Origin of the sequence: Bradyrhizobium oligotrophicum (genome assembly GCF_051168495.1) — a bacterium.
In the GTDB taxonomy this organism is placed as follows: Bacteria; Pseudomonadota; Alphaproteobacteria; order Rhizobiales; family Xanthobacteraceae; genus Bradyrhizobium; species Bradyrhizobium oligotrophicum_A.
In genome coordinates, this window is record NZ_JBNPVB010000007.1 from 1 (window position 1) to 56,861 (window position 56,861).

The 56,861-nt window shown below is 66.6% G+C and carries 51 protein-coding genes and 1 pseudogene (1 of these 52 running past the window's edge); 16 read left to right on the plus strand and 36 right to left on the minus strand.

The window, feature by feature from the left end; genetic code table 11:
* From ACQR1B_RS15205 to ACQR1B_RS15250, 10 genes and pseudogenes are all read right to left on the minus strand, one after another.
* Positions 1-455: pseudogene (locus ACQR1B_RS15205) on the minus strand (flagellin); the annotation flags it as partial.
* Between the two features lie 337 nt (positions 456-792).
* The gene (locus tag ACQR1B_RS15210) at positions 793-2,301 is read right to left on the minus strand and encodes a pyridoxal phosphate-dependent decarboxylase family protein (protein ID WP_434832335.1); all 1,509 of its coding nucleotides are present in this window, start codon (positions 2,299-2,301) and stop codon (positions 793-795) included.
* Positions 2,298-3,488: an ATP-grasp domain-containing protein gene (locus tag ACQR1B_RS15215; RefSeq protein ID WP_434832615.1), complete on the minus strand. Its 1,191-nt coding sequence runs from the start codon at positions 3,486-3,488 to the stop codon at positions 2,298-2,300. Before ACQR1B_RS15215 ends, ACQR1B_RS15210 begins: the two co-directional genes overlap by 4 nt.
* Before the next feature lie 52 nt (positions 3,489-3,540).
* A complete protein-coding gene (locus ACQR1B_RS15220) occupies positions 3,541-5,166 on the minus strand; it encodes a hypothetical protein (RefSeq protein WP_434832336.1) in 1,626 nt (541 codons plus the stop codon).
* A gap of 10 nt (positions 5,167-5,176) precedes the next feature.
* Positions 5,177-5,980: a hypothetical protein gene (locus tag ACQR1B_RS15225; RefSeq protein ID WP_434832337.1), complete on the minus strand. Its 804-nt coding sequence runs from the start codon at positions 5,978-5,980 to the stop codon at positions 5,177-5,179.
* Between the two features lie 92 nt (positions 5,981-6,072).
* On the minus strand, positions 6,073-7,944 hold the full coding sequence (locus ACQR1B_RS15230) for a flagellar protein (protein ID WP_434832338.1): 1,872 nt from the start codon (positions 7,942-7,944) through the stop codon (positions 6,073-6,075).
* Positions 7,945-7,959: 15 nt separating this feature from the next.
* Entirely contained in the window at positions 7,960-9,822 is a 1,863-nt protein-coding gene (gene flgK, locus ACQR1B_RS15235) for a flagellar hook-associated protein FlgK (RefSeq protein ID WP_434832339.1), read from the minus strand.
* A 43-nt stretch (positions 9,823-9,865) separates the two neighbouring features.
* On the minus strand, positions 9,866-11,671 hold the full coding sequence (locus ACQR1B_RS15240; protein WP_434832340.1) for a flagellar hook protein FlgE: 1,806 nt from the start codon (positions 11,669-11,671) through the stop codon (positions 9,866-9,868).
* 296 nt (positions 11,672-11,967) lie between these two features.
* On the minus strand, positions 11,968-12,471 hold the full coding sequence (msrB, locus tag ACQR1B_RS15245) for a peptide-methionine (R)-S-oxide reductase MsrB (RefSeq protein WP_434832341.1): 504 nt from the start codon (positions 12,469-12,471) through the stop codon (positions 11,968-11,970).
* 94 nt (positions 12,472-12,565) lie between these two features.
* Positions 12,566-13,990 (minus strand): NAD(P)/FAD-dependent oxidoreductase, encoded by a 1,425-nt coding sequence (locus ACQR1B_RS15250; protein WP_434832342.1) that lies wholly within the window; start codon positions 13,988-13,990, stop codon positions 12,566-12,568.
* Between the two features lie 116 nt (positions 13,991-14,106).
* Here ACQR1B_RS15250 and ACQR1B_RS15255 point away from each other — a divergent pair, with 116 nt between their 5' ends.
* Positions 14,107-14,646 carry a SixA phosphatase family protein gene (locus ACQR1B_RS15255; protein WP_434832343.1) on the plus strand — a complete coding sequence of 180 codons (540 nt, stop codon included), beginning with the start codon at positions 14,107-14,109 and terminating at the stop codon, positions 14,644-14,646.
* Between the two features lie 58 nt (positions 14,647-14,704).
* Complete coding sequence (locus tag ACQR1B_RS15260; RefSeq protein WP_434832344.1) at positions 14,705-15,130, plus strand: universal stress protein; 426 nt, start codon at positions 14,705-14,707, stop codon at positions 15,128-15,130.
* A gap of 405 nt (positions 15,131-15,535) precedes the next feature.
* On the opposite strand, the gene ACQR1B_RS15265 is transcribed toward ACQR1B_RS15260, so the two are convergent.
* The 3 genes from ACQR1B_RS15265 to ACQR1B_RS15275 form a co-directional block, all read right to left on the minus strand.
* Entirely contained in the window at positions 15,536-16,147 is a 612-nt protein-coding gene (locus ACQR1B_RS15265) for a class I SAM-dependent DNA methyltransferase (protein ID WP_434832345.1), read from the minus strand.
* A gap of 200 nt (positions 16,148-16,347) precedes the next feature.
* Positions 16,348-16,935 carry a YdcF family protein gene (locus ACQR1B_RS15270; RefSeq protein ID WP_434832346.1) on the minus strand — a complete coding sequence of 196 codons (588 nt, stop codon included), beginning with the start codon at positions 16,933-16,935 and terminating at the stop codon, positions 16,348-16,350.
* A gap of 85 nt (positions 16,936-17,020) precedes the next feature.
* Positions 17,021-17,611, minus strand: a complete 591-nt coding sequence (locus tag ACQR1B_RS15275; RefSeq protein WP_434832616.1) for a hypothetical protein — start codon at positions 17,609-17,611, stop codon at positions 17,021-17,023.
* 48 nt (positions 17,612-17,659) lie between these two features.
* On the opposite strand from ACQR1B_RS15275, the gene ACQR1B_RS15280 reads away from it, so the two are divergent.
* Positions 17,660-18,106, plus strand: coding sequence for a hypothetical protein (locus ACQR1B_RS15280; protein ID WP_434832347.1), 447 nt, complete (start codon positions 17,660-17,662; stop codon positions 18,104-18,106).
* 73 nt (positions 18,107-18,179) lie between these two features.
* On the opposite strand, the gene ACQR1B_RS15285 is transcribed toward ACQR1B_RS15280, so the two are convergent.
* Complete coding sequence (locus ACQR1B_RS15285; protein WP_434832348.1) at positions 18,180-18,686, minus strand: ferritin-like domain-containing protein; 507 nt, start codon at positions 18,684-18,686, stop codon at positions 18,180-18,182.
* Between the two features lie 382 nt (positions 18,687-19,068).
* Between ACQR1B_RS15285 and ACQR1B_RS15290 the strand changes: the two genes are divergently transcribed.
* The 4 genes from ACQR1B_RS15290 to ACQR1B_RS15305 all read left to right on the plus strand — a co-directional run bounded on the left by ACQR1B_RS15290 (position 19,069) and on the right by ACQR1B_RS15305 (position 22,995).
* Positions 19,069-20,160 (plus strand): lysylphosphatidylglycerol synthase transmembrane domain-containing protein, encoded by a 1,092-nt coding sequence (locus tag ACQR1B_RS15290; RefSeq protein ID WP_434832349.1) that lies wholly within the window; start codon positions 19,069-19,071, stop codon positions 20,158-20,160.
* Positions 20,161-20,278: 118 nt separating this feature from the next.
* Positions 20,279-22,228 carry a hypothetical protein gene (locus ACQR1B_RS15295; protein ID WP_434832350.1) on the plus strand — a complete coding sequence of 650 codons (1,950 nt, stop codon included), beginning with the start codon at positions 20,279-20,281 and terminating at the stop codon, positions 22,226-22,228.
* A gap of 180 nt (positions 22,229-22,408) precedes the next feature.
* Positions 22,409-22,642, plus strand: coding sequence for a hypothetical protein (locus ACQR1B_RS15300; RefSeq protein WP_434832351.1), 234 nt, complete (start codon positions 22,409-22,411; stop codon positions 22,640-22,642).
* On the plus strand, positions 22,639-22,995 hold the full coding sequence (locus ACQR1B_RS15305) for a hypothetical protein (protein WP_434832352.1): 357 nt from the start codon (positions 22,639-22,641) through the stop codon (positions 22,993-22,995). Before ACQR1B_RS15300 ends, ACQR1B_RS15305 begins: the two co-directional genes overlap by 4 nt.
* A 695-nt stretch (positions 22,996-23,690) precedes the next feature.
* Here the strand turns inward: ACQR1B_RS15305 and ACQR1B_RS15310 are convergent.
* Positions 23,691-24,293 (minus strand): DUF2147 domain-containing protein, encoded by a 603-nt coding sequence (locus ACQR1B_RS15310; protein WP_434832353.1) that lies wholly within the window; start codon positions 24,291-24,293, stop codon positions 23,691-23,693.
* Positions 24,294-24,464: 171 nt separating this feature from the next.
* A complete protein-coding gene (locus ACQR1B_RS15315; protein WP_434832354.1) occupies positions 24,465-25,493 on the minus strand; it encodes an NAD(P)/FAD-dependent oxidoreductase in 1,029 nt (342 codons plus the stop codon).
* A 176-nt stretch (positions 25,494-25,669) separates the two neighbouring features.
* Between ACQR1B_RS15315 and ACQR1B_RS15320 the strand changes: the two genes are divergently transcribed.
* On the plus strand, positions 25,670-26,134 hold the full coding sequence (locus ACQR1B_RS15320) for an acyl-CoA thioesterase (RefSeq protein WP_434832355.1): 465 nt from the start codon (positions 25,670-25,672) through the stop codon (positions 26,132-26,134).
* Positions 26,135-26,199: 65 nt separating this feature from the next.
* On the opposite strand, the gene ACQR1B_RS15325 is transcribed toward ACQR1B_RS15320, so the two are convergent.
* Both ACQR1B_RS15325 and ACQR1B_RS15330 read right to left on the minus strand, forming a co-directional pair.
* A complete protein-coding gene (locus tag ACQR1B_RS15325) occupies positions 26,200-26,520 on the minus strand; it encodes a 2Fe-2S iron-sulfur cluster-binding protein (protein WP_434832356.1) in 321 nt (106 codons plus the stop codon).
* An 83-nt stretch (positions 26,521-26,603) separates the two neighbouring features.
* On the minus strand, positions 26,604-26,978 hold the full coding sequence (locus tag ACQR1B_RS15330) for an Hpt domain-containing protein (RefSeq protein ID WP_434832357.1): 375 nt from the start codon (positions 26,976-26,978) through the stop codon (positions 26,604-26,606).
* A 383-nt stretch (positions 26,979-27,361) separates the two neighbouring features.
* Here ACQR1B_RS15330 and ACQR1B_RS15335 point away from each other — a divergent pair, with 383 nt between their 5' ends.
* Positions 27,362-32,977, plus strand: coding sequence for a methyl-accepting chemotaxis protein (locus tag ACQR1B_RS15335; RefSeq protein ID WP_434832617.1), 5,616 nt, complete (start codon positions 27,362-27,364; stop codon positions 32,975-32,977).
* A 245-nt stretch (positions 32,978-33,222) separates the two neighbouring features.
* Here ACQR1B_RS15335 and ACQR1B_RS15340 read toward each other — a convergent pair whose 3' ends face one another.
* The 3 genes from ACQR1B_RS15340 to ACQR1B_RS15350 form a co-directional block, all read right to left on the minus strand.
* Entirely contained in the window at positions 33,223-34,101 is an 879-nt protein-coding gene (locus tag ACQR1B_RS15340) for an MlaD family protein (RefSeq protein ID WP_434832358.1), read from the minus strand.
* A 147-nt stretch (positions 34,102-34,248) separates the two neighbouring features.
* Complete coding sequence (locus ACQR1B_RS15345; RefSeq protein ID WP_434832359.1) at positions 34,249-35,019, minus strand: ABC transporter ATP-binding protein; 771 nt, start codon at positions 35,017-35,019, stop codon at positions 34,249-34,251.
* Between the two features lies 1 nt (position 35,020).
* Positions 35,021-36,154 carry an MlaE family ABC transporter permease gene (locus ACQR1B_RS15350; RefSeq protein WP_434832618.1) on the minus strand — a complete coding sequence of 378 codons (1,134 nt, stop codon included), beginning with the start codon at positions 36,152-36,154 and terminating at the stop codon, positions 35,021-35,023.
* A gap of 158 nt (positions 36,155-36,312) precedes the next feature.
* On the opposite strand from ACQR1B_RS15350, the gene dgcA reads away from it, so the two are divergent.
* Complete coding sequence (gene dgcA / locus ACQR1B_RS15355) at positions 36,313-37,308, plus strand: N-acetyl-D-Glu racemase DgcA (protein ID WP_434832360.1); 996 nt, start codon at positions 36,313-36,315, stop codon at positions 37,306-37,308.
* On the opposite strand, the gene ACQR1B_RS15360 is transcribed toward dgcA, so the two are convergent.
* A complete protein-coding gene (locus ACQR1B_RS15360; protein ID WP_434832361.1) occupies positions 37,290-38,477 on the minus strand; it encodes an MFS transporter in 1,188 nt (395 codons plus the stop codon). The genes dgcA and ACQR1B_RS15360 overlap by 19 nt on opposite strands.
* A 75-nt stretch (positions 38,478-38,552) precedes the next feature.
* On the opposite strand from ACQR1B_RS15360, the gene ACQR1B_RS15365 reads away from it, so the two are divergent.
* Positions 38,553-40,166, plus strand: coding sequence for a hypothetical protein (locus ACQR1B_RS15365; RefSeq protein WP_434832619.1), 1,614 nt, complete (start codon positions 38,553-38,555; stop codon positions 40,164-40,166).
* A 161-nt stretch (positions 40,167-40,327) separates the two neighbouring features.
* Positions 40,328-42,001 carry a caspase family protein gene (locus tag ACQR1B_RS15370; protein WP_434832362.1) on the plus strand — a complete coding sequence of 558 codons (1,674 nt, stop codon included), beginning with the start codon at positions 40,328-40,330 and terminating at the stop codon, positions 41,999-42,001.
* A 10-nt stretch (positions 42,002-42,011) separates the two neighbouring features.
* Here ACQR1B_RS15370 and ACQR1B_RS15375 read toward each other — a convergent pair whose 3' ends face one another.
* The 6 genes from ACQR1B_RS15375 to ACQR1B_RS15400 form a co-directional block, all read right to left on the minus strand.
* Positions 42,012-43,001: a threonine ammonia-lyase gene (locus ACQR1B_RS15375; RefSeq protein ID WP_434832363.1), complete on the minus strand. Its 990-nt coding sequence runs from the start codon at positions 42,999-43,001 to the stop codon at positions 42,012-42,014.
* Positions 43,002-43,057: 56 nt separating this feature from the next.
* Positions 43,058-43,870 carry a UDP-2,3-diacylglucosamine diphosphatase gene (locus tag ACQR1B_RS15380; RefSeq protein WP_434832364.1) on the minus strand — a complete coding sequence of 271 codons (813 nt, stop codon included), beginning with the start codon at positions 43,868-43,870 and terminating at the stop codon, positions 43,058-43,060.
* A 192-nt stretch (positions 43,871-44,062) separates the two neighbouring features.
* Positions 44,063-45,481 carry a pyruvate kinase gene (gene pyk, locus ACQR1B_RS15385; protein ID WP_434832365.1) on the minus strand — a complete coding sequence of 473 codons (1,419 nt, stop codon included), beginning with the start codon at positions 45,479-45,481 and terminating at the stop codon, positions 44,063-44,065.
* A 156-nt stretch (positions 45,482-45,637) separates the two neighbouring features.
* On the minus strand, positions 45,638-46,711 hold the full coding sequence (locus ACQR1B_RS15390) for a tartrate dehydrogenase (protein ID WP_434832366.1): 1,074 nt from the start codon (positions 46,709-46,711) through the stop codon (positions 45,638-45,640).
* A gap of 77 nt (positions 46,712-46,788) precedes the next feature.
* Positions 46,789-49,026: a glycogen debranching protein GlgX gene (gene glgX, locus ACQR1B_RS15395; protein WP_434832367.1), complete on the minus strand. Its 2,238-nt coding sequence runs from the start codon at positions 49,024-49,026 to the stop codon at positions 46,789-46,791.
* Positions 49,027-49,070: 44 nt separating this feature from the next.
* Positions 49,071-49,349: a DUF3606 domain-containing protein gene (locus tag ACQR1B_RS15400; RefSeq protein ID WP_434832368.1), complete on the minus strand. Its 279-nt coding sequence runs from the start codon at positions 49,347-49,349 to the stop codon at positions 49,071-49,073.
* A gap of 499 nt (positions 49,350-49,848) precedes the next feature.
* Between ACQR1B_RS15400 and ACQR1B_RS15405 the strand changes: the two genes are divergently transcribed.
* Entirely contained in the window at positions 49,849-49,980 is a 132-nt protein-coding gene (locus tag ACQR1B_RS15405; protein ID WP_434832369.1) for a hypothetical protein, read from the plus strand.
* 147 nt (positions 49,981-50,127) lie between these two features.
* On the opposite strand, the gene ACQR1B_RS15410 is transcribed toward ACQR1B_RS15405, so the two are convergent.
* The 5 genes from ACQR1B_RS15410 to ACQR1B_RS15430 all read right to left on the minus strand — a co-directional run bounded on the left by ACQR1B_RS15410 (position 50,128) and on the right by ACQR1B_RS15430 (position 53,657).
* Positions 50,128-50,379: a DUF3551 domain-containing protein gene (locus tag ACQR1B_RS15410; RefSeq protein WP_434832370.1), complete on the minus strand. Its 252-nt coding sequence runs from the start codon at positions 50,377-50,379 to the stop codon at positions 50,128-50,130.
* A gap of 228 nt (positions 50,380-50,607) precedes the next feature.
* Positions 50,608-51,159 carry a cytochrome b gene (locus tag ACQR1B_RS15415; RefSeq protein ID WP_434832371.1) on the minus strand — a complete coding sequence of 184 codons (552 nt, stop codon included), beginning with the start codon at positions 51,157-51,159 and terminating at the stop codon, positions 50,608-50,610.
* Between the two features lie 111 nt (positions 51,160-51,270).
* Positions 51,271-52,689, minus strand: a complete 1,419-nt coding sequence (locus tag ACQR1B_RS15420; protein ID WP_434832372.1) for a sensor histidine kinase — start codon at positions 52,687-52,689, stop codon at positions 51,271-51,273.
* Positions 52,686-53,351 carry a response regulator transcription factor gene (locus tag ACQR1B_RS15425; RefSeq protein WP_434832373.1) on the minus strand — a complete coding sequence of 222 codons (666 nt, stop codon included), beginning with the start codon at positions 53,349-53,351 and terminating at the stop codon, positions 52,686-52,688. Before ACQR1B_RS15425 ends, ACQR1B_RS15420 begins: the two co-directional genes overlap by 4 nt.
* Complete coding sequence (locus tag ACQR1B_RS15430) at positions 53,352-53,657, minus strand: PepSY domain-containing protein (protein ID WP_434832620.1); 306 nt, start codon at positions 53,655-53,657, stop codon at positions 53,352-53,354.
* 331 nt (positions 53,658-53,988) lie between these two features.
* Here ACQR1B_RS15430 and ACQR1B_RS15435 point away from each other — a divergent pair, with 331 nt between their 5' ends.
* A complete protein-coding gene (locus tag ACQR1B_RS15435; RefSeq protein ID WP_434832374.1) occupies positions 53,989-54,264 on the plus strand; it encodes a hypothetical protein in 276 nt (91 codons plus the stop codon).
* Positions 54,265-54,298: 34 nt separating this feature from the next.
* On the opposite strand, the gene arsB is transcribed toward ACQR1B_RS15435, so the two are convergent.
* The 3 genes from arsB to ACQR1B_RS15450 are packed head-to-tail and all read right to left on the minus strand — an operon-like array spanning position 54,299 to position 56,214.
* On the minus strand, positions 54,299-55,327 hold the full coding sequence (gene arsB / locus ACQR1B_RS15440; protein WP_434832375.1) for an ACR3 family arsenite efflux transporter: 1,029 nt from the start codon (positions 55,325-55,327) through the stop codon (positions 54,299-54,301).
* A 4-nt stretch (positions 55,328-55,331) separates the two neighbouring features.
* Complete coding sequence (locus tag ACQR1B_RS15445) at positions 55,332-55,859, minus strand: arsenate reductase ArsC (protein ID WP_434832376.1); 528 nt, start codon at positions 55,857-55,859, stop codon at positions 55,332-55,334.
* The gene (locus ACQR1B_RS15450; RefSeq protein ID WP_434832377.1) at positions 55,852-56,214 is read right to left on the minus strand and encodes an ArsR/SmtB family transcription factor; all 363 of its coding nucleotides are present in this window, start codon (positions 56,212-56,214) and stop codon (positions 55,852-55,854) included. Before ACQR1B_RS15450 ends, ACQR1B_RS15445 begins: the two co-directional genes overlap by 8 nt.
* A 153-nt stretch (positions 56,215-56,367) precedes the next feature.
* On the opposite strand from ACQR1B_RS15450, the gene ACQR1B_RS15455 reads away from it, so the two are divergent.
* Entirely contained in the window at positions 56,368-56,685 is a 318-nt protein-coding gene (locus ACQR1B_RS15455) for an ArsR/SmtB family transcription factor (protein WP_434832378.1), read from the plus strand.
* 48 nt (positions 56,686-56,733) lie between these two features.
* Positions 56,734-56,861, plus strand: partial view of an NAD(P)-binding domain-containing protein gene (locus tag ACQR1B_RS15460; RefSeq protein WP_434832379.1) — the 5' portion only. It continues 1,237 nt past the right edge of the window; the window shows 128 of its 1,365 coding nt (coding positions 1-128); it begins with the start codon at positions 56,734-56,736; its stop codon lies beyond the right edge, outside the window.

Consider the following 56,861-nt stretch of genomic DNA (forward strand, 5'->3'; position numbering starts at 1 on the left):
GTCGAGCCGGTGATCGCCACCGCGGTCGAGGTGTTGTCGTTCAGCACGGCCGTGCCGGTGGCAGCGGTCGCGCTGGAAGCCAGCAGATCGGTGGCGGTCGCGCCGGTCAGCGCCGTCGACGTCACGTTCGACTTGGTGGAGTAACCCACCGCGCTCTGCAGCACCTGGTTGGCGATCGACTTGGCGCTGTCGACGAGTTTCTGCAGCGAGGTGATGCCGGTGTTGGCAGCCTGCAGCACCTGCACGCCGTTGCCGATGCCATCGAGCAGATTGGAGATGTCGGAAGCGCGGTTATCGAGACCCTGGGCGGTGAAGAAGTTGGTCGGATTGTCGAGCGCCGAATTGACCTTCTTGCCCGTGGAGAGATTGTTCTGGGTGGTGGCGAGAAGCTGGGCCGTGGACTGCAGCGAAAGCAGATTCTGGCGCACAGACGCGGAGAGAACGATACCTGACATTTTCATACCTTTCTGGTGTGAAACGAACGCCTGATCCCTTCGAGATCAGGGTGATGCCTGGTCGACTTCGCGGCCAGGACAACGCGGGCGACGGTGAACGGCAGTGGCTAACAAACGCTGAAGCGGTTGTGGCACAGCCCCGCTTCAATCGCGCAGACAGGTGCGCGAAGGTTGTATCGCCGCACGTTTCGATCAACACGCTCATTGAAAAGACAGGCAGTTTTAACCACGCGCGGGCGTCTTCACCACGCGTCAACCACCTTCGGAAAGGTTGCCGGCGCCGTCTCGGCAGAGCTCACTGGTGACAATTTTTACCGCAGCCGTCGGCTGTCGATCATCAGGGCGAAAGCGGCGGCGCCTCGACCTCGACAAGCGGCGCGAGGCCGGCGGCACGCCGGCGGCCGAACGTCAGCACCGCTGCGATCATCCGCTCGACGTCATCAGCCCCGGTCCGATGGTTGACGATCGCCGCGCGGATCGCCAACCGGCCATCCAGCATCGTGGTCGACGGTGCGGCGATGCCGGAGTCGTGGAGATCGGCGACGATCTCGGCGTTGATCGCATCGGCATCCTCGCATCGATAGCGAAAGCAGACGATGTTGAGACCGACGGGCGCCAGCAGATCGAGCTCGGGCTCGGCCAGCACGCGTCGTTCGAGATGGCGCGCCAGTTCGCAGCTCCGCGCGATCATGCGTCCGAGCCGGTCGGTGCCGAACGTCCGCAGCGTGAACCAGGTCTTCAGGGCGCGAAAGCCGCGCGACAGATCGGGCCCGAGATCGCACGGCCATTCGGCGCCGGCGGCGAGGCCGCGCGTCTCGCGGCGCAGATAGGCCGCCGGTGACGCGAACGCGTCCCGATGCCGCTCGCCATCGCGCACCAGCAGAAATCCCGCGTCGTAGGGCACCTGCCCCCATTTGTGGAAGTCGAGCGCGATCGAATCCGCCCGCTCGATGCCGGCAAGCTTCGGCGCGAGCTCGGGCGACAGCATCGCCAGCGCGCCGAAGGCGCCGTCGACGTGAAACCACAGGCCCTCGGTGCGGCAGAGTTCGGCCAGTTCGGCCAGATCGTCGATCGCGCCGATGTCGACCGTGCCCGCGGAGGCGACGACGAGAAAGGGATGCAGGCCCGCCGCACGGTCCTGCGCGATCGCGGCGCGCAGCGCGGCGATGTCGATGCGGTGCGCCGCGTCGATGGCGACGCTGCGAAGCGCATCGCTGCCCAGCCCGCAGATGTCCATCGCCTTGGCGATGCAGCCATGCGCGGCTTTCGAGGTGTAGGCGCGCAGGCGTCCGCCGGCCTCACCGAGGCCTTCGCGCCGGACCGCAGCACCGAGCGCCGCCCGGCGCGCCACCACGACGGCCATCAGATTGGCCATCGAGGTGCCGGTGACGAAGATGCCGCTGGCGCCGTGTGGAAAGCCGAACATCTGCCGCGTCCAGTCGACCACCTGCCGCTCGATCTCGATCGGCGCATGGTCGCGCCCGCCAAGATTGGAATTCAACCCGGCCGCCAGCATCTCGGCGAGCATGCCGACTGCCGTTCCGCCGCCATGCACCCAGCCCATGAAGCCGGGATGGACGTTGCCGGTCGCATGGGGCACGACGAGCTCGCTGAAATCGCGATAGACGTCGGCGAGATCGGTCGGCGCGTGCGGCAGTTCGCTGCGAAAGCGCCGCCGCGTCGCCTGCGGCATCGGCTGCCACACCGGCCGGTCGCGGATGCCGGCGACGTAGTCGAACATGTCATCGAGCATGCGATGACCCTGCGCGCGGATCTCGTCCCAATGCTGCGGATCGAGCGTCTCCGCCGGCTGCAACGACGGATCGCTGCGCAGTCCGGCGCTCACGCCGCCTGCTCCGCCCGCGATGCGGCGCGCTTGTCGATCATGGCCGCGAAGGCCGCGAAGATCTTCTGCATCTGCGGCGGCTTGTAGGGAAACACGTCCGGCGGGTCCATGTTGTGCACGACCGCGGTGTTGTCGGCCTCGAACACCAGCAGCGAACCGTCGCGGGTCTCGGCGCAGTCGATGATGAAATAATCGAGACCGATGCGCGCGGCGATCGCGTCCAGCACGCTGCGATGACGCCGGCCGAAGCCGATGTCGAAGGTCTGCATGAAGGTCGCTTCTTCGAGCCGCTTGCTCTCGCTCCCCGCCATGCCGGCGTTGAGATACCAGATGTCCCAGCGACGTGCGATCGCCATGTGGCACGCATAGGCCGTGCCGTCGACGAACACGACGCGATATTTGCGGAACTGGCCGTCCTCGCTGGCATAGTCGACGAAGCGCGAGACGAAGAACTCCTGCTCGTCGCGCTCGTCGAGATAGAGCGAGAGCTCGATCGGCTCATCGACCTTCTCGAGGCCGACGCCGGCATGCGAGCCGCGCGGCCGGATGATGATCGGAAAGCTCAGCGCGCCATCGATGTCGCCGATCAGTTCGCGCTCGTCCGCCACCTCGATCAGGCGCTCACGGTCGGCGGGGACCGTTGCGGGAATCGTCAGGCCCTCGATGCCTGCGAGCAGCGCGTGCAGCTTGTCGCGGTCGAGATGCCAGATCCGCTGCGGCGGGTTGAGCAGCGGACGCGGCCAGCGCGCTGCGACCGCGTCGATCTCGTGCAGCGCGTGCTGGCAATCCTCGGAATCGGAGGCGATGACGATGGCGACGTCATGCGCCGGCAAGGGGGCCGGCAGCTCCGCGCCGGGGACCACGTAGAGCAGCATCAGCTCGATGTGGGTGTCCTCGAGCAGGAACTCGATCGGCGTATTGCTGCCCATGTCGGTCGCGGCCGCCAGCGCGAGCACGCGCAGCCGCGGCGTCGGATTGTTGCCGGCGACGCGGTAGAGCTGCTGCGACTGCAGGACGTCGTGCTGGATCGCAAGCCCGGACGACTTCTCCCCGTTCAGCTGGGCGACCAGCGCGAGATCGAGCCCCTCGCCCGGCGTGGCGGCGCCGTCGAGCAGCTTGCCGAGCAACGCGGCCCACATCGGTTTCAGATCCTGGCCGTCGAAGGCGGCCTTGGCGATCCTGGCCATACCGATCCGCTCGGCACATCCTGCACAGGCCTGTTCGGCCACGGCGAGCAAATCAGTTGGCATGGCGGAGATCCCTGAGATCCTGGCTGCTCAGTTCGGAGACGAGCAGCTCTGTTTTGGCGACCAATTCGACGATGCGGTCGATGTCGGCGTCGAGATCGACGCGCGCGGTGGTGACGTCGTCGCACCAGGCATCCGTTACCTGGCGTGCGCCGATGCACAGCCGCAGCGCCGCGGTCGGTGCCTCGCCGTCGCGGTCGATGCGCACCGGCTGGCCGATCAGGCACTGGCGCGCGGCAATGGCGGCGGTCCGCCCGCTGAAGCGGCTGCCGAGATCATGCTGAAGCGCGCGGTGGACCGCCTGGGTCTCGCCGAGATCGAGCAGGCGTCCGTCGCGCTGAAGCGCGAACGGGAAGATCGTGGAAAAGCCGAATTCACCGCCGCCATCATCGCCGGTCGTGCGGGTTGCGATCGGACGCAGCACGGGCGACAGCAGCAGCAGGCTTTCGATCACCTCGCCGAGCTGTCGGATCGCCATCCGGCGGAACGCCGCGGGCACCGCATGATAGGCCGCGATCTCTTCGAGCGCGGCTTCCCAGCGCAGCCATTGTCCGATGTTGGCGCGCGGCGCCGACCGCGCCCGCAGGTCGGTCCAGGCCAGCGGCCAGTCCGAACGATTGACGTAGTCGAACAGGCCGGGCGCGACCGGACGGCCGCTCCGCACGGCCGACGCCACGGCGCGCGGCACCAGCAGCGCGCCGCTGAAGGCCGGTCCGCCAAAGAACTTGGAGCCTGACATCAGCACCAGATGGCCGCGATCGAGATGGTCGCGCAGCCGTCCCACGCCGAGCCGCATCTGGCAGGCATCGACGACGATCCGGACGCGGCCCGGCCAGCGCCGCGCCACCTCGTCCAGGCAAGCCATGTCCGGCGCGCGCCAGCCGAGCTTGGAGGAATCCATCACCTGCAGCATGACGCTGCGTCCGTTGCGGACCAGCGTTTCGACCGCAGCGAGCACGACATCACCGGCGTCGCGGCGCGCCTGCATCGCGGCGCTGTCGAACAGCGGCAGTGGGACGGTGTCGCACGAGAGCCCCTCGATCGGCGCATCCCTGGCCACGGCGACGCCGCTGGCCGTGCGCGTGTCGAAATGGCGCCCGCGCGCGCTCGCGGCGATGCCGCTGCCGGTCTGGTCGCTGCCGACGACGACGCTCGCGAGGTTGTCGCCGAGCTCTGCGCGCACCAGCGCCAGCGCGTGGAGCTGCGAGTCGGTGCCGGATGGCGAGAAGACGATGTCGACATCATCGGCAAGCTGGAGATGAGAGCGCAGTTCGCAGCGCATCTCCTCGGTGCGGCGGTCGAGCGCCTGGTCGAGGCCGAGCGAGATCGCCGCATGCATCATTTGCTCACGTGCCAGTTCGACGCGCGCATAGGCGCGCTCCGAGATGGGCGAGGCCGTGCTCGACGCAAAGCACAGCAGCTCGGGCGCCGGCGACGGCCCGCAGCCATAGGCGTTGCGGCCCCAGGGACGATCGAGCGCTAGGCGGCTGTCGCCGCCGTCGATCAGCAGATCTCCGAGCAGGGCGAAGAGATCACGCAGTCCCCTCGCCGCGCCCTGCCCGCGCCGCTCGGCGCCGGATGATATCGAGAGCTCCGGCCGGGTCGCGGGCGACGTCATCGGACGATCGTCAGGCTGCGTCTGCAGCGGCCGTGGGAACCCCGACGGCCGATGCAAATTGCGAGGCGACGTTGCCGTGGAACACCGACGGACCGACATGATCGAGCCGGCTGTCGAGATCGGCCCAGATCTCGCCGCCGATATCGGTCCAGCGCCTGCAGAACGCAAAATCCTCGCTGAGATAGGTGCCGGTGTCGGGATCGATCATGCACTCGAACAGCGCGAAGCGGTTCGGGCTGCCGGCTAGCGCATCCTGCGAATGCTCGCGGAAGAACTGCAGCGGCGCGTGGGCCGGATGCGTAATCATGGTTTCGAGGACGCGGCGGCGGATCATCAGGAAGCCGGTGCCTGCATAGCGCACCCGCGTGAAGCCGTTGACCACAACCACCTGGTCCGGATTCTCGATCTCGAGCACGTAGTCCAGCGACGCCGCCGGCACGTCCATGCGGTTGGCGCTGATGGCGCGCCGCGCCTTGTTCCAATTGACCTTCTTGATCGGATACACGCCGGCGACCACGTCGCCACCCGACTCGATCAGCCGGAACACCTGCCGGGGGGTGAAGCCGATGTCGGCGTCGACGAACAGAAAATGGGTCGCGGTGGGATCGTTCAGGAACAGCGTGACCAGATTGGCCCTGGCCCGCGTGATCAGCGCATCTCCGTCGCGCATGTGGACAGTCAGGTCGACGTTGGAGGTGGAGCGCAGCTCGCGCTGCAGGGCGAAGATCGAGCTCGCATAGATGCTCGACACCTGACCGCCGAAGCATGGCGTTGCGATCACCAGGTGAATTCGCTCGTCGATTCCATCACTCACGGCAGCCTCCAGAACAAGAGGCTCTCGCCCCACATCTGAACAAAAGCTAAAGAGACGTGGTTAACGAAAACCTAACCACGGTCCCCGTTGTTTTACAGAAACTTCACCAGCGACAGCTGCGACAGCATCGAGGTCGTCTGGTAGGACGCCTGCAGACTGGTCTGCAACTGCAGGATCTGGCTCGCCACTTCGCTCTGCGAGATGCCCTCGGTCTGGTCGACCAGGCTCTGCATCGCGGCCTTGGCCTGGGTCTGGCGCGCCGTGGCGTCCTTCATCGTGGTCTGGGCATTGGCGAAATCGGTCTGGATGTCGGAGATCGACTGCTGGCCGAGTTGCGGCGTCAGCTTGGCGGCGATGCGCTCGCTGAGCGCACCGATCTGCTGCCCGGCATTGGCCCCCGCCGGCGGCGTGTTCACGGCGGCGTAGACCGCGGTCTGCTGCACCAGGTTGCGGATCGCCAATTCATTGGCCTGGGCGCCGAATTGAATGCTCTGCGCGGTATCGATGCGGACGGTCGAGCTCGACCGCGCCGAACCGGGACCGCTGTTGCCGGTGTACCAGGCGACCGTATTGGCCGAACCGTTGACGAGGCTGGTCGCCGATCCCAGCGGCGTGCCGGACACGCGCAATGGCGGCGTCGGCGCCGTGACCGTGCCGGAGAAGCCGAGCGCCGAGAAGGCGCCCGCGTTCGAGCTCGAGACCGAGAAGCCGGCGGCATCGTCGGTGCGCAGGGTGATCACGCCGCCGCTCATCGTGGAAGGCGTCGACGTGCCGCTCAGCGTATCGATCTTCGACAGCAGCGTCTGCACGCTGTCGGTGACGTTGATCTGGTTGTTGCCGTTGGCGCCGGAGGCGACGAAGGTCAGCGTCTGGCCGTTGACGGTGATGGTGTCGCCGGCGGTGAAGTTGGTCGCGATCGAGTCGGTATTGGCCGCGCCCGACAGCAGCGTCGCTCCCGTGATCGGCGCAGGCGTCGCCGCCTTGTTGTTGACCGCGGTTCCCGACACGGAGCTTGCCGTGTTGAAGAAGTTGTCGCCCGCCACGACCGCCGAGGCCCCGACCAGCGCGGTGCCGGCGAGCGTCGTCAGCGCCGTGTTGAGCGCGGCGTTGAGATTGGCGGAGGTCGCCGCCGGCGTGGCGCCGATCGCGAACGTGTTGGCGGGCACCGGCGTCGCGGTGGAGGCCGTCAGCTTGATCGATTCCGACGTTCCGTCCGGCAGCTTGAAGGTGAAGCTGATCTGATCGCCCGCATTCGGATTGCCGGCGGTGAGATCGACCGAGATGCCTGCCGGCGAGCCGGAGGGCCCGGTCACGGTGGCGTTGGTCAGCGATGAGGTGACCGAGCTGAGCTTGAAGCCGAACGGCGAGCCGGCGACGTCTTCCGACAGCGTGATCGGCACGGTGGCCGAGGCCGAGAGGTTGAGACGGCCGAGACCGTTGAGCCCGAGATCGGCCTGCTGCCGTTCCGCGATGACCTGCTTCAGCCCGGCCTGGGTGCTGGTCCCGTTCAGGATGGTGTCCGCCGACACGATGGCGGGCCGGTCGGTGGCCGTGCCGGAGAAGATGTAGCGGTCGCCGACCTGGGTGTTGAGGATGCCGACGATCGCCGAGAGGTTGGACGACGCCGTCTGCTGGCCCGTCGTCTGGCCGGTGCTGGTCAGGTTCTGCGGCGTCGCCGAGGCGCCGCCCTGGACCTGATTCTGGATCTTCGCCAGCGACTGCAGCGAGGTGTTCACCGCCCCGATCACCGTGTTGACGTGGGTCATCGTCGTGGTGAAGGCCGCGATGTTCGACAGCTGCGCGCGCGCCGCGATCGCAAAGCCCTCGTCCGGGCCCATGCCGGCATATTGATTCGACTTGACGCCGCTCGACAGCTGCGTCGAGAGGTCCGCGAGCTGGTTCGAGATGTTCCGCACGGACAGGCCGAGCAGAGAGCTTCCGTAGTTGATACTGCTGATCGACATCTTACACGCGCCTCACTAGAAAGCCTGGAGCAGGCTCTGCATCATGCTCTGCACGACCGACATGACATGGGCGTTGGCCGCATAGGTGTTCTGGACCTGGATCAGGTTGGACATCTCGCTGTCCATGTTGACCCCCGCCGTGGAGTTGAACTTCTCCTTCAGCGTGCTGACGACGACGTTCTGCCCCTGGCTGAGCTGGGTCGCGATCGTCGACGCGCTGCCCTGCTGGCTGACGAACTGCTGCAGATAGCCGGACACCGTGCCCTGGAACGGCTGCGCCGCCGAGCCCAGGCCGGTCGTCGGCGAGTAGCTGAACGTCGCCGAGGTCAGCTGCGCGAACAGGAAGTCCGGCCGCGTGGAATCACCGGCCGCCGTTGCCGGCGAGGTCGAATAGGTCGACAGCTTGGTGGCGTCGTTGAGCAGCGCCGGATTGACGCTGAGCCGCCCGGCGAGCCCGGTCATCTGCGAGCCGGTCGAGGTGATCGCGCCGGTGTACAGCCCGCTGCCGTCGGTGAACACCGGCAGCTGCGCGTTGCCGCTGGCGAGCGTCTGCACCGTGGTCGTGGCGGAGGCCGCCTTGACCGTCGCCTGGCTGGTGCCGTCGTCGGTGATGCGCAGCGTCGTTCCGGAGGGATTGGCGAACTGCAGATGCGCCGATCCCAGCGCGCTGTTGAGCTGCGACACCACCGAGGCCATGCCGAGCGAGAAGTCGACGCCGACATAGGACGGGTTGGCGCCGGTGGCGTTCTGCAGCGGCAGCGCCGCGGGATCGTTGACGTTGACGATCTTGACCTGGCGCTGGACGTTGCTCGAATCCGTGTAGGTCAGGTTGATCGTGTTGCCCGCCAGCAGCCCGGAGGTCGAGACGTCGAAGCCGGCCGGGGGACCGGTGACCGCGGTGCCGGCCGTGGTCTTGTCGGACAGCGCCGAGGCCATCGTCGCCGCGAGTTGGTCGACCTGGGTCTGTGCCTGCACCAGGGTCTGGTCGCGCAGCTTGAGATCGGCCGCGATCTGGCCGGAGCCGAGGAGATTGTTGGCGACGACGTCGAGCGACACGCCGTTGGACAGCTTGATGTTGAGCTGCCCGACGCCGTTCTGGGTCGGATTGCTGTTGTAGAGCGAGGTGGCATCGAGCGTCCCGGGCGAGGAGAAGGTGAATTGCGAGGTCAGGCCGGCGCCGACCAGCTGGATGCCCGAATTGGTAAACACGCTGACGCCGTTGGTCGAATCCGACACGACGCGGATGTCGGCATATTTGGACAGCGTGTTGATCGCGTTGTCGCGCTGGTCCTGCAGCGTCGCCGCCAGCGGATCCGACGGGCTGATGCCCTGCAGCTGCGTGTTCAGGGTGCCGATCTGCTGGATCGCGGCGTTGGCCTGGGTGACCGAATTGCCGATGTCCTGCTCGACATTGGTTCGCAGGGTCTGGATGCCCTTGGTGGTCGCGTTGAGCTGCTGCGCCAGCCCCTGCGCCGCCGACAGCGCCACCGATTGCGCCGACTGGTTGCTCGGATTGTTCGACAGCGACTGCAGCGCCGTCGTGAAATTGTTGAGCGCCGTCTCCAGCGTACCGCTGCCGCCGGGCGTGCCGTACACGGTCTGCAGCTGTGACAGGATGTTGGCGACCTGATCGGCATAGGCTCCGCCCGAGGTCTCGGTGCGGAGCTGGTTCTGCACGAACAGATCGAGCTGGCGGTTGACGCCCGTCGTCATCACCGTCGAGCCGAAACCGCCGCTGGCGATCTCGATCTGGTTCGGGTTCTGCGCGACGTAGCCGGGAGTGTTGGCGTTGGCGACGTTCGACGAGATGATCGAGAGCGCCGCCTGCGTCGAGCGCAGGCCGGACATCGCGGTGGCGAGGGTTGAACTCAAACCCATGTTCGTATGCCTCGTGTCATTTCATCCGCCACGGGCTGCGCGATCAGCGCAGCACGTTCAGAAGATCCTGCACCATCGAATTGGCGGTGGTGATCACCTTGGTATTCGCCGAATAGGCCTGCTGGGTCACGATCAGCTTGGTGAACTCGTCGGCGATGTCGGTGTTGGAGCCCTCGAGCGAGCCGCCCGAGATCTTGCCCGTCGCGCCGATGATGGCCTGGCCGGACTGGTCGGTCGCCTCATAGGCGCCGCCGTCGAGGGCCTTCAGATAGTTGGTGCCGTTGAAGTGCGACAGCGTCACCTGCGCCAGGTTGATGGTCTGGCCGTTTGAGAAGGTGCCGGTGACGATGCCGCTGTTGTTGACGGCGACCGACTGCAGCTGGCCGGCGGCGAAGCCGTTCTGCGAGATCTGGTTGATCGTGGCCGAGCCGATCGTGCTGGCATATTGCGTGAGCCCGCCGGACGAGATGTTGAGGCTGACGGTGCCGAGCGTGGTGCCGTCGACCACGACATTGGGGATCGAGATGTTGGAGGTGGTCGGTGAGACCAGCGAGCCGTCGGAGCCGAACACGAAATTAGTGCCGACGTTCTGCCACGCCACCGTCGAGCCGGTCGCGCTGGAATCGGTCTGGTAGAACAGGTTCCAGATGTCCTTGTGGCCGGTGCCCAGTGTCGCGCTGTCGACCTTGCCCCAGCGCAGTTGCACGTTCACCGGCGTGCCGGCCGAGTTGTAGGTGGTGACTGCACCGCCGGAAATGGTCTCGTTGTTGAAGTTGGTCAGATCGTTGCCGATCACGATACCGGTGCCGGCCGTGGCCGTGCGGGTCAGCGCCACCGGCGAGGTGAGGCCGAGGGCGGCGAAGCCCGGCGACGCGCTGCTCAGCGACCAGTCCTCGCCGCTGCCCGAATGCAGCGTGATCTTGCCGGCGGTGATGGTCGGCTGCACGCCGGTCACGGCGGCGATCTTGGCGAGCAGAGTGCCGACGGAGTCGGTGACGTTGATCTGATTGCCCGAGGCGCCGGAGGCGACGAAGCTGAAGGTGACGACGTCGCCGGCGCTGCCCGTCAGCGTGATGCTGTCGCCGGCCGTGAAATTGGAGGTGATCGAGTCGGTGGCGGCGGCACCGGACAGCAAGGTCGAGGTGGTGATTCCCACCGCATTCTTGTTGTTGGCCGTGGCGCCGGTCACCGTGGCATCGGCGTAGAAGTTGGTGCCGACCGGCAGCGGCACGTTGGAGAGGTCGGCCGAGTTGAGGCCGCCGGCGGCGACCAGCGTCCCGGTCGCCGCGTTGCCGCTGGCGCCGGTCTTCGGCTGGGTCGGCAGGTTGGCGGCATACTGGATCGCGGTGGTCGCCTGCGCGGGCACGAAATTGTTGGCGAATTGCAGCACGGTCGGCACGTTGCCGGTGGCGTTGCCGGTCTTGGCGTCGACTGCGACGCCCATCAGGTAGTAGCCGGCGCCGTTGATCAGGTTGCCGTTGGCGTTGAGCTGGAAGTCGCCGCGGCGGGTGTAGTTGGTGACGCCGGTGAAGACCGGCACGTTGTCGACGACCGAGGAGGCCTTCTGCACGTTGAAGAAGCCGTCGCCGTTGATCGCCATGTTGGTGGCGACCGAGGACGTCGAGACGGTGCCCTGGGTGGTGATGGTCGCCTTGGCGAAGGCGGTGACGCCGCCGGCATTCTGGCGCGTCGGGTTGGTGGCGTTGGGGATGAGGTCTTCGAAGCTGGTGCCGATGCCCTTGTAGCCGACAGTCGAGGCGTTCGCGATGTTACCGGAAATGTTCTGCAGCGCGAATGATTGAGCGGACAGGCCGCTCACCGAGGTGTTCATCGCGTCGAAGATACCCATACCAATCTCTCCACTGTGGTCCCGGCGGCCGGGTCGGTCCCGCACCGCGTTTCGTGGAGAGCTGTCGCAATCGCTGTGCCAGATATGAAGTCCCTGTAAAATCAGTGACTTGAGAAATAGCAACGTCAAGAAAGCGGCGGCAAAAGTGGTGAACAATTGCCGAGCCGGCAGTTCTTGCCGGGCCGGACGCGCAACATCGCGCTCCGGCTCGACTGCATGTCACAGCTGCCGGTGCGTCGTCAGACCCACATCTCGAGGCTTCAACGGACGGACCCGACGATCCAGGCGCAATTTTTTCAGGTCGACGACGGATTGGCCGGGTGAAACACCAGCGACAGCCCGTCCATGCAATAGCGCAGGCCGGTCGGCTTCGGGCCGTCGTCGAACACGTGGCCGAGATGGCCGCCGCAGCGCCGGCAATGCACCTCGGTGCGGACCATGCCGTAGGTCTTGTCGCGGCGGGTGCCGACCGCATTGTCGAGCGGCTTGAAGAAGCTCGGCCAGCCGGTGCCGCTTTCGAACTTGGTATCCGAGGAGAACAGCGGCAGGTCGCAGCCGGCGCAGGCGAAGGTGCCCTTGCGGTGCTCCTTGAGCAGCGGGCTGGTCCAGGGCCGCTCGGTGCCCTCCTGGCGCAGGATCTCGAACTGCTCCGGCGTCAACTGGGCGCGCCACTCGGCTTCGGTCTTCTCGATCTCGAACTTTTCGGCGGCGCGGACCGGCGCGGAGCCGCCGAACCAGCGCAGGGCCGCGAATCCGAACAGTCCGGCAACGGTGGTGAGCATCATGCGGCGGTCGATCATGGTCGTCTCCGTACGGCGGTGGTTACCGGATCTACGGATGAGTTTCCGCTAAGTTACGTCGGGCGACGGTTCGGCGCCTCACTTTGTCGCGAGGTCAGCCCTCCCCGGCATCGGGACGGCGGGTCAGGTCGGACGGCTGCGGCCGCAGCGGCAGCCGCGAGCCGGGTCGCTGCGCCGCCTGGCGGCGCGCCTCGGCCGACCTGATCTCGCGGATGCGTTCCTGCGCCCGGACCCGCTCGCGATGCCGGGCCAGCGTCCCGGCGGCCGCCGCGCGGCCGCGGACCCAGAGATTGACGACGTGCCCGGCGACCCGGCCGCTGACGCCGCCGGCCCATACCAGTTCGAACGGCGAGAACAGCTTCCAGCGCTCGTCGCCGGCCAGGATGCCTTGCGCGATCAGCTGTCCGGCCATGGCCGAGGTGCTCATTCCATGGCGGCCGAAGCCGCTCGCCACCCACAGGCCTTTGCGCAATTGCCCGATCTGCGGCATGCCATGCACGGTCTGGCCGGTCGCGCCGCCGAACGTCTCCGTGATCTCGACGCGGCCGAGCTGCGGAAAGACCGTGCGGATCCGGCGCTGCAGCGCCGCGGCGAAGCCGCTGGGACGCGCATCCCAGGTCGTCTCCGGGCTCGCCCACATCAGCCGGTCGCCGTCGACGATGCGGAAATGATCGATGCCGTCGGTATCGCTGACCGAGCCCTGGAAAGCGATCGCTTCGCCCAGGCGCTCGCCGAGCGGCGCGCTGACGCCGCCATAGCGCCACACCGGCAGCAACGTGTCCGACAGCTTCTGCAGCGGCGCGCCGAGGTGAATGTTGCCCGCCAGCACGATGTGCGAGGCCCGCATCCGCGCCGACGGCGTCACGATGCGCTTGCGCACGCCCGATGCGTCGATGCTGACCACCGGCGTATCCTCGTAGATCCGCGCGCCGGCCTTGTGCGCGAGCCGCGCCAGCGCGTGGACATATCTGCGGCCGTCGAGCTGGAACGCGCGGGGGTAATGCACGCCGTGGAAATAGCGGTCGGTCTTGAGCTCGGCCCTGACGCGCTCGACCTGCCAGCCCTCGACCTCGGTGTCGAAATCCTCGTGCAGCATCTGCAGGCGGCGGATCAGGGCGTCGCCGGCATCGACGTTGGACACCTCCAGCGCGCCCTCGCTGAGCCCGATTCCCGGCATCGCGGCGGCCTGGGTGCGGATGAACTCGGCGCCGGACCAGGACAGCGCCCACAGCGCGCGCGCCCGCTGCAGCCCGACGCGCTCGATCAGGTCCGGCAGCGCCAGATCGAATCCGGGCAGCACCGTGCCGACCATGTGGCCGGAGGCGTTCCATCCGACCTGGCGGCCCTCGAGCACCGCGACGCTGGCGCCCTGCCGGGCGGCGCAGAGCGCCACCGTCAGCCCGGCCAATCCCGCCCCGACGACGCAGACATCGACGTCGAGGTCGAAATTGAGCCTGACCCGGCCGATTGCGCCTGCGGCATCCGCGTCATCGTTCGCGCTTGTGGAAGTCTCGCTCATGGCGTTTTCTTAACCAACCCTGCGCTGGTCTGTCACCTCACGTCATGCCGTTTTTAGTGGCGACAAAGAGACGTGCTACAGGCAGCCCCAGCCTGACCGATTCGAGACCGGATTCCATGCGCCGATTGATGCTGTTGCGCCACGCCAAGACCGAAACGGACGCGCCGTCGGGCCGCGACCAGGACCGCCGTCTCGACGAGCGCGGGCACCAGGATGCCGCGATGACCGGCGATTTCATCGCCAGCCACCCGCCCGTGCCCGACCTGGTGCTGGTGTCGACCGCGGTGCGGGCGCAGCAGACCTGGGAGCTCGCCTTCGCGGCCATGAAGGACCGCGTCCCTGCGCCGCAGGTCGAGCAGGTGCCGGATCTGTACGCCGCCGAGCCGATGCAGATCCTGCATCAGATCCGCCTCGCCGCCGTGGCCGATCCGAAGCAGCTGCTGGTCGTCGGCCACAATCCCGGCCTGCACGAGCTGGCGCTGGCGCTGACCGGCCGCGGCGATCCGGACGCGCGCCACGAGCTGTCGCGCAACATGCCGACATCGGGCCTCGCCATCTTCGACTTCGACACCGACGATTGGGGTGACGTGAGCTTCACCCGCGGCAACCTCGTGGCGTTCGTGACGCCGAAGCTGCTGAAGCAGGGCTCCGATTGACAGGCCGGCATCGCCCGGCGCGTAATGGCTGTACTCTGTGACGTGAGGAGGCCGCGCGATGTTCAAATCGATCCTCGTTCCCATCGATCTGGCCGACACCGACCTCGCCAAGCCGGCGATCGCGACCGCAGCCACCCTGGCGGAGACGTGGCAGGGCACCGTGCATCTCCTCAACGTGATGCCGATGACGCCGGTGATGCTCGCCGAATACGTTCCCGCCGATTTCGATGCCCAGCAGCGCGAGACCGCCGATGAGGCCCTGTCGATCGTCGCCCGCGAATCCGGCATCCCCGCCGAGCGCATCAGCTACGCCGTGCGCCAGGGCGGCATCTACCACGAGATCCTCGAAGAGGCCGCCAAAGTCCACGCCGACCTGATCGTCATGACCTCGCACCGCCCCGCGATGCGGACGTATTTCCTCGGCAGCAACGCCGGACATGTGGTGCGGTATGCGAAGTGCTCGGTGCTGGTGGTGAGGCCGTAGCAACAATTGACAGCATCGTCGCAGCGCTTGGACGTTGAAAACAGCCCGGTGGACGTGAATGCGCCCTCTCCCCTTGTGGGAGAGGGCATGTACGAAAGGGCGTCAAACTCGGTTGGGTGAGGGGTACGGCTCTACGAACTCAGCTCGCGGAAAGATACCCCTCACCCAACCGCATACGTGGATCGTCCGTACATGCCCTCTCCCACAAGGGGCGAGGGCACTGTATCTGACGGTCCGTAGGGTGGGCAAAGGCGCGCCCGAGAAGCTTGTTTGTCCGCGCCATCTGAGCGCGCCGTGCCCACCATCTTGCGCGAGGAGAGACGGTGGGCACGTCATCGTGCGGTTCGCGCCACCCGATGACTTTGCCCACCCTACCGAATGCATCGGCTTTGCCTCACCATCGGATCAAATCGGCGAACGGCGGGCGATCCAGAAGCTTCGCTCGCCCTTCGCGGGATCGCCGATCGAATGAGCGATCAGTTCGAAACCGTTTTCGCTGAGGAGCGCCTCGTACTCGGACGGATCGAGGCTCGCATGATAGAGGGGATCGCCGCGATACGAGCCGATCGCTTCGCCATGCGCGGGACCGGCGTTGAACATCAGAATGCCGCCGGACGCCGTGCAGGCTGCGAAGATCGGAAACATCCGCCGCTGGTCATCGTGCCCGAGATGGAAGAAGCTGTCCCAGGCCAGCACCCCGTCGAACCGTCGATCCGATGTGAACGACCGCATGTCGGCGACGATCCATTCATGATCCGGCATCCTGGTTCGACACAGCGTGATCATCGTCGGCGAGCTGTCCACGCCGGTGACGACAAATCCCTGCGCCGCGATGTGCGCTGCGACCGGCACACCGCCCCCGCAGCCGAGATCGAGCACCGTCGCGCCCGGTCGCAGGCACGCAAGGAAGCGTTCGATGGGAGCCTTGTCCGTCCAGGCAGCGGCGCGGCGGTCGCAGTCCCACGCCAGCGCATGGCGCTCGTAATGGGCGACAATACCGCTTGTGTCTTGGGTCATGGAAACCTCCGTTGGCCGAAGGCAGATATCGCCGTTCGAACATGAGCCGCGCCATCAGCCGTCAAGATGTCGTTCGTGGGCAAAGGCGCGCCTCGAGATAGTTTGTTTGTCCGCGCCGTCTGGGCACGTCATCGTGCGGCTCGCGCCGCCCGATGACTTTGCCCACCCCACGGATCTGCATTTGCGCTTCGCTTCTGAGATCACGGCCACTCCGCGATGAACCCCTTCGCCATGTACGGCGCGATCTTGTCCCATTCGCTGAGCACGCGGCGGCGGAAGTCGGGATGGGTGTGCCAGAGCTGGCGCGGGACGCCGAAACGATCCACCGTCAGCAGCAGCTTCTCGACCTCGGGCCAGTGCCGCTGCATCGTCATCGCGTAGCGCCGCGCGGTCCAGCTGTTGCCGAGGCAGATGACGGTGCGGATGTTGGAGCGGCCGAGCGCGGCCTCGATCACCGGCAGCGACAACAGCACGTTCTCGCCGGTGTTCATGGCATGGTGCTCTTCGAGGATGCGGTCGGCCGGAATGCCGCGCTGGACCATGGCTGCCTTGATCAGCGTACACTCCGACAGATCAGCACCGGGCGTGACCCCGCCGCTGACGATGGCGTGGCGAAAATAGCCCTGCTCCCAGAGCTTTGCTGCGGTCTCGGCGCGCAACTCCTCGTCGATGCGGGTGCCGAACACGAACAGCAGATCGGCGGGCCGCAGCGGCGTATCGGCGAAATGCCGCGCATTGATCGCGGCGATCTCGGCATCGTCCGGCCTGTACGGCGCGCGCTCCTGCATCGTCCATCTCCCGGCCGCGCATGCTGGCACACAGCGCAGGGATAGCGCGGTCACATTCCATGACCGGCGATGACAGCGCGCGTGATCATGGCAGCAGCGCGGCTGGAAGGTCCGTGAAGGCGTAGCGGCGCGGCTGGTTGCGGGTGATGAAGCCGCCGACATACCAGGCGAACAGCGCGGCGAAGCCGATCAGGAACAGCGCCCCCCACCATTCGCCGATGACCAGCGCGCGCAGCAAGAGCCCGAGCATCGCCACGGCGAACAGCGCGATCGCTGCGAGCGCGGCGCCATAGGTGAAGCGGCCGAGGCCAGCGGTCAGCCGCGCGGTGCTGCCGCTCGCGGCGAGCCGCGCATGCAGCCCCACGATGAAGGCGCGATAGGCCTCGCTCTGCGGCGCCATCAAACTCGCCGTCTGCCACGAGACGGAGATGATGCTGAGGCGGCGGCCGTTGCGGTGGGTGATGTCGGCGCGGAAGCGCCTGGCCTGCATCGACACCGGCCGGTAGGACAGCCGGATCGCGGCGATATCCGCATACGGCCAAAGCCCGGTGCGGCCGGCGAACCGCCACGACAGGCCCTGCCCGGTCAGCTCGAATTGCTGCGCGGCGCCGATCAGCGACGCCTTGTAGGCGTAGCGGATGGCATCGTCGCCGCTCGTGGTGGTGTGCTCGGAAATCGCTCGGTCCTGTTGCGTGGCCCGCGCGCCTTATCCTACATAAGGAGCATGAGCGAAACGATCCATTTTCCGCGCCACCTGATCCTCGCCGGAGCCATGGCGGCCGGCGTGCTGCTGGCACTCGCCGTGCACATGCTCGGCGCCCGCTACGGGCTCGATCTCGGCGGGCTGTGGCAGACCCAAGGGCCGGCGGATGGCAGCGGCTTCATGCCCGCGGGCTCGGCGATCGCCTGGTGGCTGATCGCGACCGTCGGCTTCTCCTCCGGCTATTTCATCGCCAACATCATGCACAGCGCGGTATCGGGCGAGATCCCGCAGCGTGCGCGCAACTTCCTGGTCGTGGTCGGCGTGCTGATGCTCGCCGGCATCGGCCAGGCGATTTCGGGCCCGAGCCCGGTGCCGTCGGCTGCCGGCGTGCTGGCGGGGCTCGCCGCCCTGTGCCTGGGCGCGCTGATGGCGTTCTGCGGCGCGAATTTCGCACTGCGCAAGAATTGAGAGACGTCCGGATGCGACGACGCCGCGCGGGACATCCGCGCGGCGTTTTGTCTCATGAGTTGTTCGGGCGCGATCAGCTGGCCGCGCGCAGATTCACCGTGGTCTCGGCGAGCTTGGTCAGCTTCTGGTCGGTCGCCTTCTCCTCGTCGAGCGTCTTCTGCAGCACGGCGGCGGCATCGGTGCGTCCGAGCTGCTTGGACCAGGCGACCAGGCTGCCATAGCGCGTGATCTCGTAATGCTCGGCGGCCTGGGCGGCGTTGATCAGCGCAGCATCCAGCACGGCCTTGTCGTCGACCTCGCCCGCGACCTCGTCGGCTTCCTCGATGATGCCGTCGATCGCCGGACAGTCGACCGCCTTGGGCGCGATGCCATGCATCTTGAACACCTGCTCGAGGCGCGTCACATGCGTCTTGGTTTCGTCGAGATGGGTCAGGAAGCCCTGCTTGAGCTGCTGGTCGGTGGCCTTCTCGGCCATCTGCGGCAGCGCCTTGATGAGCTGGTGCTCGGCGTAATAGATGTCCTGCAGCTGGTGCACGAACAGGTCGTTCATCGTCTTGATGTCTTTGGTGAAGAGTCCCATTTGCCTGACGTCCTCCTGGTTCGGAACATGGAGGTCCCTCCCCGACCGATCGTCACCATGTTCTCTGTGGTATCCGGGCTAACAGGAGGCGCAGCCTGTTGTTCCTGTTCGGAGCAGAGCTCTCCCGCTTGAATACGGAACTAAAATCCGGCGGCGGGGCGTTGTGGCCTCGGAGCAATGCGACCAAACTGAGGCGGCCCCCTGAAGCTATGTGACCTGAGTGTGACAGCCACGCGCGACGACGTCGGAGCTGCGTTGTGTCAAGGACTGCACAAGCCGAGCATTTTAGCTTAAGGAACAAGCTGTCACGAATTGCCCGCCCTCATCGACCAATGGTTTCGCCCTTTTTCCAAGTTTCAATGCCGCCCCGCCGGGAGGACGAATGCAGCGCCTGCTGACCACGCTTGGGCGTGGCTTCAAGAAATGGATCGGCTGGAAGCGGCTGGGGATTGCGGCGAGCCTTGCGATCATCGCCTTCGCGATCACCACGCTCGTGCGCACGCTCAAGGGTGTCGACGGCGGCGTCATTCTGACGGCGCTGACCGAGATCCCGCCCGGTCACATTGCGCTCGCGGCTTTGTGTGTGGTGGGCGCGTTCTGCACGCTGACCTTCTATGACTATTTTGCACTGCGAACGATTGGCAAGAAACACGTGCCCTATCGCATCGCGGCAATGAGCGCCTTCACCAGCTATTCGATCGGCCACAACATCGGCGCCACCGTGTTCACCGGCGGCGCCATCCGTTTCCGGATCTATTCGGATTACGGCCTGTCCGCGATCGACGTCGCCAAGATCTGCTTCCTGTCGGGACTGACGTTCTGGCTCGGCAATTTGTTCGTGCTCGGCATCGGCATGACCCTGCATCCCGCGGCCGCCACCGCGATGGACCAGCTGCCGCCGACCGTAAACCAGCTGATCGCGATCGGCATCCTCGGCGCGATCTTCGCCTATCTCGGCTGGCTCTATGCCGGCAAGAACCGCCGCCAGCTCGGCCAGAACGGCTGGAAGGTGGTGCTGCCGTCCGCCCCGTTGACCGTCGTGCAGATCCTGATCGGCGTCGTCGATCTCGGCTTCTGCGCGCTGGCGATGTACCTGCTGGTGCCGTCGAACCCGCCGATCGACTTCCTGTCGCTGTCGGTGGTGTTCATCCTGGCGACCCTGCTCGGCTTCGCCAGCCACGCGCCCGGCAGCATCGGCGTGTTCGATGCCGCGATGCTGGTGGCGCTGCCGCAGTTCGGCCGAGAGCAATTGCTCGCCACCCTGCTGGTGTTCCGCGTGCTCTATTTCGTCATCCCGTTCGCAACGGCGATCTCGATCATGGGCGTCCGGGAACTCTGGCTCAACGTCGTCAAGCCGTGGCAGGAACGACGCCGGCTGCAATCGGCCGTCTCCGACGAGATCGCAGCCAAGCGTGCGGCGGCGACGGCGACAGCCGCGGTTCCCCAGCGCATCAAGCGCCACTCCCAGGGCTGAGCAGAGTTCTTTTCGAACGGGCGCGCCAGTTCGACCCTCCACCGGTTGAACTCGCGCGCGGTCCTCTTACTTCCGCCCCATGTACTTCCGCACAATGGCTGACGTGAATCCCTAGCGTATGACCCGAATGTCCCTTCGTCCGATGCTCGCCGGCTGCGTGCTGGCCGGCCTGCTCGCCCCCCTCGCCGCGACCGAGGCGGCCGCACAGTTCGGCACGGCGCCGTCGCTGCAGATCAGCTGGGAGGTGCGCAACCGCTTCCGTCTGTTCCGGGAGGAGCGCGACTTCCTGCTCCATGTCGAGAGCACGCGCGACCGCTCCATCCTGTCCGCCGAGCAGGGCCTGGCGATCCAGAGCGACGGCCGCGGCTGGGCGCGCAACATCGTCAACCGTCTCTGCATCGATCTCTCCGGCCGCGTCAACGAGCCCTGCACGCGCGACAACGTCAAGGAAAGCTATCTGACGCCGATCGACCATCCGGTCACGGTGCGCCTGACCGGCGCCGTCCCGGTCGGCGCCACCTGCGCCTGGTCGTTCGACGACGGCGACGGTCCGCAGACCTCGACCTTCGACTGCGCCGAGCCGGTCAACCTGCGCGTCCGTTACGGCCGCCAGACCGTCGCGACCGTGGACGTCACCAGTGCCGACGGCACCCAGCGGGCGCAGACGGGCATCCAGGTCCGCGACGTCCTCATCGCCGGCCTCGGCGACAGCATCGCCGCGGGCGAAGGCAATCCGGACCGTCCGGTGGCGCTCGCCGATGACGGCTTCTGCTTCCGCTCCTATCTCGGCGGCGCGAGTGCGCAATATTACCGGCCGAGCCGCGCCGGCTTCAAGGGCGGCCGCGCCTGCGAGGCGCCGGACACGCTGCAGAACTGGCAGAAGCACAGCGCGGTGTGGTTCAACGCCGCCTGCCACCGCTCGCTCTACAGCTACCAGACCCGCACCGCGCTGGCGCTCGCGGTGCGCTACCCGCACGTCGCGGTCACCTATCTGCCGCTCGCCTGCACCGGCGCCACCATCGCCGACGGCCTGTTCGGCAGCCAGCGCGCGCGCGAATGCGTGCCCGGGCGCTCGGTGGCGACCTGCGCCGGCGGCGTCAACGGCCAGCTCGGCGAGTTGCGCGAGGCGCTGACCGCGGCCAAACGCCGCCAGCCGGATCGCCAGCTCGATCTGGTGCTGCTGTCGATCGGCGCCAACGACATCAACTTCTCCGGGCTCGTCGCCGACGTCATCGTCGACACGCCGACCGAGCGCACTCTGTTCAAGCGCTCCGGCGTGATCGGCTCGGTCGAGGAATCGCGCAGCGAACTCGCGCGCGACCTGCCGCAGGGCTTTGCCAAGCTGCGCGAGGCGCTGAAGCCACTGGTCGGCGATCTCTCGCACGTCATCTACACCTCGTATGGCAACCCGGCGCTGAGCGCCCCCGGCACGCCCTGCCCCGGCGGTCCGGCCGGGTTCGAGGTGCATCCCTCCTTCAACGCCAATCCGCAGCGGCTCGCCAATGTCGCGGGCTTCGTCGAGAACGAGTTCCTCCCCGCTTTGCGCGGGCTCGCCCAATGCACGGCAGGCGTGCTGTGCCGCGATCCGCGCACCGAGCGCATGACCTTCGTGGACGCCCATCAGGCAGCCTTCGCCCAGCACGGCTTCTGCGCGCGCTCGCAGCAGGACCCGCCGTTCGACCGCGAATGCTTCCTGGCCAACGGCGAGAGCTTCGATTCCAACATCGTCAGCGCCGCCAACGAGCCGCTGTCGTGCGGCCGCGGCGCCAGCGAATATCGTCCCTATCTGCCGCGCGCCCGCTGGATCCGCGACGCCAATGACAGCTACTTCGCGGCGATGACCTATCCGCAGGGCCTGCCGGCGGCGATGCAGCCCTCCGACATCCATGATGCGAGCTGGGGCGTGCTGTCGGCGGTCTATGGCGGCGCCGTGCATCCGAGCGCGGAAGGCCATGCCGCGATGGCCGACGCGGCGTTTCCGGCCGCAGCCGAAGTGCTCAGCCTCGACGCGGCCGAAGCCAGCATCTCGAGCCAGCCGCTGCCGCCAGCGGGAGTGGTGAGGCAGTGAGCCGCGATGCGGCGATCGCTCGTCGAACGACGACAGGACAACCGAGTCGCCGAGCCGCGCCGGACTGATGGCCGACTTATTTGTAGTATGGTCCAGAGGAGATGCCGTACCCAAGCTGGAGCTCCGGGAGATGACGGCGGAACGGATTGCCGGTATCGATAGGGAATCCGGAGGGGCTACATGACGCCAACGGAAAAACGCAACGAAAACATAAAATTAATAGCAAATTGGCTGAATACCGTCGCGACTGCGATCCTGACCATCGGCGCTTTCGTGCCGATCGCAAATTTCGTTTTCGAGATTCTACCGAAGGGGACCAACGAGACCCTGGTATTTGCCGCGGCCGGCATTTGCATTGTCCTGGCCGTGAGCATACATTTTTCCGGACACATGGTCTTGAGGAAGCTCCAATGACCACGAGCCAGCTTATCGCCCTGCTCTTTCCGGTGCTCGCTGGCGGAGCTGCCGTGACAGCCGGCTACGCGGCGTTGCGATGGATCGCACCGCAGCCCGGGGAGCGGCTCGCCCCCGAGAACGTCGGCCTCGACGTCCGAACGATCGAAGAGAGTGAAACCCTTTCGACGAAGTTATCCAAGGCCGCAGAGAGCTTGTCCGGTGTATGGAGAGAGCCAAGACTCGCCTCTGCTCACACGAGCAGAAACGAGGCGCTGACGGCTCCTCTTCACCGGGCACGTCTTGCGCTGCAAGCAGCCGAACGCGAAATCGAGCAGGTCTCGATCGAAATGGAACAGTCGTCTCGCAAATAGTGGCGTGAGTTTGCCGGCTGAAATCCGTCGCGTGTGAAGAAGTTCGCGCATCCGGCACACCGATTCGCCCGTCGGGCTGTGCCGTGATCTGAGTGACGCTTGGCGCGTATTGATGACTCCAGGACAAGCGTGCGCGGACGAACGAAATTCGCCTGTCATTCCAGACCGATCACCGCTGTCCAGTCCCGCCGGATAAAATTTACATCTTTCGTTTTTCCGAAAATTATGCTCTGTTGAGGCCATCCCGTGCTCATGAGAGGGGCGGTTCGCGGTCGTCACGAACGTGGAGCGTGGGATGCGGTGGGCGCTTTGGGCCGCAGCATGGCGAAGGTCATGCCGACGAACGGCACGAGGCGCACGGTGAAATCGTAGGGTCCTGGCATCCCGATGCTGATGCCAAGCGGGCGGTCATGATGATCCGTTCGCGACGGGGGCAAGACAGCCGGTCCCCGGGGAGAGGACGTATAAGCCGTCAAACATCGCGCAGGGAATGCCGGTTGATCGGCTTGACCTGTGGTACCTGCCGCCTGCATTTTTTCAGCAGGCGGGCCATGGGTGAGGCCTTCACCCGGCATTCCCTGCGCCCTCTTCTTCAGAGGGCCGCGTTCAGCCTGAACAACTCGGACGCCATGCGCCGCGAGATCGCGACGTCACATCTCCTACTCATGACGACCGAGCTGCAGTTCGGTTGCGGACTACTTGGCCGGCGCCGGCTTCTTCATCATCGGCGGCGGCGCCTTTGCGCCGGGCGCGACCGCGGTCGTCGGGGCCGGCAGATATTTGGCGATGATCGCAGGATCAATCTGCGCCATGTTGGTGTCCGGCAGACGGGTCCAGGTCTCGTCCTTGCCGAACAGCGAGATGCCGAGATAGCCGTGCAGGATCAGCGACTGCCCGTCCGGACTGACCCGCATGTTGGCCTTCCAGATGTTGCCGTCACGCGGATTGAGCACGTTGCCGCCTTCGTATTTCAGGCCCTCGCGCTTCATGTCGCGCACGAAGGAGATGCCCAGCACCGGCGCATTCTTGCGGTCGTCGGTGCACTTGGAGCAGACCTCGTTCGGATTGTCGCCGGGACGCGGAAACGTCTTGGCGATGACGCCTTCGAACACGCCATCACGGTCGATGAACAGAAACCATCCGACCGGCTTGCCGTCTTCGATCTTCTGCCACAGCCCGGCCGCGGTCGGCTCCGCCGCCAGCGCAGGCCGTGTCAGCAGCGCTGCGGCGACGAGCACGCCGATCGCGAGCTTCATCGCACCAGGCACCAGCCGACGTCGGGGAAACGCATTCAGCATCATCATCTCACCTTGACCAATTCGCCAACCGCAGGGTCGCACCGTACGGCCGTTCCGAGCCCCGTTCCAGCCCATAACAGGTCTGGCGCGCCGGTGAAACCGGCACGCGAAGGAAACATATCTTCACATTTGAGTTGGTCCGATGCGGCCGGGTTCCACACCGGACAGCGATTAGTTGACTCCGAGCTTCTTCTGCAGGCTCGAGGACGACGTCGTGTACTGGAACACCAGCCGCTTCTCCGGATACACGTAGCGGTGCGCCTTCTGCGCCATCAGCGCGCCCTCGTGGAAGCCGCACAGGATCAGCTTGATCTTGCCCGGATAGGTGTTGATGTCGCCGATCGCGAAGATGCCGGAAACGTTGGTCTCGAACGCCGAGGTCTCAACCGGAATGAGATTGTGCTCGAGCGCGATGCCCCAGTCGGCGACGGGGCCGAGCTTCATCGTCAGTCCGAAGAACGGCAGCATCATCTCGCAAGGCACGGTCTCGACCGCATTGTCGTTGCCCTTGATGCTGGCCGCGGAGAGTACGCCGCCCGCGCCTTCGAGCGCGCTGACCTGACCGATCCGAAGATCCATCTTGCCGGCGGCCACCAGCGCGCGCATCTGCTCGACGCTGTGGGGCGCTGCGCGGAAGTCGTCGCGACGATGCACCAGCGTGATGCGCTTGGCGATCGGATGCAGATTGAGCGTCCAGTCGAGCGCGGAATCGCCGCCGCCGACGATGACGACGTGCTTGTCGCGGAACTGCTCCATCTTGCGCACGGCATAGAATACCGAGGTGCCTTCATAGGCCTCGATGCCCGGCACCGGCGGACGCTTCGGTTGGAACGAGCCGCCGCCGGCCGCGATCACCACGACCTTGCATTCGAACACCTTGCCGGCATCGGTGATGACGCGGAAACCGGGGTCGCCGATCTTCTCGACCTTCTCGACCATTTCGCCGAGATGGAAGGTCGGGCTGAACGGCTTGATCTGCTCCATCAGCTGGTCGGTGAGGCCCTGCCCCGTCACCATCGGCACGCCGGGAATGTCGTAGATCGGCTTCTCCGGATAGAGCTCGGCGCACTGGCCGCCGGCCTTGTCGAGGATGTCGATCAGATGCGCCTTGATGTCGAGCAGCCCCAGTTCAAACACGGCAAACAGTCCGCAGGGACCCGCGCCAATGATCAGCACATCGGTCTTGATCGCTTCACTCATGTCGCTCTTCTCGTTGGAGGCGCCGCGCGAGGATGGCGGCAGATGGCGGTTCCGAATTTGTAGCCAACGGGGCGGGTTCAGGGAAGGCACAAAAGCCTGCCCCTCGCTCGCCACGCGGCTTGCAGCGACGGGCTTAGCGAGGTTTGAAGGGGACCTGGAATGATGGAGATCAATCGGTGACAGAGACGGCCCGCGGCGACCACGCGCCCGATATCGACGACTTTCCCTACCGCCTCACGGACAATGTGCGGTTCGGCGACCTCGATCCCAACCAGCACGTCAACAACGCCGTCTATGCGACCTATTTCGAGACCGGCCGGGTGACGCTGACGAAGGATCCGCGCCACGGTCTCATGCAGGACGGGCTGGCCTGGATCATGGTACGGCTGGACATGCATTTCCGCGCCGAGCTGCGCTGGCCGGGCACGATCGAGCTCGGATTGGCGATCGTGAAGCTCGGACGCACGTCGGTGACCTGCGAACAGGTCGTGTTCTCGGACGGCCGCTGCGTGGCCTCGGCGACCGCGGTCATGGTGCTGATCGACGAGGTGACGCGCAAACCGGCGCCGCTGACGCCGAAGCTCGTTGCGGCGCTACGGCCCTGGGTCCGCCGCGGCGTGACGCTCGCGCCGCCGGCATAGACCGGGCGGCGGCCTTCTGGAGAGGGAGCAGGATGGGCGCAGCAGACGAAGGATCAGGCCTTGGATCAGGCCTGACGCTCGGGAGTCGAGACGACGAGGCCGTCGAGTTCGTCGGAGACCTTGATCTGGCAGGACAGCCGCGAATTCGGCCGCACCTCGTAGCCGAAATCGAGCATGTCCTCTTCCATCGGCGTCGGCGGGCCGACCTTCTCGCGCCAGGCTTCGTCGACATAGACATGGCAGGTCGCGCAGGCGCAGGCGCCGCCGCACTCGGCCTCGATGCCGGGAATCGCATTGCGGATCGCCGCTTCCATCACGGTCGCGCCGTTCTCGATCTCAACGCTTCGGGACGCGCCGGTGTGGTCGACAAAGGTGATCTTGGCCATGTGTGCTCGTACTGCGCAGGGAATGAGGTCGGGCTGTCCTATAACGGACAGCTCCGCTCCGCGCTAGTGTTCCGGATGGCCGCTCAGGAGGCGCCGAGCATGTCCGAAATGGCGGCGCGTGCCTGCGCCACCGCCGTGCCGAGCCATGCCAGCGCATCGGCGGGATCGCCCGACCGCAGCGCCGCTTCGAGCCCTTCGGCGGCATCGGCGACGTCGAGCGCGCCGATGGCGCGGGCCGAGCCCTTCAGGGTATGGGCGACCGAGGCGGCGTCGTCGGGGATGACCTGCAGCCGCTCCAGCAGATGGACGGCCTGGGTCGAGAACATGGCGAGCACTTCACGCTCGAGTTCGGCATCCCCGAGCGTCATCCGCCTGAGAAGGTCGAGGCTGATCGGCCCGTCATCGGGAACCAGCGGGGGCGAGGGCATCCATTCGATCCGTGACAGGTCGGGAACCATGGCAGTCATCCGGTTCGGCGGGCGCATCCGGCGCCCCTGTGGGGAACCAAGCACGGCAATGGTTAATGTACCGTTACCGAGCAATTGCCGCGGGTTTGCCGCGATTTCGGCCCGGCTCCGCCCCATTCGCGGCCGAAACGGGAATTCGCAGAACTTCTAAAGTGTTAACGGCGGCGGCTGTTAACGATGATTAAGAATCTCTTAACCACGGCCATTTCCTTCAACAGGCACAGCCAATAGGATGATCCCCGGATGGAGTGGGTCGCCCGGCGGAATTTGCCACCCCTGGTGCCTGCTGAGGATGACGTCCGGTTCGAGCGCTACGAGGGGGTACTCGTATGCGGCTCGCCGGATCGAAATTAAGACGAGGGCTCGGACTCAACATGGCGAACACCCCCAAAAAGGTCAAAGACCCGACTGAAGTTGCGCTGTCCGCGATTCAGGAGGCTTTGAACATCAGCGACGCGTCCGCGCCCCAGGATTCGCAGGGCCCGGTGCGCGCTGACGGGGCCCCGCCGGTGATGCCGACCGGCACGTCGAGCTTCGATTCGTTCGAGAACCGTCCGGGCGTCGATCGCACCAGCCTGGAGGACATCGAACCGCCGCCGCTCGCCGTCCGTCGTCCCGCCAACGACGATCGCGAAACCATCGGCCAGTTGCTGCAGGCGATCCAGAAGGGCCGCCCCTCGCGTGGCGTCTATACGCTGGCAACTGCGTTTGCAGGCATCTGGATCGTTGGTTGCGTGCTGCTCACGATCGGCTTCCTGCCGTCGCTGCAGGCCCTGATCGGGCAGAGCGGCGGCGTGCTGGTGATGGCCGGCCTCGCCGCGGTCTTCTTTGCCCCGGTGCTGCTGTTCTATTTCCTCGCGAGTCTCGCCTGGCGCGGCCAGGAGCTGCGCATGATCGCGCAGTCGATGGCGCAGGTGGCGATCCGCTTCTCCGAGCCGGAGGGCGCCGTCAGCGATTCCATCGTCACCGTGGGACAAGCCATCCGCCGCGAGGTCGCGGCGATGGGCGACGGCGTCGAGCGCGCGATCGCGCGCGCCGGCGAGCTCGAGATGCTGGTCGCCAACGAGGTCGCGGCGCTCGAGCGCGCCTATAGCGACAACGAGGTCCGCATCCGCGCTTTGCTCCAGGACATCGCCCATCAGCGCGACAATCTGGTCGGCCAGGCCGAGCAGGTCCGCAGCGCCATCTCCGGCGTGCAGATCGATCTGCGCCACGACATCGCACTGATCTCGGATGCGATCGCCTCGCGCGTCGACGAGGTCGCCAAGAGCATCACCGGCGCGCTCGAAGAGCGCGGGGCCCACATCACGGCCGCGCTCGGCAATGCCGGCGACAACATGATCCTGGCGCTCGGCGAGCGCGGCGGCGACCTGCTCGACCGTCTCGAGGAAGCCAGCGCCGAGACCACCCGCGCCGTGCTCGACGCCTCCGAGCGCCTCACCACCAGCCTCAACTTCAAGACCGGCCACGTCCACGACGAGTTCGCCGATCTGTCCGACCGCGTCCATGAGATGCTCAACGAGCGCATCGACCGCATCACCAGCGAGTTCGAGCAGCGCACGGCGGCGATCGTCGACGGCATTTCGGTGCGCACCGAGCAGGTTCACGATCAGCTCAAGGCGTCCGGCGACTCCCTGCTCCTGGAGCTCGAACTGCGCAGCGGCGATCTCGTCACCAAGATCGACGAGGCCAGCCAGCGCATGTCGGGGCACATCGTCACGTCAGGCGAGAAGGCAAGCGAATCGCTCGACGCGACCGTCAACTCGCTGGTGGCGAAGGTCGTCAGCCAGACCGAGAGCACGCACGACACCCTGTCGGTACAGATCAGCGCCTTCGATGAACTGGTGAAGAACCAGGGCACCGAGCTCGCCGAGCGCTTCGCGCGCGACAGCTCGACGCTCGGCGCGCTGATCACCCGGCACATCACCGAATTCGACCGCACCGTGAAGACCTATGGCGGCGAGATCGTCGAGCGCATGGGCCAGCGGACCCAGGAGATCTCGGACAATCTCAAGACCTATGTCGACAGCTTCGACACCAAGCTGTCGTCCAACACCGGTGAGATCACGGCGACGCTCGACCAGCGGCTGAGCCTGTTCGAGACCAATCTGCAGGCGCGCATCACCAACTTCGATTCCTCGCTCGAGTCGAAGATCAAGATCTTCGACGACACTGTCGGCGGACGTCTGCAGACGCTGGAGGAGAATTTCGACAACCGCACCACCTCGGTCACCTCGACCATCGAGGGCCGGCTCGGCGCGCTCTCGGGCTCGCTGACCGACGGTGCGGCTCAGGTGCTGCACGCCATCGACTCGCGGCTGACGGTGCTGACCTCCTCGCTGACCGACGGCTCGGCTCAGGCGATCCAGTCGATCGATTCCCGCCTGAACATCCTGACCTCCTCGCTGACCGAAGGCACCGACAAGGCGCTCGAAGCGATCGATCAGCGCATCGTCAGCCTGTCGAACATCATCGACGGCCGCAGCTTCGAGCTGACCGAAGCCGTCACCGCGCGCTTCCAGGACATCCATCAGGGCATCGAGACCCGGGTCGGCTCGATCGCCACCGAGATCGACCAGCGCGTCTCGCAGTTCGAGGACCTGCTGGGCTCGCGCGTCGAGGCCGTGGCCGGCCGCATCGAGAGCAGCGGCCGCCAGGCCAGCGACGAGCTCATGACCCGCGCCGAACTGCTGTCTGCCAGCATCAAGTCGCATGTCGAGGATGCCGAGCGCTCGCTGACCAATCTCGTGGTCAACACCAGCGAAACCATCCAGACCGGCGCGCGCACGGCGCAGCAGGCCCTGCTCAACGTGTCGACCGACGTCGGCACGCAGCTGAAGAGCACGTCCGAAGAGGTCGAGCGCGCCCTCACCGGTGCCGGCAGCCATGCCGCCGATGCCATCCTGACCAGCGCTCGCGAAGCTCAGGCGACCCTGGTGACGGCGTCGGGCGAAACGGCGGCGCAGATCAAGTCGCTGTCGGCCGACGTCGAGCGCACCTTGACGGCGGCAGGTTCGACCACCGCAGCCTCGATCCTCGCCGGCGCCCGCGAAGTCCAGAACACCCTGGTCTCGGCCTCGTCCGATGCCGCCAATCACGTGAAGTCGCTCGCCACCGACGTCGAACAGGCGCTGACGGCCGCCGGCTCGGCCACCGCAGCCTCGATCCTCGCCGGCGCCCGCGAAGTCCAGAACACCCTGGTCTCGGCCTCCTCCAACGCGGCCGACCATGTGAAGTCGCTTGCGGCGGACGTGCAGCGTTCGCTCACCAGTGCCGGCACCGAAACCGCCGAGACGATCACGGCGGGCGCCCGCGAAGCTCAGAACGCCCTGCTCGCCGCGTCGCACGAGGCAGCCGAACAGGTGAAGGTGCTCACCGTCGACGTTCAGCGCTCGCTCTCGATCGCAGGGACGACCACCGCGGAAGCGATCACGGGCGGCGCCCGCGAGGCGCAGACCACGCTGATCAGCGCGTCGTCCGAAGCGGCCAATCATGTCAAGTCGCTGGCGGCCGACGTGGAGCGCACGCTCGCCGCCGTCGGCACCACCACGGCCACCGTGATCGTCGACAGCGCCCGTGATGTTCAGTCCAAGCTGATCTCGGCCTCGACCGAAGCGGCGGAGCACGTCAAGTCGCTCGCCGTCGACGTCGAGCGGACCCTGTCGTCGGTGGGCGCCGATACCGCCACCTCGATCCTCAACAGCGCGCGCCAGGCGCAGATGTCGTTGACCGCGACCTCGGCCGACACCGCCGCCACGCTGGTCGGCAGCGCACGCGAAGCCCAGGCGGTGCTGACCACGACCACCACCGAGACCGTCGCGGTGATCGTCGCCGGGGCCCGCGAGGCGCAGAGCGTGCTGACGGCAACCTCCACGGATACGGCCGGCCAGCTCAAGGAGATCTCCTCGGAGATCGAACGGTCGATCAACTCGGTCGCGGCCAACACGACGGATGCGATCCAGAACAGCGCGCTGAATGCCCAGGGCGCACTCGTCGCGGCCTCCAACGAGGTCTCCACGCGGGTGAAGTCGACCTCGACCGAGATCGAGCGCTCCGTGCTCGCCGCCAGCAACTCGTTCGGCTCGGCCATGACCGGCAAGACCGACGAGATCGTCACCTATGTGCAGCAGCAGAGCGAGCGGCTGTCGCAGATTCTCGACGGCAAGCGCGGTACCCTGGTCGAGACGCTCAGCTCGAAGACCAACCAGCTCACGATCGAGATCGATCGCGTCACGACCGACGCGCTGAAGGCGATCGAAATCCGCGGCCAGGCCTTCGCCCAGACCGTCAACGGCAACGGTTCCGAGGTCGCCCGCACCATCACCTCGGCCGGCGAGCTCGCGACCACGGCGATCACCAAGTCGCTCAAGGACCTGGAGCAGGCGTCGCGCGCGGCGATCGAGCAGTCGCGCCAGGTCTCGGTGGCAGCGGTCACCGAGATGCAGGAGACGAGCAAGATCCTGCGCACCGACACCGTCGCTTTGTTCGAACGGCTGCGCGAGGGCAACATCCTGCTGCAGGAGGTCCTGACCGGAGCCCACGACAACCTCAATTCGCTGGAGCGGGCGCTGGTCGCCCGCGTGGCGGACTTCGTGACCGCGATGAACGACGTCACCTCGCGCAACGGCACGGCGACGCAGACCCTCGAGGATCAGCTCAACGTCTTCAACGCCAAGACCTCGCGCGCGCTGGAGGATCTCGGATCGCTGTCGACCCAGTTCGACGCCCATGGCAAGGCCCTCATCGAGGCTGCCGCCATCGTCGAGCAGAGCAACCGCGATGCGACCGTCTCGATCTCGGATCGCAAGACCACGCTGGAATCACTTGTCACCACCATCGACCTGCGCACCGCAGATCTCGACCAGCGCCTGACCCGCTTCACCAGCCTGCTCGACGAGTCCTTGGCGGCCGCCGAGGAACGGGCCCGCGACATCGCCCGGGTCGTGGCGGAAACGGCCGGTGCCGGCTCCAATGCGCTCAGCCGTCAGTTCGAAGCCATCCGCGCCAATGCGGAGGAGGAACGCCGCCTCACCACGTCGCAGATGCAGGAGATCTACCAGCAGAGCACGCAGGAAGCCGATGCCATGTTCAAGCAGTCGGCGGAGCGGTTCGCGACACTGGTCTCGAGCATGAAGCAGATGACGGCCGAGATGCATCGCGAACTCGAGGCGACCCGCAACGAGCTGCGCCGCGGCGTGCTGGAGATGCCGCAGGAGGCAGCCGAGAGCACGGCGCAGATGCGCAAGGTCATCGTCGACCAGATCGAGGCGCTGGCGGAACTCAACCGGATCGTCGCGCATCACGGCCGTGGCCTCGACGTGGTCAGCGCATCGCGCCCCGCCGCCGTCGCGGCGCCGGCCGCGGTCATCCGCCAGGAAGAACCGGTGGCGGCTGCAGCCGTCGGCGGCCGCGCCGACATGCGCCTGCGCGAGCAGGCGGCGACCAGCATCACCAACCTGCCGCCGCCCGATCTCGGCATGCAGCCGCCTGCCCCGCCGCCGCAGCCGCGCCGGGTCGAAGCGCCGCCGATGGGTCCGGCCGCCGATCAGCGCAGCGACAACTGGCTGTCCGATCTGCTCAACCGCGCCGACAACAGCACGGCCGGCCCGCCGCAGCAGGCGCCGCGTGGCCGCGGACCGGCCGCGCAGCCGGGCAATCCGCTGGAGTCGCTGTCGCTCGACATCGCCCGCCTGATGGACCGCACCCTCGCGGCCGAGATGTGGGACCGCTATCAGCGCGGCGAGACCAAGGCGTTCTCCAAGCGGCTCTATACGCCGGCCGGTCAGAAGGCGTTCGACGAGGTCGCCCGAAAATATCGCGCCGACCGCAGCTTCAAGCAGACGGTCGACCGCTACATCACCGAGTTCGAGCGTCTGCTCGACGAAGTCGCCCGCGACGACCGCAACCCGCAGGCCCTGCGCGCCCAGCTCACCTCCGAGACGGGTCTCGTCTACACCCTCCTCGCCCACGCCGCCGGCCGGCTGGCGTGAGATGTGCGGAGTAGCGAGTAGCGCAGGGTGAGTAGAGCCAGACGCGCAGTAAGACAAAAACGGAGGCCGCAAGGCCTCCGTTTCGCGTTTGGAGATGCAATAGGAGAGCTTTCGGCTTTCGCCCTCTCCACCCGGCGTCGCCCCAACGACGGATGCGCGAAGGACGCGTGAGCTGGAGGGGCGCGATCCCTGGGCCGTTTTGCACGCCCCTATTCGCCAGTCCCTATTCGCTGTTCGCCCTCGGCTCAGCGCCGTCCGCTCGCGGCGGGCGCCGGTGCAGGGGCCGGCTGCGACGCCTGGGCGTTGCTGGGGCTGGAATTGCTGGCGCCAAACAGCACCCTGGTCGGGTTGCGGTCGAAATTGTTCACGGCGCGGCTGATGTCGGACAATGTCCGCCGCCCATCGGCCATCAGCGCGCCGGAGCGCTTGTCGAGATCCTCGGCGAGTTCGCGGATCGACTTCACCGTCAGGAACAGCTCGCCGCCGTCCTTGCCCCCGGCCAGCGTATTGAGACCGAGCATCAAGGTGTCCGCCTTGCCCATGATGCCGTCGACGCGGCTCATGACTCCGTCGATGCGCTCCGAGTTGCGCGCCAGCGATTGGGTGAAGACCTCGAGATTCTTGATCGAGTTCTTCACCGCGTCCTGGTTGTCGGCCACCACCTTGTTGATGTTCTGCAAGGTCGCGCGGATCGCCTCGGTGACGTCCTGCAGACGGGTCGGATCGGCGCGCAGTAGCGGGACCCCGTCCTCGTCGAGCGGCGGCGGCGGCGCGGCCTCCTCGCCGCCCTTGAGCGAAATCGCGGCGACGCCGGTGAGGCCCTGGAATTCGAGACCGACCAGGGTGTCCTTGCGGATCGGCGCGTTGTTCTCGACCATCGCGAGAGCCACGACGCGGCGCGGATTGTCGAGCTTGACCGAGATGACCTCGCCGACCCGGATACCATTGAAGTTGACACTGCCGCCATTGCGCAGACCCGCGGCCGGCCCTTCGAACACGACCCGCAACGGGCTGCGCTGCTTGGTCGTATGCAGGCTCTGGAACCAGAGGACAAATCCGACCGCCGCGGCGAGCACCGCCAGCGTGAACGATCCGATCAGGACGTAATTCGCCCGCGTTTCCATTACCAACTCCGGTGCCGGCACGTTGCGGCGGACATCCGCCACTCGTGCACTGTCGGTTGGCGCCGGATTGCGGCACCCACCCCATCAACTTTGTCGCAGGAGTCCCCACTCCCGCTCACAACACTCATCGCGCCCGCGCGCTTGGTTTTACCCCATCACGGCGCGGGCCCGTTTGCCGTGGAAATACTGCCGGAGCCACGGATGCTCCGAGGCCTGCATGTCAGCCATCGATCCCGCAGCGATGATCTTGCCGTCGCCCAGCACGGCAATGCGGTCGCATGCCGTATACAGACTATCGAGATCATGGGTTACCATGAAAACCGTCAGTCCCAAAGTGCGCTGGAGGGTGCGCACGAGCTCGTCGAAATCCCCCGCGCCGATCGGATCGAGCCCGGACGTGGGCTCATCGAGAAAGACGAGCTCCGGATCGAGCGCCAGCGCCCGCGCCAGCGCGACGCGCTTGATCATGCCGCCGGACAGCTCGCTCGGGAAACGATCAGCAACGTCCGGCCGCAATCCGACCATCACCAACTTGGCGACCATGATCTCGTCGAGCAGCCGCTGCGAGACCTTCAGATACTCCCGCACCGGGAACTGGATATTCTGCCGCACCGTCAGCGAGGAGAACAGCGCGCCCTGCTGGAACAGCACGCCCCAGCGCCGCTCGACGGCGCGGCGGCCGGCCCGGTCGGCGGCATCGAGATCGACGCCGAACACTTCGATGTTCCCCGACAGTTTGGGCACGAGACCGATGATGGTGCGGGTCAGCACCGACTTGCCGGCGCCGGAGGGACCGACGAAGCCGAGGATCTCGCCGCGCTTCACGTCGAGATCGAGACCGTTGAGCACCCGTGTCTTGCCGAACTGCACGGTAACGTCGCGCACGCGAATGATTGGATCGGACATCTCCTGCGTCATGTCACATCCCGACCGCCGCGAAGAAGATCGCGAATACGCCGTCCATCACGATCACGAAGAAGATGCCCTTCACGACCGACGACGTGGTGTGGCGCCCGAGCGACTCTGCACTCCCCTGAACGGCGAGGCCCTCGACGCAGGCCACGATCCCGATCACGGCCGCCATCACCGGCGCCTTCAGCAGGCCGACGGTGAAATGATCGATCGAGATCGCATCGCGCAGCCGCAGCAGGAAGGCCTCGGGATCGACGCCGCCGTAGAACCAGGCGACCAGCCCGCCGCCATAGAGCGCGGCGATGTCGCCGAGGAATGCCAGGATCGGCAGCGCGATCACCAGCGCCAGCATGCGCGGCAGGATCAGGACCTCGATCGGATCGAAGCCCATGGTCCTGAGCGCATCGATCTCCTCGCGCATCTTCATCGAGCCGAGCTCGGCCGTGTAGGCGCTGCCCGACCGCCCGGCGATCATGATCGCGACCAGCAGCACGCCGATCTCGCGCAGCACCAGCACGCCGAGCATGTCGACGACGAAGATGTCGGCGCCGAAGCGGCGGAAATGGAAGATGCCCTGCTGGGCGATGATGCAGCCGATCAGGAAGGTGATCAGCACGACGATCGGCACCGCGCGCCAGCACACCTGCTCGAGATGGTGGATGGTCGACGTCAGCCGGAAGCTGCGGGGATGAATGAGCACGCGGCCGCTGGCGACGATCACGGCGCCGAGCATGTCGACCAGCGCCGCGACGGTGCCCAGGATGCCGGCGACGCTGAGGCCGATCTGCCCCAGCATGCCGGTGATGGTCACCGTCGTCGCATCGCCACCGGGCGCGGCGTTGACGCGGCGAACCTCGTCGACGAGGCTCGCGTAGTTGGCCGACAGGCCGTCGATCCTCGGTTCGACGGTTCCCATCGTGAAGCTGCGGCGCAGCCGCTCGATCAGCCAGGCGCCGAACGTATCGAGCTTGGAGACCTGCGACACGTCGATCGAAACGTCGACTTTCTTGCCGGCGAGCTTCTCGGCATCGGCAACGAGCCGCTCGAGCGACGGCGCGAACGGCGCGGTCCAGGCGCCGGTCGCGCGCAGCGACAGCGCGTTGCCTTCACCGCTGCGTTGCAGATCGGGGCCGCCCTTCACCACGACCATCCTCGGAACGGCGGACATCCGCTCCCTGACGAGAAAAATCCCACCGCGTCGCCACCACCTTGCCGGAGCCCCCCATCAACAGCCATAGTCGCTCCGATCGTGCAAGTCCCAAGCATCTCATTCCGGTTCACGAATCGCCAGACTTTCAAATGACTTCCAACGGTTTTCCAACATTGGACGCCCAGATCGGTCATTGGCCGATCGCCGGCAGCTTCACGATCAGCCGCGGCTCCAAGGCCGAAGCCGTGACGGTGGTCGCAGAGCTGCGCCATGGATCGGTCACGGGTCGCGGCGAATGCGTGCCCTATCCGCGCTATGGCGAAACACCCGAAGCGGCGTTGAACGCCCTGCTCTCGATGCGCGATGCCGTCGCCTCCGGCCTCGACCATGTTGCGCTCCAGTCGGCGATGCCGCCCGGTGCCGCGCGCAACGCGCTGGATTGCGCGCTGCTCGACCTCGCGGCCAAGCGCAGCGGCCGGCGCATCTGGGACCTGCTCGGACGCCGCGCGCCTCAGCCTTGCGTGACCGCCTACACGATCTCGCTCGGCGCCCCGGACGTCATGGCCAAGGCCGCCGCCAAGGCGGCGCATCGCCCCCTGCTCAAGATCAAGCTCGGCGGCGACGGCGATCCGGCACGGATCGCGGCCGTGCGTACAGCGGCCCCGCAGTCACAGCTCATCGTCGACGCCAACGAATCCTGGACCGAGGCCAACCTCGAAGCCAATCTCGCCGCCTGCGCCGCTGCCGGTGTCACCCTGGTCGAGCAGCCGCTGCCGGCGGGACAAGACGAGGCCCTTGCGAGCATGGCACGCCCGCTCGCGGTCTGCGCCGACGAGAGCGTCCACGACCGCAACTCGCTGGATACGCTGCGCGGACGTTATGACGCGATCAACATCAAGCTCGACAAGACTGGTGGACTGACGGAGGCGATGCTCATGGCGGATGCTGCCCGCGCGCTCGGTTTCGACATCATGGTCGGCTGCATGGTGGGAACGTCGCTCTCGATGGCGCCGGCCATGCTGCTGACGCCGCTGGCCCGCTATGTCGACCTCGACGGCCCCCTGCTGCTGGCGGAGGATTGCGCGCACGGACTGCACTACGAGGACAGCCTCGTCTATCCGCCCGATCAGGCTTTGTGGGGCTGAAGCGACAGGCGCGTGCGCGCAAGCCACATCAGCGCGCCGCCGAGACCGGCCATGACGGCCATCGCGTAGTAGACGCCGGGTCCGTAGGCCGCGTAGAGCGGTCCCGACAGCATCGATGCCGCCGAGCCGACGACGCCGCTGGCGGCAGCATAATAGCCCTGCCCGCGCGCCGTCAGATGCGGCGGCACCTGCCGGATCAGCAGCCCCATCGTTCCGACCAGCGTCAGCCCGAAGGTGAAGCCATGGCTGATCTGAACTGCTGCAAGGCCGGCGGCGTGCGGCTCCTGGGCCGTCAGGCTCCAGCGCAGCACGGCGGCGACCGCGCCGATCACGACCAGGCTGGCGGGCGCCAGCGTGAACCGCGGCGACAGCGCAAATACCACGATCTCGGCGAGCACGCCCATGGTCCAGAGCCAAGCGATGGTGAGCCCGCTGAGCCCCTGCGCCGTCCACTCGATCGCGGAGAACGTATAGTAGGCCGCATGGCTGCCCTGGATCAGCGCCGAGGATGCAATGATGCAGAGGAAGCGCGGGCTGCCGAGCAGGCTGCGACCGTCCTGCACCGGACCTGAGCTGCGCGGCAACGAGGGCAGCCCCTGCAGCAGCACGCTGCTGGCGGCCCCGCACAGCGCCACCGAGACGATGATCCAGATCAGCCCGGACGCGGACACGATGTCGGCCAACCCGCCGCACAGCAGGGTCCCGACGATGAACGCCGCCGATCCCCACAGCCGCAGCCGCCCGTAGTTCAGACCATGGCTCATGACGCCGCGGAGCGCGTAGGCGTCCGTCAGCGGGACGACGGGGGTCCACAGACTGCAGAGCCCGACATAGACGAGAAAGACGAGCCAGGGCTGGTGTTGGAGCGCGAGAACGGCAAAGCCCGACGCAGTTGCGAAAGTCGTCAGCCGCAATGCGGCGCGTAGCGCCTGGCGGCGCTCGGCGAGCGCCGTCACCAGCGGCAGGATCGTGAAGCGCGTGACCGCCGGAACCGCGATGATGACGCCGATCCACGAGGCGTCCAGTCCGATCGCCCGTAGCCAGACGGGGAAAAATGGCAGATGCGTCCCTGAAAGGACAAACACTGCGCCGTAGAACAGCCCCAACCTGCCCGCGAATCGGCGCGACAATACCGGCGATGTGGTGGAGATTTGTCGGGACAGTGGCATCAATTCAATTGCGATTCGATCAATATCATGGTGATCGTTATGCCAACGCGCAGCAATGTGCGCGATAGGTTTGCCATGGTCGATGAAGTCTTCGCCCTCTCGCCGATATCTGCCCGCGCGGCTCAGCCGAACGAGGCCGATTACGAGGCGATCCGCGACGCCTTCATGGAGACGTCCCGCGGCCGCTGGTTCCTTGGCGAATACGCCAAGCGCAACCGCAATGCCGACACCAGCATGGTGCTCGACGCGGTAGCGCGGATCGAGCATGCGCTGGCCACGCAGCGTCAGCAGCAGCAGGACCTCGAACAGGCCGACAGCAAGGCGCTGCCCGAAGTGCTGGCGGCGATCCGCGCGGCCATCGAGGACGCCGCGCTCGCAACGGCCTCCGCCATTGACGGCATGGCCCTCGAACAGAACCTGGCGCCGGTGCGCAAGGGCACCCGTATCATCAAGGAGATTTCCTGGCGCTGGCGCGAGATCGGCGCCGATTCCCGGATCTGCGACCTGATCGATTCGCAGGTGACCTCGATCGAGGCCGCCTGCGATCAGCTTGCGAGCGCGGACCCCAGAGTCGCGCTGCTTGCGGCGTTCGAAATCATCAGCACGCGGCTGAAGCAGCTGGACGAGCAGCAGGCGGCGGCCTCGCCCGCGACCGACGATTCCGCACCTTCGGCAGGCGCGACGGCGCCATCGGCACACACCGTCGAACCGGCCCCGGTTGCTGAATCGGCGGTGCCGGTTGAGCGAGATATGACGCAGCGGCCGGAGCCCGCGCAGATGGAAGCGGCCCACCCGGCGCCTGCGACCTCCATGCCGCTGGTTGCCGCCGTAGCCGCGATCGAAATAGCGTCAGACGAAGCGACGGCATTGGTCGTGGCCGCAACCGTCGAGACTGAGGCGCCGGACACCAGCGCCGTGGCCATGGCGATGGCGGCGAACCCCGTCGCGCCGCCTCAGATGGTCGCCAAACCTTCGATCGCAGAAGCTTCGATCACAGAGCCTTCGACTACCGAGCCTTCGATCGCCGAGGCCCTCGTCGAGATCGAGCAACAGGCCGCCGCCGACATCGACGACCCTGCCGCTGCAGAAGCGCAGGACGCGGCGATCCTGGAACTGGTCGCGGCCGAGATGGGAGCGCCGGATCCGATCGAGGAAGAAGAGTTCAGCCGCGCCCGCACGCTCGGCTTCGACATCGAGGAACCGACCTCCGTGGACGACGACATCGTCGCGAGCTTCAGCGAGCCGATGCCGCCGGAACCCGAACCCGCGCCGGCACCAGTAGCAGCGGCGCCTGTTGCGACGACGACGGCCGCTCCGGTTGCTCAGGTTGCTCCGCCGGTGGAGACCCCGCCGCCGGCGCCGACTGTCATTCGCAGCGCACCTCCGCCTGCGCCGCTCCCGGAGGCCATTGCCGTCGAAACGCTTGCCGCGATCGCAGCAGCCGTCGCCGCTCCGCCCCCCGCCCCGCCTGTTCAAGCCGAGGCCGCGCCGAGCCGGCAGGTCCACGCAACCGCTGCCGCTGCACCGAGCACGACGGCGTTCGCAATGCCGAAGCCCGCCTACGAGCCGTCGCTGGGGTCGACCCTGCTCTCGAACGGCCTCCTGCAGCGCCCGCAGGTGCCGGCGAACGATCCGCTGTCGCCGATCCGGCGCATGACCCAGCCCGAGAAGATCGCATTCTTCTCCTGATCGATCTCCTCGTGAGACCGGACGAGCTTCGGCAGTCCAGCTCAAACACACATCTCGGGTAACCGCGCGCTCCGGAGGTGACGCGGATCACGTACGCCCGTGCCTGATCCACCTAGCCTGCTCCTCAACCATTCGCTTTGCGCATGTTCGAGGAGAACGCCGTGTCCGTTCCGATATTCCGCGCTCACAGATCCGTCTGGACGTCCCTGCTCACAGCCGCGCTGCTCGGCTTGATGGCCTCGGTCGGTTCGAGCCCGGGCTGGAGCGCCAGCAGCGACATCGACAGCCTGCAGACGCCGCCGCGTGCGCTGGCTGCGCCGTCGCCAGCGAATGCGGACAATGCCCCCGTCGCACCCCAGCAGGGAGCCGAGCCGCGCGTCGCGCTCGTGATCGGGAATTCGAGCTATCAGAATGCACCGCCGCTGGAGAACCCCGACAACGACGCCCATGCCGTCGCCAAGCTGCTGAATTCGGCCGGCTTCGAGGTGATCACGGCGACCGATCTCACGCAGAACGAGATGCTGAAGGTCGTGCAGGATTTTTCGAGCCGCGTCGCGGCCCACGGGCCGAACGCGGTGGCGATGGTGTATTACGCCGGCCATGGCGTTCAACTCGCGGGCGAGAACTACCTCATCCCGATCGATGCCCGCATCGCCGCCCCCTCCGATCTCACGACCAGCACGGTGCGGCTGGTCGACCTGATGGCGACGCTCGACGCGATCCCGAGCCGGATGCGAATCGTCGTGCTCGACGCCTGCCGCAACAATCCATTCCCCGCGGTCAACGACGCCGGGCGCGGGCTTGCGATCGTCGATGCGCCGAACGGCTCCATCGTCGGCTACTCGACCTCGCCCGGCGAAGAGGCGCTCGACGGGCGCGGCGAGCACAGTCCCTATACGCAGGCGTTCCTGAATCTGGCGCGGCAGCCCAACCTGCCGATCGAGCAGTTGTTCAAGCGCGTTCGTCTGCAGGTCAACCAGACGACCGACGGGCGGCAGACGCCGTGGGAGAGCTCGTCGCTGACCAGCGACTTCACCTTCTTCGGCGATACGCTGGTCGCCGCCGCACGCCCCGCCGAAAATGCGCCGGTGATCCAGATGGCGGCCGACCTGCCCAGCCGCTCCGTGCGGCAGGCCTACGACTACGTGCTGTCGGAAAACCGTCCGCAGTATTATCGCGAGTTCATCGAGATGTACCCGCGCGATCCGCTCGCCGAGCGCATCCGCGCCTTGCTTGCCGGCCTCGTGCAGGCGACCGCCTGGCATCAGACGGTTCTGGCGAATTCGCCGGCGGCCTATCAGAGCTTCAGCGACTCCTATGCCGACAGCCCCTATGCGCCGGTCGCGCTCCGGCTGCGGGTTCAACCGCGGCCGATCCCGGTGCTGCAGCCGAGCCGCCTGATCCTGCCGCCCCACATGGCGCCCGTCAGGCGACCGTTCAATCCCGGCGCGCAGATCCAGGGCCGCCCCGATCCGCTGTCAAAGCTGCCGGCCGGCAACCTGCCGCCGCGTCAGCCGCTGCCGCCGACGGTCGTCACCAAGAACACCGGCATCGGCAACACAGGTGCGATCAAAAAGGTGCTCGATGCGCGGCCTCTGGGCCCGAAGCCGCCGTCGAATCCTCCGTTGGCGACGAAGATCCAGCGCGATCCGCCGAAGCGCAATCCCGGCCGCCCGTTCGAGACCCGTGGTCCGTTTCCCGGCAATTCCGGACCGTCGCATCCGCTGGCGCGGGGCCCGGGACCGATGCGCGGCCCTGGCCCGCCGCACATCGTACAGCCCGGCCCGCGGACGGGCGGCGGAGGCTTTGCGAAGAGCAGCCTCGGCTTCCGCTGAGGCCTGAACGTCAGGCGATCAGCCTGGCGTAGAGGTCGGCATCGACATTGCCGCCGGAGAGAACGATCACCACCGTCTTGCCCGCCACATCCAGCCGGCCGGCCAGCAAGGCCGCGAGCCCGACCGAACCACCGGGCTCGACCACGAGCTTCAGTTCGCGGAACGCGAAGCCGACCGCGCTGCCGACCTCCTCATCCGAAGCCTCGACCGCAGCCGACAACAGTCGGCTGTTGATGGCGAAGGTGATCTCACCGGGAATCGCCGCCATCAGCGCATCGCAGATGGTGCGCCCCTTGGCCTCATGCGCCTCGCGATGACCCGCCCGCAGCGAGCGCGCATGGTCGTCGAAGCCCTTGGGCTCGGCGACGATCATCTGCGTCTGCGGGAAGCGCGCCTTCACCGCGGTGGACACGCCCGCCAACAACCCGCCGCCGGAGGCCGGCACGATCACCATGTCGGGTGACATGCCGAGCCCGGCAAAATCCTCGGCAATCTCACGGCCGACAGTGCCCTGCCCTGCGATCACGTAAGGGTCGTCATAGGGCGGCACCACCGTCGAACCGCGCTTGCCGGCGATGTCGCGCGCGATCGCCTCGCGGTCCTCGCGGTCGCGATCGTAGAGCACGACCGTGGCCCCGAACGCCTTGGTGCGCTCGCGCTTGGCCACCGGCGCATCCGAGGGCATCACGATCGTGGCGTCCATGCCGAGCAATGTCGCGGCATGGGCAACGCCCTGCGCGTGATTGCCGGAGGAGAATGCAACGACGCCATTGGCGCGTGCGTCTTGAGGGATCGAGGCCAGCTTGTTGTAGGCGCCGCGGAACTTGAATGAGCCGGTCCGCTGCAGCACTTCCGGCTTCACGAACACATTGGCCTTGAACTGAGCGCTCAGCACGGGAGCCGGCAGCAGCGGCGTCCGCACCGCCACGGGTGCGAGAATGGCCGCCGCTGCATCGATGTCGGCGGCGGTCACGGGCAGGATCGGGGCATGAGCTGTCATGCCGCCATTTTACCGCGCCCGATCGCCGCGAGGCAAGGGAGCCGGTTCGGTCGCCTTCAGGCCGCGCGGGCCGCCAGTTGTGGAACCGGCGCCGGCTGCTTCAGCGGATCGGTCCAGGTCAGGATCTCGAACCGACCGTCCTCATGCTCGACCAGCGCCGTGCAGCTCTCGACCCAGTCACCGCAATTCATGTAACGGATGCCGTCCTGGTCGCGGATCACGGCGCAATGGATGTGGCCGCAGATCACGCCGTCGGCGCCATGCCGCCGCGCCTCGGAGGCCAGCGCCGTCTCGAACGCGCCGATGTAGTTGACCGCGTTCTTGACCTTCTGCTTGGCCCATTGCGACAGCGACCAATAGGGCACGCCGAACATGCGGCGGAAGAAGTTGACCAGGCGGTTCATCTGGATCGCGAAGTCGTAGGCCTTGTCGCCGAGATGGGCGAGCCAGCGGGCGTTCTGCACGACCAGATCGAAGATGTCGCCGTGGATGACGAGATAGCGTTTGCCGTCGGTGCCGGTGTGAACGATGTTCTCGACGACGTCGATGCCGCCGAAATGCGTGCCGTAATAGCCGCGCAGGAACTCGTCGTGATTGCCGGGGACATAGACGATCTTGGCGCCCTTGCGGGCCTTGCGCAGCATCTTCTGCACCAGATCGTTATGCGACTGCGGCCAGTGCCAGCTCGATTTCAGCGCCCAGCCGTCGATAATGTCGCCGACCAGATAGATCGTGTCGGCGTCATGATGACGCAGGAAATCGACGAGGAGATTGGCCTGTGAGCCGCGGGCTCCCAGATGAACGTCGGAGATGAACAACGTCCGAAAGCGCTTCGTCGGGCTTTCTTCACCGGCAGTCTCAAGTCCCATGCGCGCCCACCTAACAGTCCCTGATGACACTGCGATGACGACCGGCCGCACTGGCAGAACCCATCCTGCCGGACCGCTGCTGACACCGTCGGATGACGACTCGCGATGTCCTCGTCACTTCTCCGCGATACCAGCGGGGTGCGACAATCAGGCGACAGGCGGGCGGCGCGCACAGGGAATTTCGGCCGCCTCCTATCTCGGCACGGTCACGACGCGCAGATTGTTGGTGGTGCCGGCCTGCGCGAACGGAATGCCGGCGACGACAACCAGCAGATCACCCGCTTGCGCAAACTCCTCCTGCACCGCGAACGACGTCGCGCGCTCGACCATCTCCTCATAGCTCTGCACGTCCTGCGACAGCACGCTGTGCGCGCCCCACAACAGGCACATGCGGCGCGAGGTGTCCTCGTTCGGCGTGATCGCCAGGATCGGCAGGCTCGGCCGCTTGCGCGCGACGCGCGAGGCCGAGGTGCCGCTCGACGTATAGGCCACGATCGCCTTGGCGTGAATCGCAGACGCCAGATCGGCCGCGGCCGTCGCCACCGCATGCGGCGGGGTCTGCTCCTCGTCGGGCTGCGTCGCCTGGATGATCGAGCCGTACATCTTGTGCTTCTCGGTCGCCTTGATGATGCTGTCCATCATCGCCACCGCCTCGCGGGGAAACTGCCCGCTGGCGGATTCCGCCGACAGCATCACCGCATCGGCGCCGTCATAGATCGCAGTCGCCACGTCGGAGACTTCGGCGCGCGTCGGCGTCGGCGTCGCCACCATCGAATCCAGCATCTGCGTCGCCACGATCACCGGCTTCACCGCGAGCCGGCAGGCGCGTACCAGTTCCTTCTGCTTGCCCGGCACGTCCTCATTGGGAATCTCGACGCCGAGATCGCCGCGCGCGACCATGATCGCATCGGAGAGCTGGATGATATCGTCGATGCGCTCCAGGGCAGCGGGCTTCTCGATCTTGGACATGATGCCGGCGCGGCCGTTGACCAGGCCCCTCGCCTCGATCACGTCGGACGGCTTCTGCACGAAGGACAGCGCCACCCAGTCGACGCCGAGGTCGAGGCCGAAGGCGAGATCGGAGCGATCCTTCGTCGTCAGCGGCGACAGCCCGAGAATCGTGCCGGGCAGATTGACGCCCTTGTGATTGGAGATCGCGCCGCTGACGATCACCTTGGCCTCGATCCAGTCGTCACCGAGCCCGACCACGCGGACACGCACGCGGCCGTCATCGATCAGAAGATCGTGACCGGGTGCGACCGCCGCAAAGATCTCCGGATGCGGCAACGGAATCGACGTCTTGTCGCCTTCGGTGCCGTTCAACACGAAGCGGATGGTGTCGCCTGCGTCGACCTGGATCTTCTTGTCGCGCAGGGTGCCGACGCGAATCTTCGGCCCCTGCAGATCCATCAGGATGCCGATCGGACGCTGCACGTCCTTCTCCAGCGCGCGGATCGCGGCGTGCACCTTGGCGTGATCGGCCTGCGTGCCATGGCTGAAATTGAGACGGAACGTGTCGACACCGGCGAGGAACAGCGCCTTCAGCATCTCGGGCGAATTGCTGGCGGGGCCGACGGTCGCGACGATCTTGGCTCGACGGTGACGACGCATGATGTGTCCTTTCTCCCAGCCCAATTGGCGCGCCTCGATGACACGCATGCCCTGGAGCACGCGCGGCGCAGCGGAAGCGTGCTGATATACGCCCCGCGGCGTCCATTGCAAGCGCGATGCCAGGCACGCTCAGATTGCACAGCACCCAGGCACCCGTCACACGTTGGAGCCGTGGATGGCGTCGATCACCGCATCCGTGACCTCCTTGGTGGTCGCCTTGCCGCTCACATCGGGCGTGAGGATCCCGGCGGCACACACCTTCTCCACCGCGGCCATCAGCCTGATGGCAGCATCCTTCTCGCCGAGATGGTCGAGCATCTGCGCCCCGGTCCAGAAGGTCGCGACCGGATTGGCGATGCCCTTGCCGGTGATGTCGAACGCCGAGCCGTGGATCGGCTCGAACATCGACGGGAAGCGCCGTTCCGGATCGATATTGCCGGTCGGCGCCACGCCGAGACTGCCGGCCAGCGCGCCGGCGAGATCCGACAGGATGTCGGCATGCAGGTTGGTCGCGACGATGGTGTCGAGGCTCTTCGGCTGCAAGGTCATGCGCACGGTCATCGCGTCGACCAGCATCTTGTCCCAGGTCACGTCGGGGAATTCACGCGCCACTTCGGCTGCGATCTCATCCCACATCACCATGCCATGCCGCTGCGCATTCGACTTGGTGACCACGGTGAGAAGCTTGCGCGGCCGCGCATGGGCGAGCTTGAAAGCGTAGCGCATGATGCGGGTGACGCCGACGCGGGTGAAGACCGCGACCTCCGTTCCGACTTCCTCGGGCAGGCCCCGGTGCGCGCGTCCCCCCATCCCGGCATATTCGCCTTCGGAGTTCTCGCGCACGATCACCCAGTCGAGATCGCCGACGCCGACATTACGCAAGGGCGAGGCCACGCCGGGAAGGATCCGGGTCGGCCGCACGTTGGCGTACTGATCGAAACCCTGGCAGATCGGCAGCCGCAGGCCCCACAGCGTGATGTGGTCCGGCACATCGGGCACGCCGACGGCGCCGAAATAGATCGCGTCGAAACTCTTCAGCTCAGTGAGGCCGTCGGCCGGCATCATCACGCCGTGCTTCTTGTAGTAGTCCGAGCCCCAGTCGAAGGTCTTGACGTGGAAGCTGATGTCGCCGGCGCGCTTGGCCAGCGCCTCGAGCACACGGACGCCTGCGGAGATGACCTCGGGGCCGATGCCGTCGGCGGGAATGGCGGCGATGGAATAAGTACGCATCTGATTGTCTTTGACCTCTGTCCGGGCGTTCCTCCCGGACAGCTCTTGCATGCCATGCCGCAAACGACAAGATGGCCCTACCCCTGCAGCGGCGCCTCCGCGACGTCGAGCAGCGCGCCGAGGCCCTGGCGCAGGCCGCGCATCGGCTGCTGCTCGGAGGACAGGCCAAGCGCCAGCAACGACCGCCCGGTCACCGCATAGACATGGCCGAACGGCAACGTCTGGGGCTGCCCATCCGGCTGGTTGGTGTCGATCAGCGCCAGCCAGTTGTGGCCCTCGGGCACGGCGGGCAGCTTGAAGTTCACGACGTCGTAATGCGCGTTGTAGACCAGCAGCAGGGTGGCGTCGGAGCCGCGCCGCTTGACGCCGGTTTCCTGGGCCCGGCCGTCGAGCAGCATGCCGAAGCAGCGCGCATTGTCGTCGGTCCACTGCTCCGTGGTCATCTCCTCGCCGGACGGGTCGAGCCAGGTCACGTCATTGACGCCGAGGTCCTCGTTGTGCGAGCCGATCAGGAAACGGCTGCGGAAGAGGATCGGAAAAGCCTTGCGCATCGCGATCAGCTTGCGCGTGAACTCGCGCAATCCCCGCCCCTGCGGCGTGATGCCCATCCAGTCGAGCCAGGTGGTCTCGTTGTCCTGCGCGTAGGCGTTGTTGGTCCCTTTCTGGGTCTGGCCGAACTCGTCGCCGGCGAGCAGCATCGGCGTGCCGTGCGACAGCAGCATCGTGGCCAGCAGATTGCGCTTCTGCCGTTCCCGCAGCGCGATGATCTCGGGATCGTCGGTCGGCCCCTCGACGCCGCAATTCCAGGAGTGGTTGTTGCTGTGGCCGTCGCGATTGTCCTCGCCGTTCGCCTCATTGTGCTTGTCATTGTAGGAGACGAGGTCGTTGAGATTGAAGCCGTCATGAGCAGTGATGAAGTTCACGCTCGCCCACGGACGGCGGCCGCGCTTGTTGAACAGATCGCCCGAGCCGGAGATCCGCTTGGCGAAATCGGCGAGCGTGCCGGAATCGCCCTTCCAGAACGCCCGCGCGGTGTCGCGGAACTTGTCGTTCCACTCGGCCCAGCCCGGCGGAAACTGGCCGACCTGGTAACCGCCGGGACCGATGTCCCAGGGCTCGGCGATCAACTTGACGCCATTCAGCACCGGATCCTGACGGCAGGCATCCAGGAAGCTGCCACCCTCGTCGAAGCCATGGGGCTCGCGCGCGAGAATGGTGGCGAGGTCGAAGCGGAAGCCGTCGACCCGCATCTCCGTCGCCCAATAGCGAAGTGAGTCGGCGACGAGCTGCAGCACGCGCTGGTGCGACAGGTTTACCGTGTTGCCGGTGCCGGTGTCGTTGATGTAGTAGCGCTTCTTGTCGGGCAGAAGCCGGTAGTAGCTGGCGTTGTCGATGCCCTTGAAGGACAAGGTCGGGCCGAGTTCGTTGCCCTCGGCGGTGTGGTTGTAGACGACGTCGAGGATCACCTCGATGCCGTGGGCATGGAACTGGTTGACCATGGTCTTGAATTCGGTCGCGAACGGCGTCTTGAGATAGCGCGGTTCGGGCGCGAAGAAGGCGATCGAGTTGTAGCCCCAATAGTTGCGCAGGCCCTTCTCGACCAGATAGCTGTCGTCGATGAAGGCATGGATCGGCAACAACTCGGCCGCGGTGATGCCGAGCGAGCGCAGATAGGATGGAATGTCCTGATGCGCGAGGCCGGCGAAGGTGCCGCGGTCTGCTTCGGGGACCAGCGGATGCAGCTTCGTGAAACCCTTGACATGCATCTCGTAGAAGATCGTCCGTTCCCACGGAGTCTCAGGCTTGCGCGAGGTGCCCCAGGTGAAGGCGGGATCGATCACCCGGCACTTCAGCATCAGGGGCGCACTGTCGCGATCGTCGAACGACAGATCCTTGTCGGCGTGGTCGAGCTGGTAGCCGAACAGCTCCGGACCCCAGCGCAGGTCGCCGACGAGCTGCCTGGCATAGGGGTCGATCACGAGCTTGTTGGGATTGAATCTGTGCCCGGCGTCCGGCTCGTAGGGTCCATGAACGCGATAACCGTAGACGGTGCCGGGCCGCGCGGTCGGCAGATAGCCATGCCAGACCTCGTCGGTGTATTCGGGCAGTTCGATGCGCTCGAGCTCGGTCTCGCCGGTTTCGTCGAACAGGCACAGCTCGACCTTGGTCGCATGCGCCGAAAAGATCGCAAAATTGACGCCGAGCCCGTCCCACGTGGCGCCGAGTGGAAACGGCCTGCCCTCGCTGATCTTGGCCTTGCGCAGGTTGAATGCCGCAAGCGTCAATGCATCACCATGGCTGGTGCGCTGGTCCATCTTCGCCCCCTTTATAGAAAGACCCAATTAGCAGACCTGAAAAATTAGCTTGCCGCCGGCGTATCGGTATCGTCCGGCACGATCACTTCGGCCTTGGTCTCGGTCACCGTCACCGATGCGATGACGCTGCCAGCCGGCGCGGCCTTCGCAGCCCGCTGCTGCGTGACTTCCTTGTTGATTGCAGCAATGGAGTTGCCGATGCGCCCGACCATTTCGGCCAGTTCGTCGGGCGACAGCTTCAACCGCTTCGTGACGACACGCACCTGGGCTTCATCGGTCATGTCGAGCTTGTTGCGGGTCGGCTGAATTCTGGCGCGGCGCATGGGTTTCTCCTGCATGCCAGCTAACAGCGACTGGGAAAATTGGTTCCCAACTCGACGCCGGGACCGGTATTTCGAACCATGCGCTGGCGATCTCGCGGCGTCTTCCGCCCGAGTCATGCCGGTGATGTTGCCCCCCGATCAGGCAGAGGGCACGGGGAATGCCGGGAGCTGGCCGCCCCATGGCCCGCCTGCAGAAAAAAAGCAGGCGGCAGTCACCACAGGTTCAGCCGAGACATCCCGGCATTCCCCGCGCGATGGTTTTCACGCTTACTTCGCGATCTCCCCGGTGTCCGGCTTGATAGCCACCGTCGCCCTCGGCGATCATCATCACCCCAAGGACTTGGCGCCAGCATCGGGGCGCCAGGACCACGCGACTTCACGTCCGCAAGCTGCCGTTCGTCCGCGCGGGTTTCCCCACGCTGCAGCACGCCTGCGGCCACCGCATCCCGCGCCCGACGTTCCGTGACGATCGCGAAGCGCCCCTCTCGAGGAGCACGGGATGCCGAGAGAGAACCACGAATTCCGAAAAAGCGCAACACATTTATTTTTTTTGGAAGTTGCCGACGCCTGTGTCCTCATCGTCATTCCAGGGCGCGCGCAGCGCGAGCCGGAATCCATGTCGATGATGTGAGTGAGGCCCGAAATGCTGGTGGCGACGGCTCACGCTCCACCACCATTCGTGGCCATGGATTCCGGGCTCATCGCTTCGCGATGCCCCGGAATGACGCGGGGAGAGATATTGGCTGCCGAAGGGGCCGGCCCGAACAGCCAGCGGCGCCTACCGACGCGGCGGACGACGGCCGGGTTCAGACGGTCGCAGGACATACGGGTTCGTCAGGCACGTGGCAGGGAAGCCCGCAGCCGCCGCCCTACACGCCTCCCAAGACCGATACTGGCACGAAATCGTGCTGGAGCCGCCCCACTCCCATATCTGCAGGCACACGGGATCGTTGCCATCGAACCGTTGAGCTGCGGCTGGAACGGTTGCGAACACGGTGATCGAAGCCATGACGAGGAGCGCGCGCATCATGACGCATCATGACATCATCATGTCGAATCCGGAAGGGCGGCGTCACCGCAGCTGCCGTCGGGTGAGCAAAGTGCCGCTATAGGCGGCGCGTGCCCACCATCGTCACCGCCCGAAACGCGCGGTGGGCACGATGCGACGCGGCGGTGCCGCGTGCGCCTCTTCCCACCCTACCGCAGCTTACGCGCAGGCATGCGCGCAGCATGCGGCCTCCATCGTGTTCAGCGAGCATCAGACCCGCACCCGCGGCACCATCCGCTGCAAGGTCCGGTCGTGCAGCCAGTAATGATGCAGCAGCGCGGCGCCGGCGTGCAGGCCGATCAGGATCATCAGCCCGTTGGCCAGCGCCTCGTGCACGTCCTTCATGTCGTGAGCGAAGCCGCGATCGCCGACCCAGGGCGAGGCGATGTCGAACAGGCCGAACACCGGCAGGGCATAGCCGCGGGCGAACTGGGTCAGGATGCCGAGAATCGGAATGGCGAACATGATGCCATAGATCAGCAGATGCGCGATCTCGCCGGCATGAACGGTCCACGCCCCGAACCTCGTGGCCTCGGGGGCCGGCGGCGGATCGGCAAGACGCCACGCCAAGCGCGCCAGCGCGAAGCCGAGCATCGACAGCCCGAGCGAGATGTGCATGAACAGGCCGATATCATGCGACGGCCGCGGCAGCATGTCGCCGAGATGGCCGGACATCCACGCCGCCGGCACCAGCACGGCGACGATCCAGTGCAGGCCGATGGCGACGGACCCATAGGTTTTCGACGAGTTTCGAAGGCGCATGACACAGCTTCCTTGTGGTGCATGGGGCGCCTCGTGCCGGCGAGCCGGAGCACGGGGCGGATTGACCACAGGCGTAGCTGATCGCCGGCGTCGCCGCGCTGACGCCCGGCGTCAGCCCGCTGTCAGCATGGAACGCATGTCGTTCGGGGCCGGCGCGCGCGACGACGCACCGGGCAGCGCCGCCACGATGGCGGGCGCGATCGTGATATTGGCGCCGCCGAGCTCGGAGCGGCCGATCTGCAGCCGCCAGCCATAGGCCTCCAGCACGTCCTGCACGATCGCGAGGCCGAGCCCGCTGCCCGGCCCCTGCTCGTCGAGGCGACCGCCGCGTTCGAGCACGCGGCCGATCTGCGTGTCCGGAATTCCCGGACCGTCATCCTCGACGGTGACCACGAGCGGGATCGCGGTCGCCGCGATCCGCACCGTGCTCGCGGCATGGCGCGCGGCGTTCTCCAGGAGATTGCCGAGCACCTCGGCGAGATCGGTGCGGTCGATGGCGATGCTCAGTCCGGGCGGGACCTCGCCGTCGAAGCTGACATGCGCGGCCGACGGCGTGCGCCCGAGCGTGCCGAGCAGCGCATCGACCAGCGGCGCCAGTTCGGTCGCCGCCTCCGGCCCGCCGCGCGCCTTGCCGCGCAGGCGCGCCAGCGCCAGCTCGCGATCGACCTGACGGCTCATCGCCTCGGCGACGTCCTCGACATTGCGGGCCAGTTCGAGCTGGCCGAGCTCCTTCAGCCGTGCGGCATCGGCGGTGAGCGCGGCGAGCGGCGTCTTGAAGCCGTGCGCGAGATCGGCCGCACGGCTGCGCGAGCGCATGATCTCGGTCTGCTGCGCGTCGAGCAGCGCGTTGACCTCCTCGACCAGCGGCGCGACTTCGGTCGGCACTTCGCGCGGAAGATGGCGGCGCTGGCCGCTGCGGATCTCGGCCACGCCATGGCGCAGCACCGCGAGCGGACGCAGGCCGAGATTGACCTGCACGGTGGTACCGACCGCGAGGATGACGGCGAGCACGGCGAGCGCGATCGACAGATCCTTGGCGAAGGTCCGCACCGCGCTGGTGGCGCCATCGAGATCATAGGCCACGGCCGCGCGCACGCGGATCTGGCTCTCCGGATTCATCAGGATGCCGCGCTCGGCGACCAGAACGCGCGCGCCGACGGGGCCGATCAGTTCGTGCTGATGCACGTCGCTCGGGCCGGGTTCGTCGATCGGCAGCGGCAGGATCGTGTCCCACAGCGAGCGCGAGCGCAGCAGCTGACCATGATCGTCCGAGATCTGCCAGTACAGCCCGGACAGCGGCACCACGAAGCGCGGGTCGGCCGGCGGCCGGGCCACGACGATGCGCCCCTCCGCATCGACGTCGAGACCGTTCAGGATCTGGCGCAGATGAACGTCGAGGTCGGAGGCGAGCGTCCGCGCGACATGGCGCTTGAACAGAACGACCATGCCGAAACCGGCGACGCCGAGCGCGACGAGAAGGGCGATGGTGCCCGCCGCCACCAGCCGCAGCCGCAGCGAGCCCAACCTCATTCCGCCGTCTCCGGGATCATGTAGCCGAAGCCGCGGCGGGTCTCGATGATGTCGGCGCCGAGCTTCTTGCGCACGCGGCGGACCAGCACTTCGAGCGCGTTGGAATCGTGATCGTGGCCGAGACCGTAGACGTTCTCCTCCAGTTCGTGCTGCGGCACGACCCGGCCGCTCTGGCGCAGCAGATAGGCGATCAGGCGATATTCGAGCTGCGACAGCGCCACGGGCACGCCGCGCAGGCTGACCTTCATCTGCCGCTCGTCGAGCGCAAGCTCCCCGGACATCAGAACGGACGAGGCGTGGCCGGACGACCGGCGGACGATCGCGCGCAGGCGCGCGAGCAGCTCTTCGTTGCGAAACGGCTTCGGCAGATAGTCGTCGGCGCCGGCATCGATGCCGTCGACCCGCTCGGCCCAGCTCGCGCGCGCCGTCAGGATCAGCACCGGCATGTGCCGGCCGGCGCCGCGCCAGCGCTTCAGCACGGACAATCCGTCCATGCCGGGCAGGCCGAGATCGAGCACGACGGCGCCATAATCCTCGGTGTCGCCGAGAAACCACGCCTGCTCTCCATCGTCGGAGGTCTCGACCAGATAGCCCGCCGCCTGCAGCGTCCGCGACAGGTCGGACGACAGCCGCGGATCGTCCTCGACCAGCAGCACCCGCATCTACTTTTCCTCAACCCGCTCGATCTCGCCGCTGCGCGCATCGACATACACCTCGCGCACGCGGCCATCGCGGCCGATCACCCGAAACTCGTAGCGCCAGCGGCCGCGCTGGCGCTCGACGTCGACCCCCGTCACGTCACCGGCGATCCGGCCGCGCAAACGCGGCAGGATCTGCGACAGCGGCAGAACGTCGCCCGCCTCGACGGCATGGCGCACCGCATCGCGGCGCTCGCGGTCGTCCTCGCGCGCATCCGTCGCCGCCGACGCCGCCGTCGAGATCAGCATCGCCAGTGTCGTGATGCGCATGAACCGTCCCATTTGAGGCAAATGCATGATCTTTCCTGGACCTGACGCCGTGATTTTCAAAGCTCGCATCCCCGTGCGGTTGCGCCCTCGCAGGCCGATGTCGGCTGCGGAGCGTTCGCAAATGCTAGGGAGGCCGCGTGGCTTTTAGTATGAATTTCCGATGTCGGAATTGCGCTCAGGACGGTGCGCGGGGTGGAGGCTCGCACTTGCCCGGCATCCTGCCCGAGACAAGCTGACAATTCGCTGACTCGGCGCGACAGCTTGCCGTCAGCGCAGTTGCGACACACTCCCATCGGGGATCAGCGGGCGCGTTCGAGTTCGGAGAAGTGGCATGCGTAAGACGCTGACGTTGGCCGTCGTGCTGGCGGGGCTCGGTGGAATTGTCTTTGCGGCGCTGACCGGCCAGGAGCCGAAGCTGGTGCCGCTGACCCGCGTGCAGGACGGCACCGCAACGCATCTGGCGCTTCTGGCGGCGCTGGACGAACAGGCCCAAGGACAGGTCCAAGGACAGATCAAAGGACAGGCCGAAGGCCGGACGCTGAGCTACGAGCCCTCCCGCAGGGAGCGCGAAGGCGACGACGACGACCAGGACGAGCCGAAGCGGTAACGGCATCCACGGCCGTCCCTGCCGTTGCGACGCGCTAGGCCGCCAGCCCGGCCTCGTACCAGCCCCGCGTCGCCTTGACGATGCGCACCACCGACAGCATCACGGGGACCTCGACGAGAACACCGACGACGGTCGCCAGCGCCGCTCCCGAGTCGAGCCCGAACAGGCTGATCGCGGCGGCGACCGCCAGTTCGAAGAAATTGCTGGCGCCGATCAGGGCCGCGGGAGCGGCCACGCACCAGGCCACGCCGAGCCGGCGGCTGAGCCAATAGGCGATGCCCGCGTTCAGATAGACCTGGATCAGGATCGGCACGGCCAGGATCGCGATCACGACCGGCTGCGTCAGGATCTGCTCGCCCTGGAAGCCGAACAGCAGCACCAGCGTCGCCAGCAGCGCCACGAGCGAGGCCGGCTGCAGCACGCGCAAGGTCTGCTCGAAGGCGCCGCCCTTTGTCCGCAGCAAAGCGCGGCGCCACAGTTGCGAGATGATGACGGGCACCACGATGTAGAGCACGACCGACAGCAGCAGCGTGGTCCAGGGCACCGAGATCGAGGCGACGCCGAGCAGCAGGCCGACCAGCGGCGCGAACAGAAACACCATGATGACGTCGTTGAGCGCGACCTGGCTCAGCGTGTAGTGCGGCTCGCCCTCGCAGAGGTTGGACCACACGAACACCATCGCCGTGCACGGCGCCGCCGCCAGCAGGATCAGGCCGGCGATGTAGGACGACAGCTGCCCCGCCGGCAGCAGCGGCGCGAACACATGGCCGATGAAGATGCTGCCGAGCAGCGCCATCGAGAACGGCTTGATGGCCCAGTTCACCAGCAGGGTGACGCCGATGCCGCGCCAATGCGCCCTGACGCCGCCGAGCGCGGCGAAGTCGATCTTCAGCAGCATCGGAATGATCATCAGCCAGATCAGGGCGGCGACCGGCAGGTTGACACGGGCGAGTTCGGCTGCGGCCACGACGGCGAAAAAGCCGGGGATCAGATGGCCGAGGCCGATTCCTGCGACGATGCAGAGTAGGACCCAGACCGTCAGATAGCGCTCGAAAGTCGTCATCGGATCACGCGACGTCGGAGCGGAAGGACGTGGCGCCCTCGCCTGTCCCGATCTCGCGCAGCCGGGTGCCGAGCGAGAGGCGATCGATGCTGTCGAGCGGCAGGTTGATGAAGGCGCCGACCCGGTTCTTCAGAAAACGGAAGGCGGTCGTGAACGCCGCCAGCTTCTCCAGTTCGGTGCCTTCGACGGCCGCGGGATCCTCGATGCCCCAATGCGCGGTCATCGGCTGTCCCGGCCAGACCGGGCAGGCTTCGCCGGCCGCGTTGTCGCAGACCGTGAAGACGAAATCCATCGCGGGCGCGCCGCCAGCTGCGAACTCGGTCCAGCTCTTCGAGCGCAGATCGTCGGTCGGGTAGTCCATGCGCGCGAGCAGTTCGAGTGCCAAGGGATGCACCGCGCCCTTCGGCGTGCTGCCGGCCGAGAAGGCGCGGAAGCGGCCGGCGCCGTCCTTGCGCAGGATCGACTCGGCGAGGACCGAGCGGGCGGAATTTCCGGTGCAGAGAAACAGCACGTTGTAGATCAGATCAGGCACGGCTCTTTTCCTTGCGCTTGGGGGGACAACACGGCGTGAGGCTTGCGATGACCGGCGCGCAGACCTCCGGCCGTCCGCCGCAGCAGTCCTGCAGCAGGAACAGCGCGAGCGTCTGGAAGCGTGCGAGATCGGCGCGGTAGACGATCGAGCGGCTGTGCCTGACCGAGCTCACGAGGCCGGCGCGCGCGAGCACGGAAAGATGCGCCGACAGCGTGTTCTGTGGCACCTCGAGCAGGCGGGCGAGCTCGCCCGCGGGCAGGCCCTCGGGCTCGTGCTGCACCAGGGTGCGGAAGGCCTGCAGCCGCGTCGGCTGCGCCAGCGCGGCCAGCGTGAGGACGGCGTTTTCGTTTTCCATATATCCAGAATTATCGATATATTGAGCGTGCGTCAAGGCCGGAGGCGGCGGCACCATGATCGCCACGGCGCCATGACCAGAGGTCGCCCAATATTTCGAACATTCTAGAAATATCGTTTGACTCGCCGGCCTCGCCTGCCGCATCCTCGGCTCATGAAGCTCGACGACATCGCCGCCCGCCTCGAAGCCCTCGGCAACACCACGCGCCTGAAAATCTACCGCGCGCTGGTGCGCGCCGGCCATGCCGGAATGCCGGTCGGGCGGCTGCAGGAGCGGCTGAAGATCCCGGCATCGACGCTGTCGCACCACGTCAAGACGCTGGTGGCGGTCGGCCTGATCTCGCAACGGCGCGACGGCACCACGCTGGTGTGCCACGCCGAATACGACGTCATGCGCTCCCTGGTCGGCTTTCTCGTCTCGGAATGCTGTGCCGAGGAGCGCGGCTGCGGCGCGGCGAAATCTGCGGCGTGATCATTTGTCATATAATTCGATCATTCTAGAAATATGGGAGGACTGACGATGAACGGAGCCAAGACGGTCGCGATCATCGGCGCCGGCCCGGTCGGGCTCGCCGCCGCGGCGCATGCGCTGGAGCGCGGCCTCGCGCCGATCGTGCTGGAAGCCGGCCCGGAAGCCGCCCATGCAAT

Coding starts and splice junctions, on each gene's coding strand:
- ACQR1B_RS15280 (WP_434832347.1), top strand. CDS start 17,660: ATGAGCGAAACGATCCATTTTCCGCGCCACCTGATCCTCGCCGGAGCC.
- ACQR1B_RS15410 (WP_434832370.1), bottom strand. CDS start 50,379: ATGATGCGCGCGCTCCTCGTCATGGCTTCGATCACCGTGTTCGCAACC.
- arsB (WP_434832375.1), bottom strand. CDS start 55,327: ATGACGACTTTCGAGCGCTATCTGACGGTCTGGGTCCTACTCTGCATC.
- ACQR1B_RS15455 (WP_434832378.1), top strand. CDS start 56,368: ATGAAGCTCGACGACATCGCCGCCCGCCTCGAAGCCCTCGGCAACACC.
- ACQR1B_RS15420 (WP_434832372.1), bottom strand. CDS start 52,689: ATGAGGTTGGGCTCGCTGCGGCTGCGGCTGGTGGCGGCGGGCACCATC.
- ACQR1B_RS15365 (WP_434832619.1), top strand. CDS start 38,553: ATGGTCGATGAAGTCTTCGCCCTCTCGCCGATATCTGCCCGCGCGGCT.
- ACQR1B_RS15375 (WP_434832363.1), bottom strand. CDS start 43,001: ATGACAGCTCATGCCCCGATCCTGCCCGTGACCGCCGCCGACATCGAT.
- ACQR1B_RS15220 (WP_434832336.1), bottom strand. CDS start 5,166: ATGACGTCGCCCGCGACCCGGCCGGAGCTCTCGATATCATCCGGCGCC.
- dgcA (WP_434832360.1), top strand. CDS start 36,313: ATGACTTCCAACGGTTTTCCAACATTGGACGCCCAGATCGGTCATTGG.
- ACQR1B_RS15330 (WP_434832357.1), bottom strand. CDS start 26,978: ATGGTTCCCGACCTGTCACGGATCGAATGGATGCCCTCGCCCCCGCTG.
- ACQR1B_RS15390 (WP_434832366.1), bottom strand. CDS start 46,711: ATGCGTACTTATTCCATCGCCGCCATTCCCGCCGACGGCATCGGCCCC.
- ACQR1B_RS15300 (WP_434832351.1), top strand. CDS start 22,409: ATGACGCCAACGGAAAAACGCAACGAAAACATAAAATTAATAGCAAAT.
- flgK (WP_434832339.1), bottom strand. CDS start 9,822: ATGGGTTTGAGTTCAACCCTCGCCACCGCGATGTCCGGCCTGCGCTCG.
- ACQR1B_RS15425 (WP_434832373.1), bottom strand. CDS start 53,351: ATGCGGGTGCTGCTGGTCGAGGACGATCCGCGGCTGTCGTCCGACCTG.
- ACQR1B_RS15230 (WP_434832338.1), bottom strand. CDS start 7,944: ATGTCGATCAGCAGTATCAACTACGGAAGCTCTCTGCTCGGCCTGTCC.
- ACQR1B_RS15240 (WP_434832340.1), bottom strand. CDS start 11,671: ATGGGTATCTTCGACGCGATGAACACCTCGGTGAGCGGCCTGTCCGCT.
- ACQR1B_RS15450 (WP_434832377.1), bottom strand. CDS start 56,214: ATGGAAAACGAAAACGCCGTCCTCACGCTGGCCGCGCTGGCGCAGCCG.
- ACQR1B_RS15290 (WP_434832349.1), top strand. CDS start 19,069: ATGCAGCGCCTGCTGACCACGCTTGGGCGTGGCTTCAAGAAATGGATC.
- ACQR1B_RS15305 (WP_434832352.1), top strand. CDS start 22,639: ATGACCACGAGCCAGCTTATCGCCCTGCTCTTTCCGGTGCTCGCTGGC.
- ACQR1B_RS15430 (WP_434832620.1), bottom strand. CDS start 53,657: ATGCGCATCACGACACTGGCGATGCTGATCTCGACGGCGGCGTCGGCG.
- ACQR1B_RS15315 (WP_434832354.1), bottom strand. CDS start 25,493: ATGAGTGAAGCGATCAAGACCGATGTGCTGATCATTGGCGCGGGTCCC.
- ACQR1B_RS15265 (WP_434832345.1), bottom strand. CDS start 16,147: ATGACCCAAGACACAAGCGGTATTGTCGCCCATTACGAGCGCCATGCG.
- ACQR1B_RS15215 (WP_434832615.1), bottom strand. CDS start 3,488: ATGGCCAGGATCGCCAAGGCCGCCTTCGACGGCCAGGATCTGAAACCG.
- msrB (WP_434832341.1), bottom strand. CDS start 12,471: ATGATCGACCGCCGCATGATGCTCACCACCGTTGCCGGACTGTTCGGA.
- glgX (WP_434832367.1), bottom strand. CDS start 49,026: ATGGACCAGCGCACCAGCCATGGTGATGCATTGACGCTTGCGGCATTC.
- ACQR1B_RS15270 (WP_434832346.1), bottom strand. CDS start 16,935: ATGCAGGAGCGCGCGCCGTACAGGCCGGACGATGCCGAGATCGCCGCG.
- ACQR1B_RS15345 (WP_434832359.1), bottom strand. CDS start 35,019: ATGACGCAGGAGATGTCCGATCCAATCATTCGCGTGCGCGACGTTACC.
- ACQR1B_RS15310 (WP_434832353.1), bottom strand. CDS start 24,293: ATGCTGAATGCGTTTCCCCGACGTCGGCTGGTGCCTGGTGCGATGAAG.
- ACQR1B_RS15255 (WP_434832343.1), top strand. CDS start 14,107: ATGCGCCGATTGATGCTGTTGCGCCACGCCAAGACCGAAACGGACGCG.
- ACQR1B_RS15405 (WP_434832369.1), top strand. CDS start 49,849: ATGCCGAGAGAGAACCACGAATTCCGAAAAAGCGCAACACATTTATTT.
- pyk (WP_434832365.1), bottom strand. CDS start 45,481: ATGCGTCGTCACCGTCGAGCCAAGATCGTCGCGACCGTCGGCCCCGCC.
- ACQR1B_RS15250 (WP_434832342.1), bottom strand. CDS start 13,990: ATGAGCGAGACTTCCACAAGCGCGAACGATGACGCGGATGCCGCAGGC.
- ACQR1B_RS15325 (WP_434832356.1), bottom strand. CDS start 26,520: ATGGCCAAGATCACCTTTGTCGACCACACCGGCGCGTCCCGAAGCGTT.
- ACQR1B_RS15285 (WP_434832348.1), bottom strand. CDS start 18,686: ATGGGACTCTTCACCAAAGACATCAAGACGATGAACGACCTGTTCGTG.
- ACQR1B_RS15260 (WP_434832344.1), top strand. CDS start 14,705: ATGTTCAAATCGATCCTCGTTCCCATCGATCTGGCCGACACCGACCTC.
- ACQR1B_RS15415 (WP_434832371.1), bottom strand. CDS start 51,159: ATGCGCCTTCGAAACTCGTCGAAAACCTATGGGTCCGTCGCCATCGGC.
- ACQR1B_RS15380 (WP_434832364.1), bottom strand. CDS start 43,870: ATGGGACTTGAGACTGCCGGTGAAGAAAGCCCGACGAAGCGCTTTCGG.
- ACQR1B_RS15335 (WP_434832617.1), top strand. CDS start 27,362: ATGGCGAACACCCCCAAAAAGGTCAAAGACCCGACTGAAGTTGCGCTG.
- ACQR1B_RS15400 (WP_434832368.1), bottom strand. CDS start 49,349: ATGCGCCGCGCCAGAATTCAGCCGACCCGCAACAAGCTCGACATGACC.
- ACQR1B_RS15340 (WP_434832358.1), bottom strand. CDS start 34,101: ATGGAAACGCGGGCGAATTACGTCCTGATCGGATCGTTCACGCTGGCG.
- ACQR1B_RS15435 (WP_434832374.1), top strand. CDS start 53,989: ATGCGTAAGACGCTGACGTTGGCCGTCGTGCTGGCGGGGCTCGGTGGA.
- ACQR1B_RS15360 (WP_434832361.1), bottom strand. CDS start 38,477: ATGCCACTGTCCCGACAAATCTCCACCACATCGCCGGTATTGTCGCGC.
- ACQR1B_RS15295 (WP_434832350.1), top strand. CDS start 20,279: ATGACCCGAATGTCCCTTCGTCCGATGCTCGCCGGCTGCGTGCTGGCC.